Source organism: Caproiciproducens sp. LBM24188 (assembly GCF_054130445.1).
Map to the genome: position 1 here is coordinate 403,700 of NZ_CP196862.1, position 57,671 is coordinate 461,370.

Sequence of the window (57,671 nt, forward strand, 5' to 3'; positions counted from 1 at the left end):
CGCCGCCTCCATTTCCCAGCGAACTGCTGATTCAGTCGTAAGAATCAACGGCTGCCTAGGGCTAAGTTTGTAAAATGATGAGAATGGTGCGCATTGCTCAAACCAAAAAGAAGAATCGAATAAACTCCATTGTGGTTGAGAAAAAGCGTTTTCTTCTTAGAAAAACAAATAAACCTAACGGTTATTATAGCATACAAATTTTGGACAAATAAAGGGAATTTTATAAATTCAGGCAGAACGGTTGCTTTTTTTTCGAATCCTGTTTATAGTAATACCATTCAATCATGATTACATGAAATTTATGTGACCAAAAACGGAAGAATTTGCGAGGAACGCTTTTCCTGGGAGGGGTTTGTATGGAGCATTTTTTTGCGATGCTTTCGCGTATGAAGTGGATTAACCGCTGGGGCCTGATGCGCAATACGAAAAGCGAAAATCTTTGTGAACACAGCTTTGAAACCGCGGTGATTGCCCATGCGCTCGCGGTGCTGCGCAACCGCCGGTTCGGCGGGCGGGTTAACCCGGAACGTGCGGCTTTGCTCGCGCTTTACCACGACGCAACTGAAATCATTACCGGCGACCTGCCCACCCCGGTAAAATACCACAATTCGAAAATCCGCTCCGCTTACCGGGAGGTAGAGAGCGAAGCACAGGGCCGGCTGCTCGGGATGCTGCCGCCTGACCTGAAGCCGGATTACGAAGCATTGTTTTGCGCGCGGGAACCGGGCGACGAAGAACTGCTGCCGCTGGTCAAGGCGGCAGATAAGCTTTCTGCCATTGCGAAGTGCGTGGAAGAACGGGAAATGGGAAACAACGAATTTACCCGCGCAGAGGCGACGCTGCGCAGCACGATTGCCGCGATGCATCTGCCCGAGGCGGATTGCTTTCTGGAGGAATTCATGCCTTCGTACAGCCTGACGCTGGACGAGCAGGACGGCCCTGCATGAACCGGTGTAAATTGGGAAACCTGAAACTATGTAGGCTTACGCCGGGGGAAGCCGGAAGCAGCGGGACGCCCCCGAAATTCAGACACGGAGGGGACTGGGGTTGTGAAAAAAAGACAGCATCTGGAACAGTCGGAAAGCCCGAACTATAATCCACAGGACAGCACCCGCGACAGGGCGAAAAAGGTTTTGTCGCTGGTATTCGGCATTCTTTTTCTTGTTTTTGGGGTGGGGTGCCTTTATGTGGACAACATGCTCAGCAAAATCAATTTTGTTCCGAACGAATCGGAAAGCTTCGGCTTGTCCTCTACTGCCGTATCTGCGCCGGTGTCCGTTCCGGAATCTGCGGCCAGCTCGGAACCAATCTCTGAACCGGGTATTGTCGGAGGGTTGTACCATGATGATGCCATTACCAATGTGCTGCTTCTCGGGGTGGACGATTATCAGGCGAATGACCCGGGCCGCAGCGACACCATGATGCTGGTTTCCGTGGATACCCGCCACCAAAAGCTGAAGCTTACTTCCTTTATGCGCGATTTGTACGTGGCGATTCCGGGGCACAGCAGCAACAAACTGAACACGGCGTATCACTTTGCCGGGGGCGGCGCGTCGGGCGCGGCGCAGACTGTGCTGACCATTGAAGCGAATTTCGGTGTGGACATTGACCGGTTTGTCATTATTTCGAACTCTGCGTTTGATAAAATTGTGGATCAGCTGGGCGGGGTCAGCGTAACCATTACAGCGAAAGAAGCAAAACTGATCAACCGTTATTCCGGGGATTCGCGGCGCAACCTGACCGCAGGCACATTTAACCTGAGCGGCAAGCAAGCGCACTATTATGCCAGAATCCGTGCCATCGGCGACGATTTTGAACGCACGGAGCGGCAGCGGAAAGTGTTTGTCAGCCTGGCAAACAAATTTAAAACGCAGAATATCGGCACCATTTACAATGCCCTTTCCAATACGCTCGGGCTGGTGACGACCAATATGACCAAAAATGAAATTCTGGGCATGGCCGCCAATTCCCTTACGTATCTGAACTACCCCATTAGCCAGTGCAGAATCCCTGCAGACGGCGAGTATTATTCGGATAATCTTACGGTCGGGAACGTACTGGTGCCCGATATGCCGGCCTGCCAGAAGCGCGTGGCGGAGTTCATTTTTGAAGACGATCTTCCGGGGAAAAAGGCGGAATAAAACCGGAAAAATAAAACTTAAATTTTAAATCCGAATCGTTGGGTTGAATTCATACACTATTCATATTATAATGTTATTATTGGAATTATGTTGAAAAACCAGCAGGGTATAATGAAAAAATCAGCTGCGGCTGATTTTTCCGCCCGAAAATTGTCGTTTTGGCACGCTGTGCGGCGCAGTTTTTGGCTGGGTGCCTGTTTTATGAAATTATAAAACGGTGGAATTTGGCCTTTAAGGATTGATGTTGTGAACAATATAAGAAAAAGCCCTGCCAGGGCAAGTTTTCAAGAGCATTTGGCAAGAAGAATTGTCTGTGTGGTTCTTGGCGTTCTTTTCCTGTTTTCCGGTGTGGTGTGCCTTTACGCGGACCGGATGTTGAGCCAGATTAACTACGCGGCGCAGGATACCCCCTCCCATGTGCAGACCGGCGAACTGTTCGGCGGGGTGAACGGAAAATCGAACGGAACCTCCAGTGCTAAGTCCGGGCTGGTGGGCGGCCTTTATCATGACGATGCGATTAATAATATTCTTTTGCTGGGTGTGGACGATTACCAGAAGAACGACATCGGCCGCAGCGACAGCATGATGATGGTTTCGGTGGACTCCCGCCACAGCAAACTAAAGCTGACCTCATTTATGCGCGACATGTACGTCGCCATACCGGGCTTTAAAAGCAACCGCATCAACACGGCTTATTCCGACGGCGGCGGCGGACCGGACGGCGCAAAACTGCTGGTTAGTACGCTGGAAGCGAACTTTGGAACGGACATCGACCGGTACGTGATTATCAGCAACTCCGCGTTTGATCAAATCATTGACAAGCTGGGCGGCGTAACCATTACGCTGACTGCGGGGGAAGCAAAGCTGATCAACCAGAATTCCGGCGATTCACGGCGGAACCTGACTGCCGGCACGTTTAACCTGAGCGGCAAGCAGGCGCATTATTATTCCCGCATCCGTGCCATCGGTGACGACTTTGCGCGTACCGAACGGCAGAGAAAGGTTTTTTCCAGCATTGTCAGCAAATTGAAGTCTTCCAATATTGCAACCATATACAGTACACTTTACGAAGTTCTGCCGTTGGTTACCACCAATATGACGAAGAACGAAATCCTTGGCATGGCGGCCAACGCCCTTACATACCTGAACTACCCCATCAGCCAGAACCGGGTGCCTGGGGATTCGGATTACCATTCCGAACGGGTCAGCATTGGGGGGAGTCCCGCAGATGTATTGGTACCGGATTTGCAGAAGTGCAGCCAGAACTTGGCAAGCTTTATCTATGAAAGTGATATTCCGGATAAACAGTACGAAGACTGACCAAAATACGATAGAAGCAGAATATTTTCAGCCGCGGCTTCTGCCGCGGTTTTTTTAAAAGGAGAATTCAACATGCCCGCACCGCTTTACCACGCACTGCAGAAACACAAACAGATGGAACGCGCTTCGTTCCATACCCCCGGCCATAAGGGAAACCCAAATGCGCTGCCTGCCGACCTGTTTCAACTGGATTTTACGGAACTGCCGGATACCGACAGCCTGTTTGAAGCAAGCGGGCCGATTCTGGAGGCGGAACGGCTGGCGGCTTCGCTGTTCGGTGCGAAGCGGACCTGTATTTCTGCGGGAGGGTGCACGCTTTGCATTCAGGCCATGTTCCGCCTTGCTGCACCGGAAGGCGGAGCCGTCATTTGTTCGCGTACGGTGCACCGTTCTGCAGTGAACACGATGGCACTGCTCGGCATTGAGCCAATTTGGGCGCTGCCCGGCGATTTGGAAGACGTGATTCGCAGCCACCCGGAAGCGAAGGCGGTTTATGTGACCAGCCCAAACTACTATGGGCAGCTGCTCAATATTCCGGCGCTTTCCGCCGCCTGCAAGGAGATGGGGATTCCACTGCTGGTGGACAATGCCCACGGAACCCATCTGATGTTTACCGATCCGGTTCTGCATCCGCTTGCACTGGGGGCAAGCATGACCGCCTGTTCTGCGCACAAAACGCTGAACGTGCTGACCGGCGGGGCGTGGCTGAACATTGCGGACGAACGCTACGCTGACGGTGCCAAGGACGCGATGGCGCTGTTCGGCTCCACCAGCCCGAATTATATGGTGATGGTTTCCCTTGACCTTGCGCGGGACTGGCTGGAAAGGCACCGCGGTGATTACCCGAAGCTGCAGGCGCGTGTGGCACAGATTCGGGAACAGGCAGCACAGAAAGGAATGCTGCCCCTGGGGGGGCTGATTGACCCCACACGGATTACGCTGAACACGGCTGCCATCGGAGTGAGCGGAACCAGCGCAGCGGAATTGTTCCGGGGTGCGGGTGTGGAGCCCGAATACGCGGACGGCGCGCATGTGGTGCTGATTGCCACACCGTTTAACACCGAAGCGGATTTCACGCGTCTTTCCGACGCGATTGACCTTCTGCCTGTGCGTGACCCGCTGCCTCCGGTTTCGTCGTTGCCGCCGCTGCCACCGGTGAAGGTGCCGTTGAGGGAAGCGGTTTTTGCCCGTGCCTGCGAAATTCCGCTGGAACAGGCAAAAGGCCGAATCGCCGCGCAGGCCGCGTGCCCATGCCCGCCCGGCGTGCCCGTGGTAATGCCCGGCGAGGAAATTACCGCGGAGGCCATTGAGTTTTTACGCGGGTATGGCTTTTTTTCCATAAAAGTGCTAGAATAAACAGAGAGAAATCGAATTATATTTATACAGAGTTTCTATGAGTGTAACCAGATTTAAAAAAGATTTTTCTTTGGACTTTTTTCAGCACCCCCCAGATTCCATCGGTTGAAAAGCTGTTTGCCTGGTTGTTCCGCGGCTGAAACGCGGGTGGAATCGGAGAATGTGCAGGTTGGCTGCAGTGGAAAGTGTAGCCCCCAGGCGGATTTACGATGAGTTTTAGCCCGGTAAGGTTTCCCGGACTTTTGGGGATGGCTTCAGCCCTAACCTTAAAGAGTCCATTGATATATGACCTGTAATGGAGGGATCATTATGAAACTGGTACTTGCAATTGTGAGCAACGACGACAGCGGAATGGTTTCTGCAGCACTCACAAAGGAAGGCTTTTCCGTCACGAAGCTCGCGACCACCGGAGGATTTTTAATGGCCGGCAATACGACGTTTATTGTCGGCACCGAGGACGACAAAGTGGATCAGGTGATCGATGTCATCTCCCGGCAGAGCCGCCGCCGTACTCAGCTGGTGCCCAGCACTACGACGATGGATGTCGGAATGTATTCCTCGTTCCCCGTGGAGGTCACGGTTGGCGGTTCCACCATTTTTGTTCTGAACGTGGACCGTTTTGAAAAGGTATGAGCGTCCTGAACCTGCATGAAATTCCGGATGCGGGCGCGGCGGGAAAGCAGCTTTCCCTTTTGTTTCAGGAGGGAAGGCTGCCCCATGCCTTGATTCTGGAAGGCGCGCCGGTGCGCAATGAAGTGGCGCGCCTTCTTGCCCGCGCGCTGGTTTGCGGGGGCGAGGGGGAACGGCCCTGCGGCCGCTGCCCCGCCTGTGTGAAGGTGCAGGCGGGTTCCCACCCCGATTTGACGGTGCTGGACGGCGACGCCGACCCGCGCGCATTTCCCATTGACGCAATCCGCGCCATTCGTTCGGATGCTTACGTTAAACCGAATGAAGCGCCGGGCAAGGTGTTTTTGCTGCTTGGCGTTCAGTCTATGACGGAGGTTTCCCAGAATGCGCTTTTGAAGGTGTTTGAGGAACCACCGGAAAATGTGACTTTTATTCTGACAACGGTCAGTGTTACCTCGCTTCTGCCGACCATCCGGTCGCGGGCCCAGGTGTTTTCATTCGAGGGTGAGGTCGCACCGGAGGAGGAAATCCAAAAAGATGCGGCGCAGCTCGCCCATGCGGTGCTGGCGAAAAACGAATCGGAGCTGCTGTTTCGGTTGGCCGGGCTGATTCGGGACAAGACCCGGCTTGCCTCCGTTCTGGAGCAGCTGGGGTTGATTTTCCGCGACGCAGCGGTGCTGCGTGCAGGGGGAAATGTGTGCCTTTCCGGTTCTGAGGAACCGGCGCGTGCGCTGGCCTCTGCGCTGACGCGTGACCGGCTGATGCTGCTATATGAAGAAGCGAAAAAAGCGGGGCGCGCTATGGAGCGCAATGCAAACGCCGCGCTTTTGGTCACTGCGCTGTGCTCCGGCCTGCGCGAGGCAGCAGATAGGTAACACACTGTTTTCCAAAGGCTCGACGGTGGATTATAAAAGTAATATTTAAATTTTTTACGATATATAATTATGATTTGGAGGGCTTTATGGCCGAAGTAATTGGCGTTCGTTTTAAAAATGTCGGAAAGGTATATTACTTTGACCCGGACGGAAATCAACTTTCCAAGGGAGATATGGTGATTGTAGAAACCGCACGCGGCGTGGAATGCGGTGAAATTGCCATGGAGAACCGCGAAATCAGCGACGAAGGGATTGTTCAGCCGCTGAAAAAGCTGATTCGCGTTGCGACCAAGGAGGACCTGAAGAAGGTTGCCGAAAACCGGGCAAAGGAAAAGACCGCGTTTGACATCTGCCTGAAAAAGATTGCCGCCCATAAGCTGGAAATGAAACTGGTGGACGTGGAGTACACGTTTGACAATTCCAAGATTCTGTTTTATTTTACGGCGGATGGTCGTGTGGACTTCCGCGAATTGGTCAAGGACCTTGCATCGGTGTTCCGCACCCGCATAGAGCTGCGCCAAATCGGCGTGCGCGACGAAGCGAAAATGCTGGGCGGGCTGGGTATTTGCGGCAGGCCGTTTTGCTGCTCCACATTTTTGGGTGGTTTTCAGCCGGTTTCCATTAAAATGGCAAAGGAGCAGGGGCTTTCTTTGAACCCTGTAAAGATTTCCGGCACCTGCGGCAGGCTGATGTGCTGCTTGAAATATGAGCAGGAGGCTTATCTGGATTTGCTCCGCACTACGCCGGTTGTCAATTCTATTGTCATGACGCCAAACGGAAAAGGAACGGTCGTGGATTCCAATGTTCTGACCGGCATTTTGCAGGTCCACCTGGATTCTTCCGCGCCGGACGCTGCCCCACAGTCGTTCAAGGTGGCGCAGGTAAAGCTGCTGAAAGGCGGCCGTATCAGCCTTGACCGGAAGGAACTGGAAGAACTAAAGGATTTGGAAAAGGACTGACCGACGAAACATCACGATAAGCGTTGATATCGGTCATAAAAAGGAATTATTTGTATGATTGGGCCCGCTTTGTCGCTTTTTCTCGAATTTCCTGTTGCAATTTCCACTTTATATGTTAAAATGGGGATGTAATACTTATTGGAGGTGTTTCCTATGGCATATGCAATCAGTGACGAGTGCATTTCCTGCGGCGCATGTGCAGCAGAGTGCCCTGTTAATGCGATTTCCGAAGGCGACGGCAAATATGAAATTAACGCGGATCTTTGCACCGAGTGCGGTTCCTGCGCAAGTGTTTGCCCGGTCGGCGCACCGGCACAGGCTTAATCAGCCACGACGAAAGGCGGAGCGTTTTAACGCCCCGCCTTTTTTCTTGTTCTAAGTTCTTCCATGCCGGTTGATTATGGGCGCATGGGGGTTGCTATACTATCCATCGGGGTAATTACGGATTAGTTGCCGGCTCCCGGTTTGCCTCTGTTGGACCGGCGTGGGCTTATAAAGATTCAAAAAATTAAGGAAACATCGGTGAGGTTTTATGCTGCTGCCTGGGGAACATTTCGAACCACTTTCCCGCGAATGCTCTGTGATTGTGTCGGAGCACCATCGCTTTAATACAGATACCATTCTGCTGGCGCAGTTTTCCATGCCGCGTAAGGGGGAAATCTGCGCCGATTTCGGTACGGGCTGTGGTACCATTCCCCTGATTTGGTGCGCCCGTTCCAGTCCAAAGCGGGTGTATGCGGTGGAACTGCAGGAGGACGCCTGTGGTATGGCGCGCCGTTCCGTAGAACAAAACGGGTGGGAAGAACGCATTACCGTCGTGTGCGGTGACATCACGTCTTTGCCCAAAACAAAATCAGTGCCGCACGGCCTGGACCAAATTGCCTGCAATCCTCCTTACAAGCCGATGGGCACCGGTGTGCGCAATCCGCACGAGGGGAAAAGCATTGCCCGGCACGAGGTGGCCTGCAGCTTTGCGGAGATTGCGGCGTCTGCCGCCGCGTTGCTGCGGTGGGGCGGGCGGTTCTGCTTCTGCCTTCGCCCGGAACGATTGTGTGACGCCATGGTAACGCTTCGCAGCGCCGGGCTGGAGCCGAAGCGGCTGCGCTTTGTGCAGCAGCGGGCGGGCAAAGCCCCGTTCCTATTTTTAATGCAGGCTAACCGCGGCGGCAAGCCGGGCCTGCAAACGGAGCCGGTGCTGCTGGTGGAAAACAGCAACGGAGGATTTTCAAGCGAAATGATGGAAATTTACGGAGATTACGGGGAGGGACATAAATGACGGGGAAGCTGTATGTGGTCGGCACGCCGATCGGGAACCTGTCGGACTTGTCGCCGCGCGCGGTTCAGACCCTGCGGGAAGTGGATTTTATCGCCGCAGAGGACACGCGCGTCACGCTGAAGCTATTGAACCACTTCGAGATAAAAAAACCGATGGTCAGCTATTTTGAACATAATAAATATGAGCGGGGCGACATCATCTGTGACCGCATAGAGGCGGGGGAAACCTGCGCACTGGTGACGGACGCAGGGATGCCCGCCATTTCGGACCCGGGAGAGCTGTTGGTCAAACAGTGTGCCCAGCGGGGGATTCCCGTTTTGGCGGTGCCGGGGCCAAGTGCGGTAATTACGGCGCTTGCAGTATCCGGGCTGCCCACAGGCCGGTTTACGTTCGAAGGCTTTTTGAGCGTAAACAAAAAAAGCCGGCGCGAGCATCTGGAAGCGGTGCGGGAGGAGCGCCGCACGATGGTTTTTTACGAAGCGCCGCATAAGCTGGCCGACACACTGGCGGACATGCTTGCCGCCTGGGGTGACCGGAAAATTGCGTTGGTGCGCGAACTCACCAAGGTGCATGAAGAGGTGATTCGCACTACGCTGGCCGAAGCAGCAGCACGCTATGCGGACGGGGGAGCCAAAGGCGAATTCGTTTTGGTAATTGAGGGCGCATCCGCGCCGGAAAAAACGGAGTATTCCCTGGAAGAAGCGGTGGAGTTGGCGCGCGGGTTCGCGCGGGATGGCCTTTCGGCGTCGGAGGCAGCGAAACGGGCCGCGGCGGAAACTCGATTGAAAAAAGGGGAAATCTACCGCGCGCTCCAAAGCGAAGCCCTAGCATCCGATGAGAATTAAAACAGCCCGCGCACCCGTTTTCGGGTGCGCGGGCTGTTGCTGTTTTCTCCGCAGGCTTTAGCCCTGCTTGTTTTAAAAGAGGGGCGGCAGCAAACGCCGTGGGAGTGGCCGCATTGCCAAACAACCCCCTTCACTTTAGAAGAATGCGGGTTTCCCCGGGGTTTAGACTGACCAGTTTTGCAGAAATGCGCGGGTGTTTTAGGCTGAACCGAACCATATCCCGCAGGGTCTGACCGTTATGGTAACCGTGAATGACACGGATTTCCGTAATTTCCTTTCCTGCGCGGGACAACAGGCGTTCCAACGCCCGCTTTGCCTCTGCGGAGGTCATTCCATGAATATCCACCTCAATGACCGTACCGATTTTTGTTTCCAGCACAGCGCTCATCGTCCTTTCCTGACCGGAAGCTGTGTTTCGTTCTGCGGCAGTGCTACGTTCTTTGGTTTTATTATACATCAAATTGCGATCAAACTGTGAACAATCCGTAAAACGGGATGAAAAGTAGGTTCCGTTATGTTATAATAAGGAAGTTGGCATAGGCCGTTGTTCCGTTCGAAAATTGCTGTAACGTTTCGGACCGCACAGGTCATTCGGTGCATCGGCGGCTGATGTTCTATTCAAAAGTATAATTTGGCGCACAATGTCTTGCCCGCCCCGGCGGCGTGGTTTTACGGCATGGCGCTTCTTTTATCGGATTATAAAAGCCCCAGGGAGGGATTTTGATGAAGGTTGTGGATTTACGGAATATTTTTGCAAACTGCAATGATACGCTGATTGAGGTCAACGATCATTTTATTTATTATGCAGAAGAAAAGCAGGAGGAAGGGCACAACAATCTTTTTTTGCTGGAATACAATCGGGACACCCAGCGGGAGCGCATTTTATCCACCTATTTTTTAAATAACCCAACCTTTGTCCAACATTATTTCAGCTTTCCGGATGACATTATCATTTTGCTGGAATCCGGTGGAAGCGAGGCGTGGATTCTGCGGGTGGACAAGCACACTGGGGAAGAAAAAAATCTGGTGCGCCTGGGCCTGGTGGGGGAGTGCTCCGACTGCGCGGCACTGGACGAAAGCCACCTGATTCTTTATACAAGGGAAAACGAAAAGCATACACGCTTGTTCCGGGAATACAAGAAACGCACGGGCTGTTCCAAAATGGCCTACCTTTATGACCTGAACGACGAAACCTACTTTTTTATTCATGACCCCCGCGTCTGCATGGCAGACAGCAGCGGGCTGATTGGATATGAATCGGAGGGGGAAAAGCAACTTTTGATGCTTCAGCCCCACGGAACCGAGGCAGAAAAAGAGAAATACTACCATGACCGGCGCTGGGTGGGGGACAGCATCTGCGACCGCGTGTGGCTTTGCCCGCTGTTTGACTTTATTGTTTCGGTCAAATCGGGCGAGGAACGCGCACCGTTTGAACTTTTACTAAGCGCCGACACCGAAGGGCTGGTGCGGTATGCCGGCATGGATGAGGAAAACCTTTATTTCCGCGCCCGGTACTTTCCGGCAAACGACCAGCGGCTCTGCGCTGTACATAAGCAGTCCGGCAAAAAATGCGTGGTGGCTGAACTGAATTTGGGCCAGGGGGAGCGTCCGGCTTCGTTTTGCATTGACATGGAAACGGGCCACGCCTACCGCATCCGTGAAGCAGAGGATACCTGGGAGGTGGATGGCGTGCTGAATTCCGTTGTGCACGCCTCGTACAGCAAAGAGCTGGGTGAGTTTACCGCCTGTGTGGACGACCGCTTCATCATTGCCCGCTATGTGCTTGCCGACGACACGGATTCGTTTGAGTTCAACTCTATTTACGATGTGCAGACGGGCGAACAGAAAAGCTTTGAATGCCGCTGCATGGTAAAAGGGAGCACAGTCGTGCTCTATTGAATCCCACAGTAAAATCAGCTGCATATACTGTGGACTGAAAAATACAGAAAAAACACCTTCCGCCAATGGCGGGAGGTGTTTTGCTGTTTGGAATCATTTATTTGCTTGATGAGGTCGAAGAAGCAGCCACGGCGGAGGAAGAAGATGCACTGGAGGATGCTGCCGCAGAAGAGGCCGCTGGAGCCGCAGTGGAAGAGGTCGGGGTGACGAACATCGAAGGTTTATAGGAATCAATTGCAGACTGGTTAACCTTTGCCTTGTTGTACTCCTTTGCTTCCTTTTCGATGGCGTCCGTGAATTCCTTTATTTTCATGGAAGACAGTATGGAATTGCGGTTGTCGCCGGAAAGATACTCGGAAGTCTTCTTGGTAATATCGCCTTTTGAAACCAGAATGTATACGCCGGAGGAGGTCAATTCCGCCGCCTTGGTTTCTCCGTTTTTCAGGGAAGTAAGGACTGTTTTGAAATCTGCCGGGAAACTGCTGCTGTCATTGAGTATCATGGTGGCGGTGTGCAGCTGCTCATCTGTCTGTTTCGAACTGGTCTTGTAGGCGTCGGCCGCCTGCTGCATGGTCATTTTGCCGGAATTGATGTCGGAGGCGTAGCCTTCAAACTCCTTCTTCAGGGCGGCCTTTTCTGCGTCGGTCAACTCGGCATAGCCGCTGTTGGAATTCGCTTTGTACAGCGGAGCTACTACGTAGGAAAAGTCGGTGTAATTCGATTCAAAATAGGATTTCAGGTCGGCGTCCGAAACCTCTTTTTTGCCGCCCTTCCCATAAAGTGCGTAAAACACCTTTTCGAATTTGGCGTAAAATTCGGGGCCGGCGATGCGGTAGGAGTTTTTGGAAATTCCGTATTGTTCCAGCGTAGAGCTGTACTGGCTCCACTGGGATTCAGCAGAGTCGGAGACGTTTTTGGTTTCCGCATCCGTCAAGGTAAGGTTAAGTTCCTTCATCTTGTCGTTGATGACAAACAACTCTTTGATGTAGGTCAGTGCTTTGTCTTTAATCCAGGCTTCGGCGCTCTGGTTGTCGATGGTTTGCTCCAACACCGGCTTGGAGGTGTCCTTAACCGAGTAACTCGCGGTTTGATACGCGGTGTTCAGGTAGTAAATATAGGTGCCGATGGGGGCGGTAAACGAATCGGTTTTCATCGCCCAGCTTTTGTCGCCGGAGCAGCCCGCAGCACCGGCCAGCATAGCAACGGCAAGCAGAGATGCGACCGCTTTTTTCATAAATTTCATTGTTAAGGTCATCCTTTCACAGAGCGTTCAAACCCTGTTTTTTCAAACTTTGTACTCCAAAATATTTTGTTATGTGGAAATTATACTCTTTAAATATAATTTTGTCCATCGTTCCGGAATTTTCGTTTGGAATTTTTTAACCTTCGTCAATCTTTTTTGTTCGTGGTTTCTAGTCCAGCAGATCCCCCGGCTGTGCTGTGAATGATGTTCAGAACCTCGGTCAAGGTATCCAGCGGGGTTGCACCGGGATGAATTTTTACGCTGATGTACGGTTTGGCACCGGCGTTGACCATGACGCGCGAGCGCATGGCGCCAATCAACTCGCTGACCTGTTTCATGTCGATCTCGTTCTTATAAAGGAACAGGGTGTCGCCGTTCTGCTTGATTTCATAAATGCCAAGCGAGGAGGCAAGGTTGCGCAGCAGGGCGATTTCGATTAGGCCGTTTACGCTTTCGGGCGGCTCCCCGAAGCGGTCAATCAGTTCGTCCGTTACGTCGAGCGCGTCCTCGCGGGTGCGGATGTCCGCAATGCGGCGGTAAATTTCAAGCCGCTGATTGAGGTTGGAAATGTAGTTTTCCGGAATATGCGCCTGTACCTGCATGTCGACCAGGCATTCCGAATCGTATTGGGGTGGATTTTCGCCCTTTTCCCGGCTGATGGCCTCGCTGAGCAAGTGAAGGTACATATCGTAGCCGACGGCTTCCATGTGCCCGTGCTGCTCCCCGCCCAGAATATTGCCGGCGCCGCGGATTTCCAAGTCGCGCATTGCAATTTTAAAACCGGAGCCGAATTCTGTGAATTCGCGGATAGCGGAAAGGCGTTTCTGGGCCACTTCGGAAAGAACCTTGTCACGCGTAAAGGTTAGGTAGGCGTACGCACGCCGGTTGGAACGACCTACACGCCCACGAATCTGGTGCAGCTGGGAAAGACCCATGTGGTCCGCATTTTCAATAATGAGCGTGTTGGCGTTCGGCACGTCCACGCCGGTTTCAATAATGGTAGTGCAGACCAGAACGTCGATTTCATGCTCGATGAGGCGGCGCCACACTTCGGAAAGTTCCTGTTCGCTCATTTTGCCATGGCCGAAGCCTACGCGCGCTTCTGGAATGTCTGCCTGAATTCTGGAAGCGACGCGCTCAATGCTGGCCACATCGTTGTGCAGGTAATACACCTGCCCGCCTCGGCGCAGTTCGCGTCGGATGGCTTCGTTAATCAGCCCCTGGTCGTGTTCCAGCACATAGGTCTGCACTGGGTGGCGGTCATGCGGTGCTTCGTCGATGACGCTCATGTCGCGGATACCGGAAAGCGCCATATTCAGGGTGCGGGGAATCGGGGTAGCGGAAAGCGTAAGGATGTCCACATTTTTGCAAAGATCTTTCAGACGTTCCTTCTGGGCAACGCCGAAGCGCTGTTCCTCGTCGATGATGACAAGACCGAGGTCGCGGAATTTCACGTCCTTGGAAATCAGGCGGTGGGTACCGATAATCATGTCGATTTCCCCACGCTTTAAGCGGCGCAGAATTTCCTCCTGCTGCTTGGGCGTGCGGAAACGGGAAAGCAGTTCAATCCGCAGGGGAAAGCCCTCCATGCGTTTGGTGACAGTTTGGTAATGCTGCCAGGCCAGAATCGTGGTGGGCACCAGCATGGCACACTGCTTGCCGTCCGTCATGCATTTGAACGCGGCGCGCAGGGCGACCTCGGTCTTGCCGAAGCCAACGTCCCCACACAGCAGACGGTCCATGGGGGCCTGGCGTTCCATATCGCTCTTAATTTCCTCAATGCAGCGGAGCTGGTCTTCAGTTTCTTCAAATTCAAAATGGGATTCAAAATCACGCTGCCATTCGTTGTCAGGCGGGAAGGCATGGCCCACCGCCTGCATCCGTTCGGCGTACAGCTTGATGAGCTCCTTTGCCATGTCTTTGACGGCAGCGCGCACACGTGCTTTGGCCTTCTGCCATTCTGTTCCGCCAAGCCGGTTCAGCTTGACCGTGGAATCTTCGCGCGGGCCGATGTATTTGGACACCATGTCCAGCTGTGTAACGGGGACGTACAGGGTATCCTTTTTGGCGTAGCGCAGCTTGATGTAATCTTTGACGATGCCCTGCATTTCCAGCTTGTGAATTCCTTCGAACACGCCGATGCCGTGGGTGGCGTGTACCACGTAATCGCCAGGGGCAAGGTCCGCAAGGCTGTAAATTTCCTGGCTGTTCTTGCTGCGCTTGGCTTTTTTGGGCTTCATGCCGGCCAGCCGGCCATGGGTAATCAGGCCGAAAAACGCACCGGGATATTCCAGCCCAGCGGAAAGGGCGCCGGGCGCGACCACAACGGAACCGCGCTCTACGGTTTCCGGGTGTTCCACATAGGTTGCGGGAATGCCCTGTGCCCGCAGATCTGCGGCAACGGTCTGGGCGCTCCGCTCGGTGCCGGCCAGTACAACACAGCCCCATTTGTTGAACAGCATGGCCTGCAAATCTTCTGTAAGAAGCTGCATGCTTCCGCCCCACACGGAAAGCTGGCGCACGGTAAAGTTAATCAGCGTCTGCACCGGGGTGTCATAGCTGCCGCGCACAAACGTGTCCATAAAAATGGTGCGGGAATGCGCCATCCGGTCGACGGCAGCCGTCCAGTCCTCGCTGTATTGGTCCAACCCGCGGCAGAGCGTTCCGTCTGCCAAATAGTCTTTCAGGTCTTCGCTCCACTGCCAGAGCGTGCCGCGCATCCGTTCCTTGGATTTCGCTGGCTCGCTGACGAACAGGAGCGTGTCGGGATCCATATAGTCGAACAGCGTGGCGGTGCTGCTGTACAGCATGGTGATGTATTTGTCCGCACAGTCCAGATGCAGGCCGTTTTCCAGCTTTTCTGCCTGTGCCGCCAGCACAGCTTTCGCGGCGGGAGCGGTTTTACCGCGCAGGGTGGAGGCGTGTTTGGTGATTTTCTGCGCGAGCAGCGCGGGATTGTCAATCAGCACCTCAACCGAGGGGGTCAGGGTGATGTGGTCGATGGATTCGGTGCGGCGCTGAGTTTCCAAATCGAACAGGGAAATCGTGTCGATTTCATCGCCCCAGAATTCAATGCGGGCAGGGGAGGCGGCGTCCGGCGTGAAAATATCCAGAATGCCTCCGCGCTGGGAGTACTGGCCGGTGCCGTCAATCTGAACGGCGCGTTCGTAGCCGCAGGCGGTCAGCTCGTCCAGAACCTGCTGCATGGTGATGCTATCCCCGGTTTTCAGGGTAAACGTGCGGCGTTTCAGCTCGTCCGGCGGAATCGTATATTGCAGCGCGGCGTCCATACAGCACACAACGGCGTCGCACAGGCCGCTCTGAATGCGCTCCAGGACCTGAAGGCGCTGATGCTCGTATTCGTGGCTGCTAGAGGCCGTATCGCGGAAATTAAAATCACGTACGGGGTAAATCAGGGGATGCATCCCCATGGCAGAAAGGTCTTCGCACAGGCGGGAGGCTTCGCTTTCTTCCCCGGCAACGACAAAAGCCCTGCAGCCTCGTTTGGCGCAGAGCGAATAAATCAGATTGGCTTTGTGAATTCCGGACAGCCCGGTAACTCCGGCCGGAAGTGAGCCGCTTTCAACCGCCGCCTCCAGACTTTTAAATTCCGGAAGTCTGCTGACGGCGCTGGTGAGAAATTTCATGATGTACTCCATATCCAGTCAGTGGACAATGAACCGTGAAACCTAGGCGGGAAACCGCCGGAGCGGCGCTTCGCGCGCTAATTCAAACAGCCATCGACGTTCCCGAATGTGGTTCATTGCTTTATTATATGCGGAAAAATCAGGAATTATATTGGTTCATGGCTTCGGCGGCACGGCCCTGCACCATCAGCTCAACGGAAGCGCACGCATGCTCAATAGCTTCGTTCAGCAGCTTGAGTTCCTGCGGGGTGAACTTTGAAAGCACCCAGTCCGCCAGGTCCCATTCCGGGCTTGGCTTGGCGCCGGTGCCGAGCTTAATGCGGGGGAACTTATCCGAACCGCTCAGGTAGATGATGTTTTTCATACCATTTTGCCCGCCGTCGCTGCCTTTCAGGCGAATTCTCATACGGCCGGGCGGCAGAGAGATATCGTCGTACAGAATGATGGTTTTTTCAGGGGGGAGTTTGTAAAAGCTCATGGCTTCCGTAATGCTCTGCCCACTCAAGTTCATATAGGTAGAAGGTTTGAGCAGCAGCACCTTTTTTCCGCCGATGGAGGCGAACCCGCACAGCCCCTTGAACTTGATGCGATCAACGGACGCGCCCGCCTGTTCTGCAATGTAATCCAGCGCCATAAATCCGGCGTTGTGGCGGGTGCCTTCGTATTTGCTGCCGGGATTGCCCAAACCGGCAACGATATATTCCACCGGGCCGGACGGTTCGGTGGAAAAAGACTTTGCGGAAGATTTTGAAAATAGATTCTTTAACATAAAAGGACTCCAAACTCAGCGTTCTGTTAACAAGTCCGTAGTATCCTGCTGACAGGACCGGAAAAATTCGGCCTTCTGCGAAAAACACGGAAAGCCGGGTAAAGGAATAAGGCGGGACAGCAGCCTGCCCCACCCATTCCGATTAAATTAAACTGTGAATCAGACAAACATGGGGGAAACCGGTTTGTCTTCGTAAATGCGCTCAATCGCTTCTGCAAACACCGGAGCGACCGGCAGCACAGTGATGTTCGGAAGAGCCTTTTCTTCCGGCAGCGGAACGGTGTCGAGCAGCACCACTTCCTTGAGGGGGCTTGCTTTAATACGGTCGATGGCCGGGCCGGAAAGAACCGCGTGCGTTACGCAGGCGTTGACTTCCTGAGCGCCCTTTTCCATAATGGCCGCCGCGGCGTTGCACAGGGTGCCGGCGGTGTCGATCATATCGTCGACCAGAATAACTTTCTTATTCTTTACGTCGCCGATGATGTTCATCACTTCACACACGTTGGCTTTCTGGCGACGCTTGTCCACAATGGCAAGCGGGCAGCCGATGCGTGCGGCAAAGTTGCGTGCACGGGTAACAGAGCCGAGGTCGGGGGACACAACCACGTAATCGTCCGTTTGGCCGCCGACTTTTTCTTTCAGATAGGAGGAAAGAAGCGGTGCACCGAGCAAATGATCCACGGGAATGTTGAAGAAACCCTGAATCTGCGGAGCATGAAGGTCCATCGTTAGCACACGGTCCGCTCCGGCGGTGGTGATCAGGTCGGCAACCAGCTTTGCACTGATCGGGTCACGGGCCTTGGCCTTGCGGTCCTGCCGAGCGTAGCCGAAGTACGGCATAACAGCGGTGATGCGAGCCGCGGAAGCGCGCTTCATGGCATCGATCATAATCAGAAGTTCCATCAAATTGTTGTTGACCGGCGCGCAGGTGGACTGAACAATAAAGCAGTCTGAGCCGCGAACGGATTCGAAGAGTGAAACTGAGATTTCACCATCACTGAAGGTGCCAACCTCGCTTTTGCCCATAGGCAACCCCAAACACTCCGCAATCTGTTTTGCTACGCGCTGATTGGAATTGGCAGCAAAAATCTTAATGTCTTTGCCGTGGAAATTCATTTGCATATCCCCCTGTATTCTGTTTTCGGAATAATATAATCGAAATTGCGCGTACCGTTCCTCACTTTAAAACGGTAAACGGCGCAATGGATTGGCCTGGCTCGATAGTGCTGCCGTCACAGTGAACCGAGTTCAACGTGACGCAGTCGCCGATTTGGCTGTCGCGGACATAAGTGTTCGGGCCAAGGATACAGCCGCCGCCAACGGTGGTTTTGCCCTGCAGAATGGTGCCGGGCAAAATGCAGGTGCCGCTGCCGATGGTGACATCCGGGCCGATGATAATGCCGTCGCGGCATGGAATTTCGACTCCTTCCGCCATATGGGCGCAAAGAATCTGCTCGCGCGCAATGGAATTGAGCGCGTTTAATTGCAGGCAGTCGTTCGCACCCAGAACGGTACGGGCGTCTCCTGTAATATGTGCGTTTGCTTTTTTACCGGCTTCAATCAGCAACCGGACGGCATCGGTGAGGTAATACTCACCCTGCGCGTTATGATTATTGATACGGGACAAAATTTCGAGCAGATCGTCGGTTTTAAACCAGAACGCGCCCGAATTAATTTCCCGGATAGAAAGCGTTTCGGGGTCGGCGTCTTTCTGTTCCACAATGGCGCGGATAAAATGGGTTTCTGGGTCGCGCACAATGCGGCCATACCCGGTGGGGTCATCCAGCGCAGCAGAAATCACGGTGACGGAATTTCCGCTTTGCACGTGGTCATCCAGCGCTTCGCGAATTACGGCCGGCGTAACGAACGGAGCGTCGCCGTTTAAAATGAGGACATTCCCGCCGCGGTGGGAAGAGAGAAAGTCTGCAGCCATCATGACGGCATGACCGGTTCCCTTGCGCTCTTTCTGGAGCACGTGAAGCACGTTCGGACGGTCCGGGCAGGACGCATTAAGCCCTGCAAGGTACTCTTCCACCTTTTCGTGCATGTAACCGGCAACCACGCAAATGGACTCCACTCCGGCGCTCTGCGCCGAATCGATCACCCACTGGAGCATCGGTTTGAACAGAACCGGTGACAGCACCTTTGGTCGGTTGGACTTCATCCGCTTTCCTTCGCCGGCGGCAAGAATTACTGCACAGTTTTGATCTGGCATTGTATTTCCTCCGTGAAAGAATTTCTATATTGTTCGATTCAAAGTACGGAAAACTGTCATATAAGATAACAGTTTGAAAAGCTTTTCTAAAATTTTTAACCTGCATTTTTATAGCCAAAATAAAAACGCGGGAAATTGGTTACTATATCTATTATCTCATAAGAATTCGATTTTTCAAGCTAAAATTGTATTTTTAAAAGTGTTTTGTTCAAGATACTCTGTTTTATTCGGATTTCTTTGAAAATGTCAGTCGCTTTTATTCAAAAAAATATAGCATTTGCCATTTTTATTTGCTATAATATTCTCTGAGCGATTTGATGCATTATAAGAAATACGATGCTCGCGTAAAAAACTAAATATTTTTAGGAGGTATTTCCGAATGGGCCACAAATATGTTTACCTTTTCTCTGAAGGTAACAAGGACATGAGAGAGCTGCTCGGCGGCAAAGGCGCAAACCTTGCTGAAATGACGAGAGCGGGCATGCCGGTACCACAGGGCTTCACCATCACCACAGAAGCCTGCACACAGTATTACAAGGACGGCCGCCAGATTAACGATGAAATTCAGGCGCAAATCTACGAATATCTTGCCAAGATGGAAGAAATCTGCGGTAAGAAATTTGCCGATGTTAACAATCCTCTGCTTGTTTCCGTACGTTCCGGCGCACGTGCTTCCATGCCGGGCATGATGGACACAATTTTGAACCTTGGTTTGAACGACACGGTTGTCGAGGGCCTTGCGAAAAAGACCAACAACCCGCGTTTTGCATATGACTCTTACCGCCGCTTTATCCAGATGTTCTCTGACGTTGTTATGGAACTCTCCAAGAAGAGATTCGAAGAGATCATCGACGCCAAGAAAGCGGAAAAAGGCGTAAAGCTGGACACCGAGCTCGACACCGAAGACATGAAGGATTTGGTAAAGAGATTTAAGGCTTTCTATAAAGAAGAAAAAGGCGAAGACTTCCCGTCTGACCCGAAGGTTCAGCTGATGGAAGCCGTTAAGGCTGTTTTCCGTTCCTGGGATAACCCCCGTGCAAACGTTTACCGCCGCATGAACGAAATTCCTTACGACTGGGGCACTGCTGTTAACGTACAGTGCATGGTGTTCGGTAACTCCGGCAGCAAATCCGGTACAGGCGTTGCGTTTACCCGTAACCCGGCGACCGGCGAGAAGGCGCTATTCGGCGAATACCTCATCAATGCTCAGGGTGAAGACGTGGTTGCCGGTGTTCGTACACCGTCCCCGATTAGCCAGCTGAAGCAGGACATGCCTGAAGTTTATGAGCAGTTCGCACAGATTGCGAACCGCCTCGAAAATCATTATAAAGACATGCAGGACATGGAGTTCACCATTGAAGACGGCAAGCTCTACATGCTGCAGACCAGAAACGGCAAGAGAACCGCAGCCGCTGCTTTAAAAATTGCGGTTGACCTGGTTGCCGAGGGTATGATCGACAAGGAAGAAGCGGTTCTCCGCGTGGAACCGAAGCAGTTGGATGCTCTGCTGCACCCGCAGTTTGACGCAGCTGCTCTGAAGAAAGCACAAGAAATCGGCAAGGGCCTTGCCGCTTCCCCGGGCGCTGCCTGCGGCCGTGTGGTATTCTCTGCGGAAGACGCAAAAGAATGGCACGCAAGAGGCGAGAAGGTTGTCCTCGTCCGTTTGGAAACCTCTCCGGAAGACATTGAAGGTATGGCAGTCGCAGAAGGTATCCTCACCGTTCGCGGCGGCATGACCTCCCACGCAGCAGTTGTTGCGCGCGGCATGGGCACCTGCTGTGTATCCGGCTGCGGTGAAATCACCGTAAACTACGAGAAGAAGCAGTTCACCCTTGGTGGCAAGACCATTAAAGAGGGCGACTATATTTCCATCGACGGCATCACCGGCAAGATTTATGCGGAAGCGATTCCGACCGTTGACGCAAGCATTTCCGGCGACTTCGGCACCTTCATGGCTTGGGCCGACTCTGTCCGCAGACTGGAAGTTTACACCAACGCAGATACCCCGCGCGACGCAAAGCAGGGCCGTGAGTTCGGTGCACAGGGCATTGGTCTGTGCCGTACCGAGCACATGTTCTTCGAAGCAAACCGTATTAAGGCAATGCGCGAGATGATCGTTGCAAAGACCACCGAAGAGCGCGAAAAGGCACTGGCAAAGATTATGCCTTACCAGCAGGGTGACTTCGAAGGTCTGTACGAAGTAATGGAAGGCCGTCCGGTTATTATCCGCTACCTCGATCCGCCGCTCCATGAGTTCCTCCCGACCAAGGAAGAGGACATCAAGGAAATTGCAGGCGAGCTCAACATTACCGTGGAAGAGCTGAAAGATGTTATCTCCAGCCTGCACGAATTCAACCCGATGATGGGTCACCGCGGCTGCCGTCTGGCTGTTTCCTATCCGGAAATTGCAAAGATGCAGACCACTGCCGTCATCAACGCGGCTATCGCCGTCAACAAGAAGCATCCTGAGTTCAAGACCGAACCGCGCATCATGATTCCGCTGGTTGGCGAAGAAAAAGAACTCAAGTTTGTTAAGGATATTGTTACTTCCACTGCGGATGCCATCATCAAGGAAACCGGCGTGGATCTGAAGTATCAGGTAGGCACCATGATCGAAATCCCGCGTGCTGCCCTGACCGCTGATGAAATTGCAAAGCATGCGGAATTCTTTAGCTTCGGCACCAACGACCTGACCCAGATGACCTTTGGCTTCAGCCGTGACGATGCTGGCAAGTTCCTCGGCTACTACTATGACAACAAGATTTACGAGTCCGATCCGTTTGCTCACCTTGACCAGAACGGCGTTGGCAAGCTCGTAAAGATGGCGGTTGAGCTTGGCCGCAAGACCAGACCCGACATCCACCTCGGCATCTGTGGCGAACACGGCGGCGACCCGACTTCCGTTGAGTTCTGCCATTTCGCTGGCCTTGATTATGTATCCTGCTCGCCGTTCCGCGTGCCGATCGCACGTTTGGCTGCTGCACAGGCTGCTGTAAAGGAAAAAAGAGCAAAATAATTTTCCTTTCCGTTTAAACAGAAAGTGAATCTGGAGCCCGGAAGTTTGTATGGTTTTCCATGCAAATTCCGGGCTCTTGTTTTATTACCGGACTTTTCCGGCAACCGGCTTGAAAAGTTTACGCAGAAAGTAGTACAATAGAGTCATTCCAGATGGACGGTATTCGTTCCGGATGGAACGAGGAAAAGAAAACGGTACGGACATAAAATAAATTCCGGGACATTCCGTTTCGGTTGGGTATATTCTATCATGCGGTGTGACACAATGCTTCTTCAAAGAAAACCGGGTTGGGGTGAACCAATTTGAGCAAAAAACAGATTAAATGGGTCATTGTTGGCGTGGAGGTACTGCTGATTGCAGCACTGTTCTTACCGGCGGGAAGAACGCTGAATGGTTCCGGGCGCGAAGATAACAGCCTGAGCGTGTTCGGGATGATTGCCCGTTACGGCGGGCTGGGGTTTGGCACGGACGCGCTGTTTTACATGATTTTGGCCTGTGCGCTTCCCGTGGCCGTAGTTGGAACCGTTTTTCTGCTGCACGAGCGCTATAACTTCGGAGCTGCCACGCTTTTGAGCGCGCTGCAGACCGCGTCTTCCGCCTGCTTTTTCAGTGCGGTGTCGCGCAAACTGGTGGATTATACAGCGCTGACCATGCTGCCGTATTTGATTGTTTTGGTGCAGTTGGCATCTGTGCTGCTACTGATTTATGCATTCCTTCTTTCCGAGCCAGGCCAGCGGCGTGGGTCTAACGAGACGAATGAGGGGAAACGGGATTCCTAAGAGGAAAGTTTCGACCCGTGAGCTTTCTTGATTGACAAAGCCCGGGCAGTATTTTATAATAGGGGAGTTGCCTGACCCAAATGGAATACGTCTCCGTAGCTCAGTAGGATAGAGCGACTGCCTCCTAAGAATATGTTAATCACGGGCCAAATGATTTTTTGAAATCTGAAGTCCGGTTCGAATGGAGTCGCGATTTCGGCGTTTTTCTAACGCCGGGGAAGAGGAACATTTTTAAGCAAATTGCTTTCAAGGGGCAAAAATCCATTAGCAAAATGACCGTTTTTCTAATGGATTTTCTCTCTGAAATATAGATCGTCACCTTGGACGAAACGTGAAAAACCACGTAAAATCAAGGAAATTTCATAGATGTCTCTGTAGCTCAGTAGGATAGAGCGTCCGCCTCCTAAGCGGAAGGCCGCTGGTTCGAATCCAGTCAGGGACGCCAGCGCACTATCGCGGAAGATTTTTCATGAAATCTTCCGCGTTTCTTCTAATAAAAAAGAGGCTTCATTGATGAAATGCTAAAAAAACAGGGCTTTTATCTAATGAGGAAAAACACCCTGAAACGGTGATTCCGCTAAAAATGGCGCATGTTTCTGTGTTCACCGGTGTATCTGGGTGTAAATCTGTGATAAATCACCCCTATCGCTGCAGAAATCTGAAATACGATACCCGGAACTGTTATGACGGAAGAAGTGACTGGAGGGCAGATTTCTAAAGGCGTTAGAAAATCAAGTGGCGAAATATTAGATTTCTAAAATCAACCGCCCAAATTAGAGAAAGCATTAATTCAAAATTTATGGGGGTAACAATGAAAAACATATTAGTTGTACTTGGTGGTGGAAGAGCAAACGGGAATACAAAACAATTGGTCGATGCTTTTGCAAAAGGAGCTGAGGAAGCCGGTCACATTGTTGAAATCATTTCTTTGAACAAACTCACTGTTAATGGGTGTATTGGGTGTAATGCCTGCAGATACGGAAAACCTTGTATTCAAAAGGATGATTTTAACGACCTCGTTCCTAAAATTAAAGCAGCAGACTTAATCGTATTTGCTTCACCGCTACTTTTTTGGACAATATCGTCTAAACTGAAGGCATTTATAGAACGGTTTTATTGCATTGCGGAAGTGGACGAGAATCCGCCAATGGGACGTTATGAAAAATATCCGATAAAAGATGCTGCATTATTGATGACTTCAGCGGATAACTTTTTTTGGACATATGAACAGGTAGTATCATATTATAAGTTCGCAATCATAAATTATATAGGCTTTAATGACAAGGGAATGGTCTTAGCCGGAGGATGCGGAGATACAAATGGTAAGCCGCAAATAGCAAAGACAAATCATTTGGCAGAAGCTTATGAATTTGGAAAAGCCGTCTACAAAGAATAGTATAAATTCCGATTTTCCGTTCTCACGAACAACAAAATATCGATATCTTACATAGCCCCGTGGTGATGAAAATCACTGCGGGGCTTTTGTCGTCTCCGGACTTCCCCGGCGGCGGATCAAAACTATGGAGGATATCGTGATGAGAAAAAAAGCGAGACGCAAAACCATTCTGATCGACGGGATCAGATACTACGATGACAAGCCGGATACCTGCCGTAAGTGCTTCTTCTGGAAAAACCGCAAGGTCGGTTGTGTGCTTGGGGCGCAGAACTGCTACTACCTGGCTGAGGCGGTAAAAACCGAGCAGGAAAAGAAATGTGAGGGCTGCTGTTACGCCAAAGGCCATCCCTGTGTCAGCGCTGTCTGCTACAAGGAACTGGACGCATGGCTCAGAGCAAACCGGGCTAACCGTGCAAAGAAAGAAGGTGCGGCAAATGAGTAAGAAGGACGAGGTCTTCCGCAGATATGAAAAGCTGGCGAGGGCTGCGAAGAGAGAAAAGCCCGGGAGCGCATCGGAGCATAAACCCGGAAGCTGCGCTCACTGCCTCTACTATCGCCCGGATTTCAAGTATCGCCGGTGCCAGTTCACCAGATGTCCCTACGGTAAGGATAAGGATGTGTTTCGCAAGAAGCCTCTGAAGCGCGATAAATTCTCCTGAAAGCAGGTGGTGACTATGAGTGTTTGATTATTTCTACGGTGCCCAGGCAGAACAGTTTGCCTTCTACCGGGTTCCCAAGGTGCTTTTTACGAATGACCGATTCAAATATTTGTCGGCAGAGGCCAAGACTCTGTATGGCATCTTACTGGACCGCGTTCCCCTTTCCGCGAAAAACGGATGGATCGATGAACAGGGCCGCGTATATATCATCTGCACGATTGAAGAAATCATGGCGGACATGAACTGCGGAAACAAAAAAGCGATCCAGCTGTTATCGGATCTGGAGGAAAAGGTCGGTCTCATTGAGAGGAAGCGTCAGGGGCTGGGAAAACCAAACCTGATCTATGTAAAGAACTTCATCTCGGTGGATAACCCTGTGGAAAGACATTTCTTGAAATGTCAAAATGACACTTCTGGAAGTGTCGAAATCACATCTCTTGAAGTGTCAAAAGGACACGGAAATAAGACTGATATTATTAATACTGAGTATAGTGATACCGATTCCTTCTATTCCGACAGAAATGTCGGGAAAGGAAACGAAGCGATGCGGATCCGAGCTCAGTATGAGGATTATTTCAGAGAATCTCTCGAGCTGGATTATCTTTTCCGGGATAGGACACTTGATCAGGATGCGCTTCATGCCATGGTCGATCTCATGATTGATGTATGCTGCTCCACAAGAAAAAGCATTCGTATCAACCGGGAAGATATGCCGATCGAAGTCGTAAAAAGTCGATTTATGAAGCTGGATGCAGAGCATATCAAATATGCGCTGATGGCACTGGCAAACAACACAACTCGCGTTAAGGACATGAAGCAGTACATGCTGGCAGTCCTCTACAACGCACCAACTACCATCAGTTCTTACTATCAGAACTGGGTACAGCACGACATGGCCAATGGCTTGATCTAGGAGGTGATCATTATGTCGAGAGCCACAATCATGGCTGTTGTGAATCAGAAAGGCGGAACCGGAAAAACTACCACCTGCGAAAATCTGGGCATTGGCCTTGCCAATGAGGGAAAAAGAGTGCTGCTCGTGGACACGGATCCGCAGGCGTCCCTTACCATTGCCCTTGGACATCCCAGGCCGGATGATCTTCCGGTCACGCTGACCGACCTGATGGCGAAGGTCCTGCAGGATCAGCCCATCGCACCTAAGGAGGGTATCCTGTCACATGAAGAAGGCGTGGATCTTGTTCCTGCAAATATCACGTTGTCGGGTATGGAGGTGTCGCTGGTCAATGCCATGAGCCGCGAAACTGTTTTAAGGCAGGTTTTAGATGCTTTGAAATTTCAGTACGACTACATTCTACTGGACTGTATGCCCTCTCTGGGCATGCTGACCGTCAATGCGCTTGCCGCATCGGATCAGGTTCTCATTCCAGTCCAGGCAAACTATCTGTCAGCAAAGGGTCTGGAGCAGCTGCTTCAGACGGTGAACAAGGTCAAACGTCAGATCAATCCCAAGCTTCGAATCGAAGGAATTCTGCTGACCATGGTGGACCTTCGTACCAACTTTGCAAAGGAGGTCAGTACGCTGATCCGTGATACCTACGGCAGCAAGCTGAAGGTCTACGACGCAGACATCCCTCGCTCCGTCCGTGCAGCGGAAATCAGTGCGGAAGGCGTGAGTATTTTCAAACACGATCCGGGCGGCAAGGTCGCTGAGGCCTATCGGAGTCTGACAAAGGAGGTGCTTCAGAATGCCGAAAAGAGGCGGAAACATCAGCTTGACCAGCTACGATGATATCTTTGAAACGGACGAGAGCCGTGCAGAGAGTCAGCTGGAACGAGTGCAGAATATCAGCATCAGCGAGCTGGTGCCCTTTAAGGATCATCCCTTTAAGGTGGTCGATGATGAAGCCATGCTTCGAACAACGGAGAGCATCGCACAGTACGGTGTGCTGACACCTCTGATTGCCAGGCCGTTGGAGGACGGTGGGTATGAAATCATCTCCGGACATCGCCGTGCCCATGCTGCTGAGATGGCAGGGCTGACGGAGGTTCCGGTTCTGGTAAGGCAGATGGATGATGATGCCGCCACGGTGCTCATGGTGGATTCCAATCTTCAGAGAGAAAACATTCTGCCCAGTGAGAGGGCTTATGCGTACAAGATGAAGTTGGAGGCGATGAAACGAACAGCTGGCAGACCATCAAAAGAAAATGTGTCCCAACTTGGGACACAAAAAAGATCAGACCAAATTATGGCTGAGGAACTCGGCGAAAGCCGCAATCAGATACAACGCTACATCCGTCTCACCAACCTCATTCCCGAACTTCTGGAAATGGTCGATCAGAAGCAGATTTCCTTCAATCCGGCGGTTGAGCTTTCCTACCTTGCTCCGGAGGAACAGGAGATTTTCATGCAGGCTATGGATGAAGTGCAGGCCTCCCCTTCTCTTTCTCAGGCTCAGCGTTTGAAGAAGCTGGCACAGGAAGGCGATTTTACCATGGATGCTGCCAGAGAGATCATGAATGAAGTGAAAAAGGGCGATCTTGAGCGGGTCACCTTCCGAAATGAACAGCTGAGGAAGTATTTCCCCAGGTCCTACACCACACAGCAGATGCAGGACACCATTATCAAGCTTCTGGATCAGTGGCAGAAAAAGAAAACCCGCGACCAGGAACGCTAAATGAATACCCATACCCTGAGCACTGTCAGAAGGACAACTTTTGATAGTGCTTTCTTTTTACCCAAAACACGAAAAGGAGTATCAATCAATGACTGAAAAAGAAATGATGAATCAGATGCAGAACCTGCTTGGTATCGGGAAAAAGCCTTCCGAAAAAGAGGCTGCAGCGATTGCGCTTGCAGATTCGGTAGACGAGCTGGCAGAAATGTTCTGTGACAGTGCCATTGTCCTTTCCCGAATTGCCAGCCTGCTTCAGGGAAAGAAGAATCCCTGGGAAACGAAGAATTTCGAAGACATGGATGACTGGGATGAGGATGGCATGGCCTGTATGGACGCGACCGTCCTTTTTGCGGTTCCCGGCAAGCCGGTACAGCTGATGACAGAAGAAGATGCCCTGTCGAAGTTTCCGGGCTTTGATGATGAGCAGACGTTTTATTGTGTTGAGATCGGTGACCATCTGTTTCTTCACTATATGGAGCACACCTGGGAAGGCGAAGAGGATATCACCATTACGGCTCCGGTTTATATTGCCAGAGTCAATGACGATGAAACCGAATGTGAGGAGCTTACCGCTATGGACTTTCTTGCTGCAATGATCTTTTTGAATGACCATTTCGTGACTATTACCGGTGAAGACGGAAAGACCATCTGTGGTTATTGGCTACCGAAAGAGAAAAAGGAGGACTAACACATGGATTTTGATCAGTTTAAGATTCAGGTTGTCGATGAGATGCGTGAGCGCTTTCCTGATCTGGATATCGGCATTCAGGCCGTTTCGAAGCTGCAGGGCGAATCCTATACCGGTCTGGCGGTCAGCCCTGCAGGCAGTAACGTTGCTGCCACGATGAACCTGGACTATGTTTACAAACGTGTTGAGGATGGTATGCCTATGGAAACGGCCCTTCATAACATTGCAAAGCAGATTGCTGAGATTGCCGGAAGCATGCCTCAGTTCGATACCCGGGCGCTGATGGATTACGATCAGATGAAGGAAAAGCTGACCCTTCAGATGATTCCCATTGCCGGAAACGAGGAAAGGCTTTCCGAAATTCCTCACAGAGCTGTGGAGGACATGGCTCTTGTTTACCGCTTCGAGATGGAGAGTAATGAGCAGGGCTCTGCCAGCATTCTCGTAACCAACAACATGCTTCAAACCTATGACATTACTGCAGATCAGCTTCATTCGGATGCCCTGGAAGCTGCCGTGGAGAACCATCCGGCAACCCTTCGCAACATGAACGAGGTCTTGCGTGACATGATGGGCGATGCTGCCGGTATGTTTCTTCCGGAGGAGCCTTCCCCCATCTGGGTCGCTACGGTAGAGGGCGGTCAGAACGGTGCCTGCATCCTTCAGTATCCGGATTTTCTGGATCAGGTGGCTGAAACGCTGGGCGGCGATTTCTACGTTCTCCCTTCTTCGATCCATGAGGTTCTGTGCATTGCCGATGACGGAAGCATGGAGCTCAGTCATCTGGAGGAAATGGTGCGAACCATCAATGAGGCGGAGGTCGCGCCTGCGGACCGTCTCTCTGACAACGTATTCCACTATGACAGTGAGGAACACATCTTTGAAAATGCCCGTACCTTTGAGGCCCGCGAGGCTGCCAGAGTAGAAGCCATGCTTGCGGATGAGCCTGCCGGATTTATGGAGGCAGATACGATTACCATGCTTCTGGTTGAACCCAACGAGCACCCGAAGGTCATTGAAGCCAAGACCGGCCTTGAGGATCTTCAGCAGCTGGTAGGCGGTTTTATTGAGGTGGTGTATCCCTTCGAGGATCCTGTGGGCCTGATCGTCAATGAGGAAGGCAAAATCAACGGGCTTCCTCTCAACCGTGCTCTTCGTGATGAGGACAATGAGGTCTATGATGTGATTGCCGGTTCCTTTCTGGTAACCGGTCTTACGGAGGACAGCTTTGGTTCCCTCACTCCGGAGCAGATCGGCAAGTTTGAGGAGTTATTCCACCAGCCGGAGGCCTTCGTGAAAATGGGACGCAGCATCATGGCAATCCCTATTCCCGACGAGGCCCTCCAGTCACGCGAAGCGGTAAAAGCCGCCGAAGAGATCGGCGGTAAGCCGAAGCAAAAAAGGCCTGAGCATGACGGCCACTGATGATGTTGAAAGAAGGAGGTACACATGGTTAGACCACTGGCGTATATCACTGCAAACTGGAGTGATAACGAATTTGAAGCAAAAAGCACAGCCCTGCGTTATTGCCGAAAGGTGTATGATGCAGGGTTTTCTCCTATCTGTCCGAGACTCATGTATGAGGAGCTCTTACGGGATGAGATCCCCCAGGAGCACAAGGACAGGATCGAAATGGCATCGGAGCTTCTCCGAAGATCCCGCATTCTCGTGGTCTGCGGCGATTCGATGGATGGCCAGGTCAAAGACGATATCGGTCTGGCAAAGAGGCTCCGCATTGCCGCTACGACTCTTGACGGCATTATGAAGGTGGAGGGCTCCGCCGGGAAAAAGGCATGATGCCGGAAAAATGAACCAAAGGAGGTGGTGAGCATTGCAGGAGGAAGTAGAAAACAGGACCGTGAATTTGGCCATCAGTACGACCAAGCTTACGGCCCGCAGTATTGTCCGACTTGGCCTGAAGGGTATCGCATATATCAAGCGAAAATCTCAGGAAGCAGCAATGAAAAATGAGAAGCCCACCGGCAAGCAGACCATTCAGGAGCTGATCGGTCAGAATCAGGGCGTCACCAATATCGACATTTCCAAAACAGACCTGAAGGGCTTTGAAAAGTATGCCCGGAAATACGGTGTCGATTATGCAATCACCAAGGATAAATCCGTACTTCCACCGAAGTACCTGGTGTTCTTTAAGGCAAGGGATGCAGATGCCATGACAGCAGCATTCAACGCCTACTCTGCAGAGGTGCTGGCAAAGAACAAGCGCCCGAGCGTTCTGAAGACGCTGCATAAGCTGATCGATGCCGTGAGAGACATCCCCGCGAAGGTGGTAAGCAGGGATAAGCAAAGGGAGCAATCGCGATGAGCCCGGATACCGTTAAGCTGAAAAAACTTCTGATCCGGGCCCTCCCCTATATCCTGATCGGTCTGGTCTGTACCAATCTGGGAGAAGCCTGGCGAATGGCGGAGGGCGCGAATGCTTCTGAAAAGCTGCTGTCATTCTTCACGACGATGGGCATTGCTTTCGGAAATCCTCTTCCGAGCTTTCATCCCATTGACTTGATGGTGGGCCTGATCTGCGGTGCAGGTCTGAGAGCTGCCGTCTACATCCGGGGAAAGAACGCCAAAAATTTTAAGCATAACCTTGAGTATGGTTCTGCCCGGTGGGGTGGGCCGAAGGACATCGAGCCCTTCATCGATCCGGTCTTTGAGAATAATGTGATCCTCACAAAGACAGAGCGGCTGATGATGAGCAACCGTCCGAAGAATCCTGCCAATGCCAGAAACAAGAATGTACTGATCGTCGGCGGCTCCGGTTCCGGTAAAACCCGGTTCTGGATTAAGCCAAACCTGTTGCAGCTGCATTCTTCCTATGTTCTGACAGACCCGAAGGGCACGACCCTGCTCGAGGTTGGAAATGCATTTGTCCATGCGAATTACCGGATCAAAATCTTCAACACAATCAATTTTCACAAGTCCATGCACTATAATCCTTTCGCCTATATCCACAGCGAAAAGGACATCCTGAAGCTGACGACCACGCTCATGGCGAATACCAAGGGTGACGGAAAGGGCGGCGATCCGTTCTGGGACAAGGCCGAGACCCTTCTCTACTGTGCTCTCATCGGCTACATCCATTATGAGGCACCGAAGGAGGAGCAGAACTTTGCCACGCTCATCGAATTCATCAACGCCATGGAGGTACGTGAGGATGATGAGGATTTCCAGAATCCGGTGGATCTGATGTTTGAAGACCTGAAAAAGAAGAAGCCGGATCATTTTGCAGTCCGGCAATATGCCAAGTTCAAGCTGGCTGCGGGCAAGACCCTGAAAAGTATTCTGGTGTCTGCCGGTGCCCGTCTCGCTCCCTTTGACATTCAGGAGGTTCGTGAGATTACCATGTATGACGAGCTGGAGCTGGATACTCTGGGAGATGAAAAAACTGCCCTGTTCCTGATGATGTCAGATACAGACGGCAGCTTCAATTTCCTGATCAGTATGATCTACACGCAGCTGTTCAACCTGCTGTGTGAAAAAGCGGATGATGTTTACGGCGGCAGGCTTCCGGTCCATGTGCGATGCCTGATCGATGAGGCGGCAAACATTGGCCAGATCCCAAACCTGGAAAAGCTGGTCGCCACAATCCGTTCCCGTGAAATCAGCGCCTGTCTGGTGCTGCAGGCCAGGTCTCAGCTGAAGGCCATCTACAAGGACAATGCCGATACCATCATCGGCAACATGGACTGCCAGGTCTTCCTGGGCGGCTCTGAACCTACCACTCTGAAGGAACTCTCCGAAGTGCTCGGCAAGGAAACAATCGATACCTTCAATACATCGGATACACGAGGCAATAGTCCAAGCTACGGAACCAATTATCAGAAGCTGGGTAAGGAACTCATGAGCCGTGATGAACTGGCTGTTATGGACGGCAGCAAATGCATCCTGCAGCTGAGAGGCGTTCGTCCTTTTCTGTCGGATAAATATGATCTGACACAGCACCCGAACTACAAATACACCGCCGATTATGATAAGAAACTCACCTTTGATATCGAGAAGTACCTGAGTACCAGGGCAAAGCTTCACCCGAAGGATGAGTTTTTTGTTATGGAAGCAGAAAATTAAGGAGGTAAGCCGCAATGGCAGATGAAAGAAATCCGTTGCCGATGGATGTTCCTGACTTCGTAAGAGAAGCGGAAGAAGCTATAGCGCGTGGCGAAACCTTTGGCCAGCCGCTGGCTGAGGTAACGATCAAATTTGGTAAGGGGCTCGTGGGTGAGCCCTTTACTTCGAAAAGCGGTAAAGAGCTGGTGGAAGTCAGTATCCCGAATCCGGATAAGACCGATACCCGTCCTTGGGAATCCTTCGTGATCTCCCCGAAGATGATTCACGATAATCAGTTCGGGAAAGGCGTATGGATGAAGCTTCCCGAGGATGGTACGACCCGACTTTCCCGTTCGGTGAAGACCGGCATGGATGAAACCGGAAGATCCACCTGGGGTCGTGAGACCAGAGAAGTGAGCAACACGGAACTGAAGGCCCTGATGGAGTCCTATAAAGATAGATCCAGAGGCTCTGTCCTCTCGGACTTGTCTGACCGGAAGGAAGAAACAGCGGCAGCCAGCCCTTCCGGTAAGGCTGCCAGGAAGCAGGAAGCTGCCAGATAAGGAGGCAAAATGGCGACATTCGTTTTCACCGGCGAGGAGTATATCAATGCAGATCATATCATCAGCATTGATGCCAGCCCGGGTACAGCAACCATCTGGATCCGGTTGGATACCGGCGACAAATATGCCCGAAGCGCAAAGCATCTGAAAGAGATTCTGGAAACACTCGGCTGCAGGAAAGCGGAACAAAACGAGTAAATACTCGGGCAGCAAGCGGCAGCTTGCTGCCTGTTTACATATCCGGGACTGATTGATCATCGGCCCCGGATATTTTTATGCCCTTCTTTTCCTGCAGGTGCACATGCCGGGAGTCGCAAGGGCAATTTTCATTTCATTATCCCGACCACATAGGCGGGCAAATCAAGGAGGAAAACTTTATGGCATTTTTCAACAGCGCAGTCGGTGTTCTGCAGACTCTGGTAGTAGCACTCGGTGCAGGTCTTGGTATCTGGGGTGCAATCAACCTTCTGGAAGGCTACGGCAACGATAACCCCGGTGCAAAGTCTCAGGGTATGAAGCAGCTGATGGCCGGTGGCGGTGTGGCCCTCATCGGTATCACACTGGTACCCCTGCTTTCCGGACTCTTCGGTTAATCCGAAGTCAGACTGCTTGCCGGAGCAGTAAATCCGGCCAGGCGGCGCAAGCTGCCTGTTTACATACCTATAGGTTATTTCAAAAAAGGGTATGTAACGAATAAGGCACCGGAAATATGGGAATACTATCCCTTACTCGTAGTTCTTTTCCCTTATTTACAGGATATTATAAAGGGTAAATCCGCACGAGGCGTTGACTATTCCCTTATAAATGAATATAATATAAGGGAAAGAGATGGAGGCTAAGGGAATGAGAACTTTTAATTACTCAGCTATCAAGAATCAGAAATGGGATTCTGAAATCCTTGGGCTTATTGCTGCAATCTATAAAGAGGCTGGTAAGCAGGAGCTTTACCTGAAGCAACGCCTGGACGAATTGGAGAAACTGGTTGAAATAGCAAAGATCCAGAGTACAGAGGCATCCAATGCGATTGAAGGTATTGTTACCACCAATACACGAATCAGACAGTTGGTAGAGGAGAAAACAACTCCAAGGAACAGAGACGAGCAGGAAATTGCAGGATATCGAGATGTGCTTTCCATTATCCACGAAAGCTACGATGCCATTCCTCTGTCAAGGAACTATATCCTGCAGCTTCATAAGATTATGTACAGCCATATGAATAACCCAATGGCCGGACAGACGAAAAATGTACAGAATTATATCAGCGCGACTTTCCCTGACGGTCATACCGAAATTCTTTTCACACCCCTGGCCCCGTTCGAGACGCCGGAAGCCCTGGATCGGATCTGTGAGGAGTACAACAAGGTGATCGGCAACATGGAATTGGAGCCCTTAATTGCGATTCCGATCTTCATCCACGATTTTCTGTGCATTCATCCGTTTAACGACGGCAATGGCAGAATGAGTCGTTTGCTGACTACGCTGCTCTTATATCGCAGCGGATTCTATGTTGGAAAATATATCTCCCTGGAGGCGAAGATCGCTAAAAATAAGGATTTGTATTATGACGCATTGAACCGTGCACAGCATGGTTGGCATGAAGGAACCGAGGATGCAGTTCCGTTCATAAAATATCTGCTAGGTACCATTCTGGCTGCGTATAAAGACTTCGGGGACAGATTTGCCATCGTGGAAGAGAAGCTTCCTGCCATTGATATGGTTCGCAAGGCTGCTCAGAATAAAATCGGTCGTTTCACGAAGCAGGATATCCGGGAGCAGTGTCCTTCGCTGAGCCTTAGTTCTGTAGAGAGTGCGCTGCGAAAAATGGTGGCATCCGGCGAACTGAAACGTGAAGGAGCCGGAAAATCGACCTGCTATATTCGCTTGAAATAGCGTATAAGAGTAATGAAAATCGGAAGTTGTGGAGGTAATTATCAATGAGAAATATTTACGATAATAGTGAATTTTTTGCCGCATATGCGGAAATGGGAAGAAGCAAAGATGGTCTGAAAGCTGCTGGAGAGTGGCATCAGTTGCAACCGTTATTCCCTAAATTACAGGGAAAAAAAGTTTTGGATTTAGGATGTGGTTACGGTTGGCATTGCAAATATGCCGCACAAATGGGAGCTACTGAAATTCTTGGTATTGATAGTAGTCAAAAAATGATTGCAAAAGCAGTAGCTGATAACTCTGATGACAAAATCAAGTATAAAGTTTGCGGTGTTGAAGAATACATTTATCCTGAAAATACTTATGACCTAGTTGTTTCTAACCTGGTACTGCACTATATCGAAAATTTAGCTAATGTTTATCAAAAGGTGTATTGCACATTAAAAGTAGGTGGGTATTTCCTATTCAATATTGAACATCCGACTTTCACCGCAGGTGTTAATGAGGATTGGATTTATGATGAAAATGGGAAACCTAAATATTGGCCAATCGACAATTACTATTACACAGGCGAAAGAGAAACCAATTTTCTTGGTCAACGAGTAATTAAACAGCACCACACATTAACGCAGATATTGAATCCACTTATAAAATGTGGTTTTCAAATTGAGGCTATTGAGGAAGCAATGCCTCCGGCAGATATGATGGGTTTGCCGGGAATGTGTAATGAAATGCGTAGACCTATGATGTTGTTGGTTAAGGTTAAAAAGGTTTAATAAACAACTTCCAATTTTTGAAACTGAGAAATCGGAATTTGTGGAGGTAAAATATAGATGAATCAAGGTAGAATTATTGTAATCACAGGTGCGCCGGGGACAGGAAAAACTACAACGGCATCTGTTGTTGCAAAAGAATCAGATTTGGAAAAGTCTGTGCATATGCACACAGATGACTTTTATCATTATTTGAGTAAAGGGGCAATACCACCGCATTTGCCAGAATCAAATGAGCAAAATTTGATTGTCATTGAAGCGTTTTTAGAAGCTGCGAAGCGATATGCTCGTGGTGGATATGATGTAATTGTAGATGGCATTGTAGGACCGTGGTTTTTAGAGCCGTGGCTCAACATTGTTCAAGAGCATTATGAAGTACACTATATCGTTTTAAGGGCAAGTAAAGAAGAAACTATGAAGCGAGCTATCGAACGCTCAAAGTTAGACAGAGAAACAAATATTGAATTAGTTGAAACAATGTGGAATCAATTTTCCAATTTAGGAATCTATGAATTAAATGTTATAGATACAACTACGCATTCAATCAAAGATACTGTTTCAGCAGTAAAAGAAAAAATAGTAAGCGGTACGGCCTTACTATTTTAGACAATTCCAGTTTGTTGAACCGAATACATTTACATAGCCAGGACTGACTGATCATCAGTTCTGGCTATTTTTCTGCCCTTCTCCGGCTGCAGGTGCACATGCAGCTTTGAGGAGGGCTTTGTTATATCCACATTTTTCATTACAGATGGCCCGGTTATCCACCAACTATACTTCGGATCCGGGCAAAGGAGGACAAACTTATGGCATTTTTCAACAGTGCAGTTGGCGTACTGCAGACTCTCGTAGTGGCACTCGGTGCAGGTCTTGGCATCTGGGGTGCAATCAACCTTCTGGAAGGCTACGGCAACGATAACCCCGGTGCAAAGTCTCAGGGTATGAAGCAGCTGATGGCCGGTGGCGGTGTAGCCCTCATTGGTATCACTCTGGTTCCCCTGCTTTCCGGGCTCTTCGGCTAAGAAAGGAGTGTTAATCGTTGGACAGCGTACTCGATCAGATTGGTGATTGGCTGAAGGAACTGCTTGTTTCCGGTATCATGAACCAGCTGACGGGACTGTTTGATTCGGTAAACACTCAGGTTGGCGATATTGCGACGCAGGTGGGGACGACTCCGGCGAACTTCTCGCCGGGCGTCTTCGCCATGATCCGGAATGTTTCCGAATCAGTGATTATCCCGGTCGCAGGCTTGATATTGACCTTCATTGCCTGCTACGAGCTGATTCAGATGATCATTGACCACAATAACCTTGCCAATTTTGAAACCTGGATCTTCTTCAAATGGGTTTTTAAGACCTTTGTAGCCGTGACACTCATCACCAACACCTTCAATATTGTGATGGCAGTCTTTGATGTGACGCAGCATGTGATCAATAACGCAGGCGGACTCATTGCCGGGAATACGGCGGTGGATGCTGCAGCTTTAGAGGCCATGCAGGATACGCTGGAGGCCATGGAAATCGGACCGCTGTTTGCGCTGTTCCTTCAGTGCATGGTCGTTCAGTTTACCATCAAGGCGCTGAGCGTTGTGATTTTCGTCATTGTCTATGGACGAATGATCGAAATCTACCTGATGACCAGTATGGCACCGATCCCGTTCTCGACCTTCGGAAACCGGGAACAGAGCATGGTGGGACAGAATTATCTCCGATCCCTGTTCGCGCTTGGCTTCCAGGGCTTTCTGATTATGATCTGTGTCGGCATCTATGCCGTGCTGATCCAGAGCGTCTCCGTCTCGGATGACATTATCGGATCCATCTGGGGCATCCTCGGATACACGGTGCTGCTGTGCTTCACATTATTCAAGACCGGTGCTCTTGCAAAAAGCGTCTTCTCGGCACACTAAGGAAGGAGGTCCAGTAAATAGTGGCAGCTTATATCCCTGTCCCTCGCGATCTTACGAGGGTCAAATCAAAAATCCTATTTAACCTGACAAAACGTCAGCTTCTCTGCTTTGGGGCGGGTGCACTTATCGGTGTCCCGTCTTTCTTTTTGCTCAAGGCGGGCGGCAATACCAGCATGGCGTCCATCTGCATGATCATCATCATGCTGCCGTTCTTCTTTCTCGGAATGTATGAACGGGACGGTCAGCCGCTGGAAAAGCTCGCAAAGCAGTTCATTCAGGCCAAGTTTGTAAGGCCGAAGGTTCGCCCCTATCAGACGAACAACTATTATGCCGTCCTGATCCGTCAGGCACAGGCAGAAATGGAGGTAAATCACATTGTTTACGGTGAAAAATCTGTTCCGAAAAACAGAAAAAAGAAACCTGAACATGCCGAAGAATCTGACTAAGGCTCAGGCAAGGCAGGTTCAGGAGATCATCGACCGCGCAAGGCGTGATGACGGCATTCCCCGCACCGCACAGCAGTCGATCCCGTTCCAGCGTATGTTCCCGGATGGCATCTGCCGTGTCAGCGACAAGTATTACACCAAGACCATCCAGTATCAGGACATCAACTATCAGCTGGCCCAGCAGGAGGACAAGACCGCGATCTTCGAAGAGTGGTGCTCCTTCCTGAACTTTTTCGACAGTTCCATTCATTTCGAGCTGTCTTTCATGAATATGGCGACGGATGCCGAAGTCTTTGAGAAGAACATCCGCATTCCGTACCGCAACGACAACTTCAACAATGTCCGCAGCGAGTACAGTCAGATGCTGAAAATGCAGCTCGCTCAGGGCAATAACGGTCTGACAAAGACCAAATATATCACTTTCGGTATTGAGGCTGAGTCTATGCGCGAGGCAAAGCCCCGCCTGGAGCATGTGCAGACCAACCTGATGAATAACTTCAAGCGCCTTGGCGTATCGGCAAGGGTCCTCAATGGGAAGGAACGTCTGCAACTGATGCATGCCATGTTCCACATGGGTGACAACGACCGTTTTTATTTCGACTGGAGCTGGCTGGCAGGCTCCGGACTTTCCGTGAAGGACTTCATTGCGCCCACATCCTTCTCCTTCCCGGGCGGAAAAACCTTTACCATGGGCAGCCTGTACGGAGCCATGAGTTATCTGCAGATCACAGCATCGGATCTTTCCGACCAGCTTCTGAAGGATTTTCTGGATATGGAGTCCAGCGAGATCGTCACCATGCACATCCAGTCGGTAGACCAGACCACTGCCATCAAGCAGATCAAGCACACCATTACCGAGCTTGACCGCAGCAAGATTGAGGAGCAGAAAAAGGCGGTCCGTTCCGGTTATGACATGGACATTATCCCTTCCGACCTGGCTACCTATGGTAAGGATGCGAAGGCCCTTCTGAAGGAACTGCAGTCCCAGAATGAGCGTATGTTCCTGATTACCTTCCTGATCATGAATACCGGCAAGACCCAGCAGGAACTGGAGAACAACGTATTCCAGGCATCCTCCATTGCCCAGAAGCACAACTGCAACCTGAGAAGACTGGATTTCCAGCAGGAGCAGGGGCTCATGAGCAGTCTCCCTCTTGCCAACAACCTGATCGAGATCCAGCGTGCCCTGACCACCAGCTCCACGGCGATCTTCATTCCTTTTACCACACAGGAGCTGTTCCAGAATGGCGATGAGGCCTTGTATTACGGTCTGAATGCCCTTTCCAACAACCTGATCATGGTGGATCGGAAGAAGCTGAAGAATCCGAACGGTCTGATCCTCGGTACGCCCGGTTCCGGTAAATCCTTCTCCGCAAAGCGAGAAATCACCAATGCCTTCCTGGTTACCAACGATGATATCATCATCTGCGATCCGGAGGCCGAGTACACGGCCTTGGTCAACTGCCTGGAGGGTCAGGTTATCAAAATCAGTCCGACCAGCACCCACTATATCAACCCCATGGATATCAACGAGTCCTACTCTGAGGATGATAATCCGCTGGCTCTGAAGGCAGACTTCATTCTTTCCCTCTGCGAGCTGATCGTTGGCGGTAAGGAAGGCCTGCAGCCCATTGAAAAGACAGTGATTGACCGTTGTGTGCACCAGATCTATCAGCACTACTTCGAGGATCCGAAGCCGGAGAACATGCCGCTTCTGGAGGATCTCTACAATGCACTCTTACAGCAGGAGGAAAAGGAAGCCCATCGTGTGGCAACGGCGCTCGAAATCTATGTCAAGGGCTCGCTGAACCTTTTCAACCACAGAACCAACGTCGATATCCGGAACCGTTTCGTCTGCTATGACATTAAGGAGCTGGGGAAACAGCTGAAAAAGCTCGGCATGCTGATCGTTCAGGATCAGGTCTGGGGCCGCGTCACGGCTAACCGTTCTGCCGGTAAGACGACCCGCTACTATATGGATGAGTTCCACCTTCTTCTGAAGGAGGAGCAGACCGCTTCCTATTCCGTTGAGATCTGGAAGCGCTTTCGTAAATGGGGCGGTATTCCCACCGGTATCACGCAGAACGTAAAGGATCTGCTTTCCAGCCGCGAGGTGGAGAACATCTTCGAAAACTCAGACTTCGTGTATATGCTGAACCAGGCTGCCGGTGACCGCCAGATTCTGGCACAGCAGCTGAACATTTCCCCCCATCAGCTTTCCTATGTGACCCATTCCGGAGAAGGGGAAGGCCTCCTGTTCTACGGCAATGTCATCCTGCCCTTCGTGGATCATTTCCCGACGGATCTGGAGCTCTACCGTATCATGACCACAAAGCTGTCCGAGGTGGCAGAAGCAAAGGCGGTGTGATATGGCAAAGAAAGCGACCAGGCTCCATTTCACAGAGGACGAGCTTACAAATCCCAAGGTCAAAAAGGCTGTGTCCAAAGCTGAACGGGCAGCGGACAAAGCGGACCGGGCGGCAGCGAAAACGCCGAAGAAGAGAAAGCTGAAGCTGGATGAAGATAAGGCAGCCGGGCGAAAGGCGCATCTCACCTTTGAAAAGCAGGAGATCCCTGTCGGTGAACTGACCGGCAGGGGCAACCGCTTCACCAGATCGGCGGTTCATTCCACGACTGCAGCCGTGTCCGGAACAATTCACGGACAGATTTCTGCCAATAACCAGGACGATAATACGGCAGTCCAGGCTGTCGATACCTCTGCAGAAGCAGCTGAGGTCAGTGCACATGCCATTGATCATGCGGTCTACAGTAAGAAGCTGAAGTCCTATGAAAAGGCGGAATATCTGCAGACCAAATCCGATGCCGCCAATGTGGAAGCCATCTATCAGCAGCGTATGGCGGAGCATCCGGAGGAATTCTCCAACCCGGTATCCCGCTGGCAGCAGAAAAAGGCGATTCGAAAGGAATATGCGGCAGCCAGACGAGCCGAAGAAGCAGCGGCAAATGCAAGTGCGGCAGCCAAGGAAGGCGCTGCTGGGGTAAAAACCCTTGGGCAGAGGCTTGTTGACTTCAAGGACAAGGCCTTTGAGTATGTGACCGAGCATCCGCAGGTGTTTCTGGCTATTGGAGCATTAGCGGTTCTGATTATGATCGTTTCGTCATCGCTGTCCTCCTGCTCCGCTTTCCTTCCGGGAGGCTCCAGCGCCATTGTGGCAACCACGTTTACAGCAGAGGATGAAGATATCATCGGTGCAAACAACGACTACAAGGCGCTGGAAGCAGAGCTGCAGCGGAAGGTCAATAACATCGAATCCACCTATCCCGGTTATGACGAATACAACTACTATCTGGATGAGATCGGCCATGACCCCTATCAGCTGGCAGCCTATCTGACGGTTCAATTCGAAGATTATACGAGAAGCGAGGTTCAGTCCACTTTGCGTTCCCTCTTTGATCGTCAGTATGAGCTGAAGCTTGAGGAAGAGATCGAGATCCGATACCGAACAGAAACCAGAACAGGCACCACCACTTCCACGGACCCGGAGACCGGCGAAGTAACGGAAGAGGAATATGAATATGAGGTTGAGGTCCCTTATGAGTACTACATCCTCAATGTCACACTGACCAATAAGAACCTGGGCCATGTGATTACAGAGTCCGGCGGCATGAATGAGGATCAGGCGGAGCGCTATGCTATCCTGCTTCGGACCAAGGGCAATAAGGAATATCTTTTCGCGGATGATCCTTACGTCACGACCAGCAGTGAGTATCTGAAATACGACATTCCGGGTGAAGCGCTGACGGATGAGCGATTTGCCAACATGATCCGTGAAGCGGAGAAATACCTGGGATATCCCTATGTCTGGGGAGGTTCTTCCCCTTCCACCAGCTTTGACTGCTCCGGCTTTGTTTCATGGGTAATCAATCACTGTGGAAATGGTTGGAACGTGGGCCGACTGACGGCAAGCGGTTTGATGAATCACTGTTCCATTATCCGGCCAAGTGAGGCAAAGCCCGGTGACCTGATTTTCTTCCAGGGAACCTACAACACATCGGGGGCCAGCCATGTCGGTATCTATGTCGGCAACGGCATGATGATTCACTGCGGAAACCCGATTTCCTATGCATCTATCAACACGTCCTACTGGCAGCAGCACTTCTATTGCTATGGACGAATTCCTGATTAAAGGAGGTAACGCAATTGACAAAGCTTGAAAAGATCGGCGCTGATCTGAAGCGTGCCCGCGTAAAGCAGGCCGAATGGAATCAGCGCGTGAAGGATCTGGAGAATCGCTATCGCGAGGAGGAAAACAGTGTGATTCATTCCATGGTTCACGCTGCCAATCTGACTCCGGAGCAGCTTGCCCAGATCATTGAACTGGCAGCCAAAGGAACTGTCGGTGTTTATCCGGAACAGGCCGATGTGCCTGAAATCAATAACGAGGAGGACAGAGAAAATGACGATTAAGAGAATGATGGCAGGACTCATGGCAGGCATCCTGATGATGGGAACCCTTTCCACGACCTGCTTTGCAGCTGCAGCGGATAGCGACAATACGGAAAAGATGTCTGAGGTGCTCGAAGAAAATGCGACGACCACCTCTGATGTGGCAGACACTGCGGAAACGGAGGAGGAAAAGTTCCCTTACGATGTGAGCGTTGATGAGGACGGCAATTACACCTTCTCCTTCGGTGACTGGGAATGGTCTACTGAAGACATGGAAACGGATGGAACCGACGCAGCGGTCAATAACAAGGTCAGAAGTTATCTGAACCTTCGCTCCGGTTCCGGCATGGAATATGAGATCATCGGCCATTTGCTTCCCGGCGAAAAGGTCCAGGTGATCAGCGAGGATGGCGACTGGTATCAGGTTGTGATTCCCGAGAGAACCGGCTATGTGTACAAGGACTATGTGGACATGCTGAAAAAGGAAGAGGAAAGCGGAACCATTGATGAAGAGTTCCTGGCGATGCTGCTCTATCTCATGATGAGCAGCATGAATCAGACGGACACTTCTCTTCCTCTTACCCCTGATGGCAACCTGACTCTGGTTGATGATATCGGGCCCTCCACCGGGGCCGGTCAGCAGTTTATTACCATGGTGACCAAATCCGGCAACTACTTCTATCTGATCATCGACCGCAATGACAAGGGTGAAGAGAACGTACATCTCCTGAACATGGTGGACGAAGCGGATCTTTTTGCACTTATGGACGAGGAGCAGGTAAAGGCGTTCCAGACGGCACAGGATGCCGCCAATGCCGAGGAAGAAGAACCTGCGGTTAATCCGCCTGCACCTGATGAAGATGCAGAGTCTGATAATCAGGAGCCTCAGGTGACGGAAAAGAAGCCTGTGAACATGCTTCCTATCGTTGGTGTGATCGCCGTCCTGATTGCCTGCGGAGGCGGCTACTTTATGATGCAGACGAAAAAGAAAAAGGCCTCTGAACAGAGACCCGATCCGGATGCGGATTATACCGAGGATGACGACGATGAGTACGAGATTCCGGAAGATGACAATGACGAAGATGAAATTGAGTATCTGGACAAGGACGATTCTGAAGAGGTTGAGGACTCTCAGGAATAATGAATAAGGGCGTGGCTCGGGGTGGCGAAAGCTGCCCTGTTACATAAGTTTTGCATTCATATCACAAAAACGCAAAAAAGTCAAGAAAAAGGTAGAAGAACAGATGGGTATGAGGTATAATAACATAGATATCATTTATGCAGCAAGGAGGTGGGGATATGAAGATGAAGAAATGCAAGCTCTTTTGGAAACTTGGAGATTCAGATAAGCATATCATCAGTCAACCATTTGATGATGATGAAGAGTATTATTCATTTTTAAAGAGACAATTCGATGATGGATATCGTCAGATTATCGTTTCCTCCGAGACAATGATAGAATTGATTAAAGATAGTGTAATAAATCAAGGTCTAAAGGTTTATAAAATCGAGTTTGCTGAAGAGGATTCTTCTTTATCCGAAGATGTTGCAAGTCTATTAGATGCCATAACAGTACGTCCAGTATTGTTTAATACACTAATAGAGAAATTGCTTTTTTTGGCAGAGACATCATCGATTGACATTAATCGTATTTATATTTCCGGCCGATTAGACAGTGGAGTTGCTGTAGATTTTTATATTCAATCCAATGGTATTGTAGCTATTAGCGATAGCGCAGATGGTAATCTGTTGGATAGAATAAGCACCTTAATTGAGAGGTGTTTATTCGGATGAAGAAAAAGGTAATAAGTGCACTCTCAATCTTATGGAAAATCGCAATTCCTTTGCTTAGTGCAGTGATTGGGTTAAAAATAGTTGAAAAGTTCAATGTGTTTCAAATTCTTCACATAATTGACGATGCTGATAAAGCGTTTGACGTTTGTACGACTGTTTATTTTGCAATAGTTGATGTTGCTTTGCTTTCTTTTGCAGAATGGATTAAAAACACCTTTTTTACTCCTCAAATAATTCAGGTAACACTGAGTAAACCTGGAGATATGGTGCAGAAAAGTTCTGTCCCAGATTTACTTCTTTATGAGAATAGACCTTGTGAAGCAAGATTAACGGTAAAAATCAGTGCAAAGAAAAAGACCTGCAAAGATTTGAAACTCACGATAGAAGGCATTAACTTTGCAACTATGCAATTGCCTGCAGCAAGTGCTGAAGCAAGTGTTGATGCGAATGGAAATTTTGTTATTGATTTGGAAAAGATGTTTGGTAATCAGGAATTGGCTAATACAATCCAAACATTCAGAATTCTTTTTTCAAAGGAACCAGTCAATGGTATTTGTCAGAGTGAGTTGTACCCAAAATTGAGTAAGGAACCATTGTTCCTTACTTTTGATACCAATAAGCTAATCATAAGAACGGAGGGATAAAGTGGCTACTACGAGATGGAAAGATAGTTCAACAGCGGAAATTAGTAAGGCCATAGCCCTATTAGTTGATTCCGTAGAGAATGATGACAGATCATCTGGGATTAGTCGCGAAAATTGGGTAATTAAGAAAATATTTGATGACGATAAGACTATTACGTTATTTGGAAATGACCTTACATACAATGTTATTCGATTTTCATATGACAAAATTACACTATATGGTAGTGAAGTGAATGTAATTCCTCAAAATGGAATTATTATTGTGTACTCTAATAATCAGACCATAAATTATATAATTGATAAAAATTCGGATGCAAAGCTGGTTCTTAGGAAGCTTCTTTCGTATACAGGGAGAAATGAAATTGATGACAACGGATTCCGTTTTGATAGTGACTTTTTTCTATGGCTTATAAATAGAGTTTACTACACGAATAATGCTATTGAAATTGCCGAAGAAAACGGTTTTGAGTTGGAATTGCAATCGATAAAGGGATTCAGTGGTGATACTGAAGATTCTCAGACAAAGGTATCGGCATCTGGTGAATCAGTTATGAATATCATCAGTACGCTGTCGTTCTTTCTTGAAAGTCGCAAATTAAAGCAGATAAAGCTAGACTTGAAGTATAAAACACATGAAAGAATAGAACTGATACTTAAAAATGGTACTCTGGAAGTTGATCTTAAATCGTATTTAGGAAGTTATGATGAGGATCAAACTGATGAACGAATTGCTAAGCTTTACTTGATGGCATATATTGAAATAGTACCGATACTTATTCAAGAATACAGAACAGATATTGAAAATGACCTTTGGAATAAAGAATGCTATGTAAAGTTTATGAACAATGTAGCGGATACTTTGAAAGAAAAAATTGAAGAAAAAACAAAAGCTATAAATGCGGGGCTTCCAGATATTGATTAATACTTAACTTACATACCCCTCCCTTCCATACCGGATCGGAGGGGCAATTCTATGTAAGGAGGTACCCCACAATGAAACTCGTACTTGCCGAGAAACCCTCGGTTGCCCAGTCCCTGGCTAAGGTTCTGGGTGCAAACAAACGATGCGACGGTTATCTGGAAGGCAATGGCTATATCGTCAGCTGGTGCGTTGGGCATCTGGTAGAGCTCTCTCCGCCGGAGGCCTACGATGAGACCTATGCCAAATGGCGGCTCTCAGACCTTCCTATTCTGCCAGCTGTCTGGAAGTATCAGGTCTCAGCTTCCACCAGAAAGCAGTTCGGTATCCTGAAAAAGCTGATGAAGCGCGATGATGTTGAAAGCCTTGTCTGCGCAACGGATGCCGGGCGCGAAGGTGAACTTATTTTCCGTCTGGTCTATCACCAGGCTGGATGTAAGAAACCCTTCGAAAGGCTCTGGATCTCCAGTATGGAGGATCAGGCCATCAAGGATGGATTTGCCCACCTGGAACCGTCAAGCAAATATGATGCTTTGTATGAAGCAGCCCTTTGCCGGGAGCGTGCCGACTGGATCGTCGGAATGAACGCCACCCGGCTTTTTTCATGCCTGTATCACCAGACACTGAACATTGGCCGCGTAATGACACCGACTCTGGCAATGGTCGTTATGCGTGATGCTGAGATCGCCGCCTTCAAACCAAAGCCCTTCTACACCGTGCAGCTTGGAATGAACGGTATCACCGCAGCCAGCAGGCGTTTTGATGAAAAAGGCGATGCACAGCAGCTGCTTGCCAAATGTAAGGAGACCATGAAAGCCGTGATCAAGTCCATGGACCGAAAGGAGAAAACGGAGCGAGCCCCACTTCTCTATGATCTGACCAGCTTGCAGCGCGATGCCAACCGTATCCTCGGCTTTACCGCACAGCAGACGCTGGACTACACCCAGACGCTCTATGAAAAGAAGTTGGTGACCTATCCCCGTACCGACAGCAGGTATCTGACTGAAGACATGAAGCCAATGCTTCCTCCCCTCATTTCTCAGGTGGCGGAGAAAATTGGTGTTGATGCATCCGCATTGAAATCTGACGGCAAAACGGAAATCTCTGTAGATGTCATGTGTGATAGCCGGAAGGTAAGCGATCACCACGCTATTATTCCGACAAAAACCATGTGCGCTGCCAATCTTACCGAGCTTCCCTCCGGTGAGAAGGCTATCCTTCAGCTGATTGCGGTCAGGCTGCTTTGTGCCGCAGCTCCCGACTATCGCTATGCGGAGGATACCATTGTCCTGACCTGCGGCGGCGAAGAGTTTTCGAAAAAGATCAAGACGGTTCTCTTTGGGGGCTGGAAAGATATCTGGCAGCGGTTCTATCCGGTGAAGGATAAGGAAAAGGAAGCCTATACCGGTCCAACCCTTTCGCCGGATGCCATTGTTTCTTTATCCCAGGCAGAAATCAAGGAAGGAAAAACAACTGCGCCGAAGAGATTCACTGAGGACACCCTCCTCTCTGCCATGGAGACCGCCGGTGCCGAGGATATTCCGGAGAATGCCGAACGAAAAGGCCTTGGTACCCCTGCCACTCGAGCTGGCACGATTGAAAAGCTGGTTCAGAAATGCTTCATGGAGCGTAAAGGTGATAAGAAAACACGCTATCTTGTTTCCACCGATAAGGGCAATTCTCTGATTACGGTCATGCCGGAGCAGATTCAGTCTGCTTCTATGACGGCAGACTGGGAGCAAAAGCTTCTCCGGATGGAGCATGGCGATTATGAGGCCCGGGACTTCATGCGGGAGATCACCGACATGATTTCCGGGCTGGTTCAAAACTACGAAGCTGTGAAAGGAGCAGACAAGGTGAATTTGTTCGGAGAACAAAGAGAAGGCGGCCTGGGCCGAACACTTATGTCAGATCACAAACGAGTCGGAGCCTGCCCCTGCTGTCAGGCAGACGTGCTGGAAAAACAGAAGGGCTGGTTCTGCAGCAACAAGGAATGTCGCTTTGTTCTCTGGAAGGACAATGCCTTTTTCAAGAGCATTGGGAAGCATTTATCCTCCGGCATGATTGAGAAGCTGCTTTCGGATGGCCGCATTCGCCTGAAGGACTGCAAGAGTCAGAAATCCGGAAAGAACTACAATGCCACTTTGCTTCTCTCCACGGAAGAGAACGGAAGGGCCAGCTTCCATCTGGAATTTGAGAATAGCCGCAGCGGCACCAAGGGAGGTGGAGCGAAATGATTTCCGATAAAAAGGAAGCACTGTATCTGATAGACAACGAGTCCTATCTGCACTTGAAGGAAATGGAGATGGGATTTGCCTATGAATCCTTTGATAAGGTTACCGGCGCTGCCCGGTACACCGGCCTGATCACCTATGAGGATATGCTGGAGAATCCGATTCGAAATCCTCTTGCCTGTGCCAGAGTGATGGCCATTCAGGAGATCGGCTTCAAGGGTGAAGTGGTTTCCGGAGTTGCTCTTCGCACCTTGGATCAGATCAAGGACGCCAGACGAGCCTATCGAAAGGCGCATCGGGAGGATCCTCATGACCACAGCATCCGATTTATCACCAGCAGCTACGATGAATTGTTCCGCATCCCTGACGGTGGAAAGGTAAAGATCGATTATCCGGACCGAAGCTTCATCGTGCCCTGTGAGTATATCGACGATTACCACACCCGGATCGGCGGCGAGGTTTACCACATTTGTCAGTTTGCTGAGATTCTGGAGCGAGGCGATGGAAAAGTCAGTCCGGAACCGGAAATGCTGAATGATCAGGCCGCATGGCAGGTTGGCCACAAGGAGTATCTCACCATCCACGCCACTGATGGCGGGTGGGACTACTCCATCTACGACAAAAGCTTTGCTGAAGTAGATGGCGGTCGGATCGATCTGGCAAGCATCACGATTCAGGAATGCAGAGATATGATTTTGCAGGACCTCGGCTGGCAGAATCGAAACTTTGCTGAGATGGATTATGACATGGTTGAAGATCGAGCTTCTGATGTTGCGGAGGAAAAACTGAGCTCGGTACTGGAGCAGCTCCATGAAAAACGCATGGCGAATGGTGACAGGGCGTCGGATGCGGATGCCCGCCCCAAGCCCATTGCCGAAAAGAAGAAGTCGGAGGAATGCTTATGAGCGTAGAACAGAAACCCTACCCTTCGCAATTCGAGAAGGTTAAGGCAATCACGGATCAGCTGGAGGCCGGAATACAGGCACTTTTTGAAAGCGACAAATTCAAACAGTATCTGAAAACGCTTTCTAAGTTCCATGATTATTCCCTGAACAATACGATCCTGATTGCCATGCAGAAGCCGGATGCCACGCTGGTGGCCGGATATACCGCCTGGCAGAAGCAGTTCGGGCGTCAGGTGCAGAAAGGCGAAAACGGCATCCGTATTCTCGCCCCTACTCCCTACAAAAAGAAAATGGAGGTTGAGAAAACCGATCCTGTCACCGGTGAGATCCTCACAAATCCGGATGGGACCAGTGTAAAGGAAACAAAGGAAGTCCTGATGCCTGCGTTCAAGGTGGTCAATGTTTTCGATGTCAGTCAGACTGACGGAAAGCCTTTACCCACTCTCGGTGTAAATGAGCTGACCGGCGATGTGGCACAGTATGAAATGATCTTCGAAGCATTGAAAAAAGCCTGTCCCGTACCGATGGATTTTGAGCAGATCACGGGCGGCGCAAAGGGATATTTTCACACCGTCGAGAACCGCATCGCCATTCAGGAAGGCATGAGCCAGGTGCAGACTGTGAAAACAGCGATCCACGAAATGACCCACCAGAAGCTTCACTCCATTGACCCCACAATCAAGGTGGACCCTCTGGAGCCGAAGCTTACCAGAAATCACAAGGAGGTGGAGGCGGAATCTGTGGCCTTCACCGTATGTCAGCATTACGGAATTGATACCGGGGATTACAGCTTTGCCTATGTGGCAGGCTGGTCCCATGGGAAAGATACTCCGGAGCTGAAGGCCTCCCTGGATAAGATCCGTAAGACTGCTTCGGAGATGATCACGGAAATCGATGAACATTTGGCGGCGCTGCAGAAGGAATATGCCTGGGCTCACCTGACAGCGGATGATGTGAAGAACATCGAATGTATCGGTTCAGAGTATATGCCGCATTCCCGTATGGCAGAGCACACTTTTTCCTGTGAAATCGTTGGTGAACCGATGACGCTGAAGCTTACGGTATCCCAGCACGATGACGGCGAAGGCTTTACCATTCATACCGAGGGAAAAGATATCTGGGATGCTATGCCGGAGAGTGAACTCCGGAAGTTGGAACCGGTTCTGACATCGACGGTTGAACTTCACTACTGGACATCTCAAGTTGAAAAAGCAGAGACTGCGGAAGCTGTGAAAGAAGTTACTTTCGGATTTATGGAGACGGAAAACCGTGGTCTTTCACAAGAACAATGCCAGAAATTCTGGGAGGCTGTGGAGCAAAAAGAAGCAGCACTATCCCCTCCCTCTGCCCTTGCGGATCTGCAGGCAAAGAAAGAAAAATCTGAAAAGGAGAAGTCTTCAAAACCGAAAACAAAGACCTCTCGGAAGAAAACACAGAAACGGAAAAAGGAGGAATCGCGATGATGTTTACCGTAGAAGAAATAAATCTGATTCAGGCGATGAATCACACTTGTCGAAGGATGGCGATTTTCGACATAAAAACCAGTATCCCGAATATCGAGGACCATGAACTGAAGGAACTCTGTGAGAAGACCCTGAAGAAAATATCGGCCATGACCGATGCGGATTTTGCCGCTATTGACTTTACCGTGTATGAGGAGGATGAGGAAAATGAGTGATTGGCATGATGAATTTACTGAGCCCATACATGATACTCCGGCAGAAAAGGATCCGCTGATTGCAGCGATGGAAGCAGCCGGTTATACCTATGACGGCCTTGAAAGCACCAATGATAATCTCCGCTTCTTTGGCGAAGGCGGTCAGGTTATTACCATGGGCGGCTGGCATGAATGCGAGGAATGGCTGAATAGTGTTGTCTTCGATGATCCGCAGGTGATGAACCGCGTGGAGATCATTCTTCATCCGGAACGGTTTCCGGAAAAAGATCCCGGAAGAGCTGCCCTTCGCGCTGTGGAAGACGCGGTGGAGCAGAACGATAACAACTTTGACGGCATCATCAATAACCTTCCGGAACCGGATCCGACGCTTCAGGCATGCAAATGTGCCGATGAGGAGGCAAAGCAGTCTGTGCTTGCAAAGCTGAAGAAGCAGCAGCTGCATGAACCGCCTCACAGACCGGAGCGTCCTTTCATTTTATGTGGTTCGGAGGAAAGAGTTCGTGAGTGAAAATAAACATCAGGAGGTGTCTCATGCAGGCAAGAGATAAATGGGTCCACTTCGTAATGTCTCAGGAAGAACTGGAGCGCATGCAGCAAAAGATGGATGAACTGGGTATCCGCAACAAGAGCTCCTACCTTCGAAAAATGGCGCTGGACGGCTACTGCGTCAACCTGGAACTGGATGATGTGAAGGAAATGGTCTCTCTCCTTCGCTATTGCAGCAACAATCTGAATCAGTATGCCAAGCGGGCCAACGAGACCGGCTCTATCTATGCGGAAGACATCCAGGATTTGCAGAACAGGCAGAATGAAATCTGGGAAATTGCGAAAGAGATTCTGGCAAGACTGGCGACGATCCAGTAAAGAAACGGTGTGGCAGATTGCTGTCACACCGGATACATACGAAGCTCCGGTGCGCGACGTTGACATCCTTGACTTCGGAAAAATCACTTTATAGACTATACTCAAAAAGCCAAAGGAGGACTCATTTATGTGGCTGATCAAACTCCCATTTCGAATACTCGCGCTGCCGATCATGGCAGTTGTTGCCGTACTCTCTATCTTTTACTCCCTCGCCTTGAACCTTTCAGCTATGGTCACCGGACTTGTATATCTGGTATTGGGCGTCTGCATTGTGATGCTTCTTTTTCAGCATGCCTGGATCTATGCGGCGCTCCTATTTGGATTTGCCGTTCTGGTTTTCCTGGCAATCATGTTTGCTGAGGCAGTCTCTCTTGGGCTGGAAGCATTGACCGGGAAGCTGTCGAAATTTATCTTTTCATAACGAATCATAACTTAACGGGCCTGAGGAATTGATACGCCTCAGGTCTTTTCTTTTGCACAAATTTGAGAAAGGAGCGGATGCCCATGGCAGCAACCAGACTGATTCCCATGCATGTGAATAAGGGAAAAACCATTGCCCAGAGTCTGGGTGACAGAACGGATTATGCAAAGAATCCGGAGAAGACGGACAAGGGTGAACTGGTCACCGGTTATCAGTGCGATCCTATGACCGTGGATGAAGAATTCCTGTTGTCCAAGCGTCAGTATGAGCAGATCACCGGTCGCCGCCAGAGGCATGAAGTGATTGCTTATCAGATCCGTCAATCCTTCAAACCAGGCGAAATCACACCGGAGGAAGCGAACCGATTGGGACAGGAGCTGGCTCTCCGTTTTACAAAAGGCAAGTATGCATTCATTGTGGCAACTCATACCGATCGGGCTCATGTTCATAACCACATCGTATTCAATTCCACTTCCATTGACGGAACCAGAAAGTTTAAGAACTTCTGGCTATCCAGCATTGCCCTGCAGAGAGTCAGTGATCTGGTCTGCTTGGAAAACGGCCTATCCGTTATTACTCCGAAGCCATACAGGGAGCGAGCAAAACGAACGGACTACCCTCGCAGAGTGAAAAACAGAGATGTTCTCTGTGAGGATATCGATGCTGTTCTGCAGAAGAAGCCGAAGTCCTTTGAAGCATTTCTGCAGGAGCTGCGGGCACTGGATTATGAGATAAAATGCGGAAAGCATATTTCCGTCAAAGGGAAAAATCAGACCCGCTTCATCCGCCTGTCCTCTCTGGAGGAAGGCTATAGTGAGGCGGATCTGCGAGCTCATTTCCTCGGACAGCAGGAACGCAAGCCGAGAGAAAAACGTAACCGCCACACAGATGTCCGTCCCTTCAATCTTGTCATTGATATCCAGAGCAAGCTGCAGAACAAAGGGGCTGGATATCAGCGCTGGGCATCGGTTTATAACCTGAAGCAGATGTCGAAGACGCTGCTGTTTCTGCGGGATCATAAGATTGAAAACATGGAGCAGCTGGACCAGCTTGTGCAGAAGCAGACTGCCAAAAGAGATGCCCTGATCTCCTCTATTCAGCAATCGGAAAAGCGATTGGCGGAGATCGGCACTCTGAAAAAGCATATCATCAACTATTCCAAAACGCGGGCCACTTATGAGGAGTACCGCAAAGCCGGTTACAGCAAAAAGTTTCTGGAGGCGCATCGGGAAGAAATTACGATTCATAAAGCGGCAAAGGCGGCCTTTGATGAATTGGAGGTAAAGAAACTTCCGAGGATAAAGGATCTAAGTGTTGAATATGCGGAGGTGCTGGCAGCAAAAAAGCAGGCCTATGCCGAATACAGACTGGCGAAAAATGATGCTCAGGAGCTTCTGATTGCTCAGCAGAATATTGCTTCTCTCTACGATGCAGAGCGCAAGGAAGAAGATCAGAAACGTCGGAAGGATGAACAAAGTCATTAAGGCTGGCAAATCAAAAGGTCTGAGTAACAGTCATGGTACTGCTGCTCAGACCTTGCTTTTTTAGTATTTCGAAGAAACGCGCAGCCATCACGAAGTGATGATCGATAAGGGCTTGGGAATATCCCAACAAGCAAGTTGTCCCGTTTCGGGATAACGCAGTTTTCGCAGGACTTGGCCAAGGAAACATTGCTTGCAAATTAGTGAGGTGCGTAAAATTTTGAGCATAAGATGGTGCAAGATAGATTGATTTTATTCGTTTAACGGATTATAATAAACAATGGATTGATGTGATTTTTTGTTTGATGGACGAGGAGCAAATATGGGGTTTTTATCAACAACACAAGCATCTAAAAAATGGGGAATATCTCCAAGAAGAATTCAGGTATTATGTGCGGAAGGACGTATTCCGGGTGTGTTTAGAGTCGGAAACACATGGGCTATTCCAGAGGAAGCCCAAAAGCCAAAAGATGCACGTATTCGCAGCGGACGATATATTAAGGGCGCTTCCATTAGTTAAATGTGCGTAGACTGGGAGGAAGATAATGAATAGTAATAGAGTAGAGTTAGCACCAGACGCTCATCTGTTAATGGCATCACTGCGCTCAGTTGGATATAAAACAGAGACGGCTATTTCTGATATCTTAGATAATTGTATAGCTGCTCACGCTACAGAGGTTCATGTTGACTTTTCTTGGAATAAAGAGGACTCAACCATTGCTATATATGATAATGGCGATGGCATGGAGAAGTGTTCATTAATTGCTTCTATGAAAATTGGATCTGCAGACCCATCAGAAAAAAGAATGTCTGACGATTTGGGTCGTTTTGGGATGGGGATGAAAACGGCAGCTTTTTCAATGGGAAAACGTTTAAGAGTTATAACAAAAAAAGAAAACAAGATTTCAACAGCTTGTTGGGATTTGGATTATATTGAAAACCAGCAGGATGGAAAATGGAGCTTGTTAGTTGATGACATCCCCATCGAAACAGTGCTCGAAGAATACCCCGTATTTCAGCATTTTGATAACGGAACGTTAATAGTCATAGACTTGTTGGATCGATTTGTTGATAGCGCATCACTAAAGAAATCAAAGATGAATTTCTATAAAACAGTTGAACGTGTTAAGGCTCATGTAGGGATGATATTCCATCGCTTTATAGAAGAAGATGATTTAAAAATTTTCTTTAAAGATGATTTGGTACCAGCATGGAATCCCTTCATTCTTTCAAATAATGCAACTCAAGAACTGAGTGAAGAAGAATATTTTGATGGAGAAAAATACGTTTTGGTTCAACCATATGTGCTTCCGCATAAAACGAAATTTGCAACTTCAGAAGATTTTGAAGCTGCAGCTGGACCCAAAGGTTGGACTGCTCAGCAAGGGATATATGTATATCGCAATAGACGATTGTTGGTATTTGGTACGTGGTTTGACTTTATTAAGAAAGAACCCGCTTTTAATCTAGCACGTATCCGCTTAGATATGAATGCTGATCAGGACTATGATTGGAAAATTGATATCAAGAAGTCTGTAGCTACGCCCCCATTATATATGAGGGATATCATTGATCGAGCAATTACTGTTTGTACGGCGCAATCTGCAAAGGTTTATAACTCAAGAGGTGCTTATTCAAAAAAACCAGGATCTCAACAGTTGAGTTACGTATGGGAACAAAGAAAGAATAGACTTGGTTCATATATGTTCTACCTTAACAAAAAGCATCCGATGCTAAATAAGATACTTCAACAGCTAGATGAAGATGGCAGAGCTGATTTGAAAGCATATCTAGCGCTAATTGAGGGATATGCTCCTTCTGCGCAATCTGGCCTGACATCGTATATGTCGGAACAGGTGAAAGAGGCTGTGTCAAATGATGACCCGGGCAAAATGGCAGATATTGCTGAAGCCAAGGGCTATATAAAAAAATTTATACAGAATGGTTTTGCTAAGGAAGAAGTTGAAGGTATCATTTTAGGAATGCCAAATTACAAGTACATAGAAGAAGAAATTAAAAAAATATTTGAGGACGAGAATTATGATTAATTATCCGGAAGGTTTGAAGGAAAGTGAACTTCAGCTATATATTGCAGCGTTCAAAAGATGTCGTGAGCTGATAGAAGAAAAGGAGAATCATACCACTGTAGCTGAAACGGTTGATGCCATTGTTGCTCAGTGGGGGCCTGTTGTGAATGATGCAGAACAATTACGGGCTTTTTTACTTGCTGAGGTTAAGGTTCCTATTGATCCAGTAACAGTTATTGCTGATGTAACTGTTAAGGACAAGAAATGGTTTTCAAAAATAAAAAAAGAAAAAGGTTACTTATTAGAGTATTGGAGACGATATGCTGATTATTTGAACCACAAGCCTTCATGGTCACTCGATGCAGTTGCAGATATTGACGAGTCAACAGATGCTGTACTTAATTTCATGGCAGACCCTTCACTCGGCATAAAGCAAAATGTCTACGGCTTAGCTTTTGGTTATGTACAGTCGGGAAAAACAGCGCACTATTTAGGTGTTCTCAACAAAGCTGCAGATGCTGGCTATAAAATCATTATCGTTCTAGCGGGTATTCATAACAATTTGCGCAGCCAGACTCAAATCCGATTAGAAGAGGAATTTCTCGGATACGATGTGCGCGGAGCTGCTGACGATAGTCAAAATGCAATAGGTGTCGGAGTGGGACAAAGTGTAAGTTACCATCTCCAGGCACTTACTTCTCGTGAAGAAAAAGGTGATTTCAACAAAATCAAGGCAGGCACATCGATGAATCCTCCGTTTGTGGTGGTCACCAAGAAGAATGCATCGGTATTAGCTCAACTAATTAAATATCTGGGAAATCTTCCAGTTGCTACAACGGATGTATCCGGAAAGAAACATTTTTCAGCGGAATATCCTCTGTTGGTTATCGATGATGAAGCGGATCAAGCGTCGCTTAACACGAAAGATTGTTACAATGCTGATGGCTCACTAAAAGACGATTTTAATCCTACGACTATCAACAAACATATCAGAAGATTATTGGGACTTTTTGATTGCTATTCATATGTTGGCTATACTGCCACACCATTTGCCAACATTTTCATTCCACCTAAGAGTGAAAATCCAAAGTATGGGAAAGATCTCTTTCCAAAGGACTTTATCGTGAACATTCCAAGGCCAAAGAACTACATAGGTGCGTTGGAATACTTTGGTTTAACTGATGGTGATGAAACTGTCAAAGCGATGCCGTTGTTTAGGGAAATTCAAAAGGGAAAAGATTATCTGGGAAAAGGGACAAAAAAAGATGATCCTGTAGGAGCTATACCTGATGAGCTCAAACTGGCGTTAAAATCTTTTGTGATATCAGTTGCTGTTAGAAACCTGAGAGGACAATTTGCAAAGCCTAATTCAATGTTGATTCATATTGTCCGTTTCAAAGGGCAGCAAAATATCATCAAGAGAAAGGTTGAAAAGTATTTTTTAGAGGAAATATATAACTTCATTAAGAACGATGATTCAGAAATCGAAAATGAGCTCAAGGAGATTTGGGAAAAGGATTATGTTACTACCACAGCTCTCATGAGAAGTGACTTTTCTCAATACATGAATGGAGTTGCCGAGCACAGTTGGAATGTTGTTTATCAAGAAATTATTCGTTTCATAAAAGCTAAGGAATTCACTATTTACAGCATTAATGGTGATAGTTCAGACACGTTAATTTATGAGAACCATAAAGGTGAACCGTTTAATGTAATTGTAATCGGCGGAGATAAGTTGGCGCGTGGATTGACCTTAGAGGGATTGATTGTTAGTTACTTTACAAGAAGTTCTAATACATATGATACCCTGATGCAGATGGGACGTTGGTTTGGATATCGGCCAGGTTATCTGGATCTTTGCCGACTTTACACAACAAAAGTGCTGCATGGTTACTTCGTTGATATCTCAAGAGCTACAGAAGATCTGGTTCGGCAAATTGATTATATGGGAAATGTTGTGAAGCAAACTCCTATGGAGTTCGGTCTGGGCGTAGAATCTAATCCAGATCTTCTTATAACAAGCAGAAATAAGATGAGAACTGGAAAGGATATGAAGCGAGACTTTAGTGCTCACCTAAGTCAGACTCGTATTCTTGATGTTGACAGCGATCAGTTCAACGAGAATTTTGCCGCCGTTGAAAACTTGATTTATACAATGGGAAAACCTGCTTCTGATAATGAAATAATTGCTAGACTGAATCGAAAAGTTGGCTCACATTATTACTGGTTTGATGTATCAGGTTATGACGTGTCACAATTTCTTGAACAGTACAAAACATCTTCATCCGCTACAAGAGCAAATAGTAAGTACATGGC

The 57,671-nt window shown here is 49.5% G+C and carries 57 protein-coding genes and 1 tRNA gene (1 of these 58 cut by a window edge); 52 read left to right on the forward strand and 6 right to left on the reverse strand.

Annotation, left to right across the window (positions count from 1 at the left end; all coding sequences use genetic code 11):
* Positions 1-356 precede the first annotated feature (356 nt).
* The 10 genes from yfbR (at position 357) to rsmI (ending at position 9,399) form a co-directional block, all read left to right on the forward strand.
* Positions 357-947: a 5'-deoxynucleotidase gene (gene yfbR, locus ACSVDI_RS01845; RefSeq protein ID WP_457944312.1), complete on the forward strand. Its 591-nt coding sequence runs from the start codon at positions 357-359 to the stop codon at positions 945-947.
* 102 nt (positions 948-1,049) lie between these two features.
* Positions 1,050-2,141 carry an LCP family protein gene (locus ACSVDI_RS01850; RefSeq protein WP_457944313.1) on the forward strand — a complete coding sequence of 364 codons (1,092 nt, stop codon included), beginning with the start codon at positions 1,050-1,052 and terminating at the stop codon, positions 2,139-2,141.
* Between the two features lie 246 nt (positions 2,142-2,387).
* Positions 2,388-3,461, forward strand: a complete 1,074-nt coding sequence (locus ACSVDI_RS01855; RefSeq protein WP_457944315.1) for an LCP family protein — start codon at positions 2,388-2,390, stop codon at positions 3,459-3,461.
* 72 nt (positions 3,462-3,533) lie between these two features.
* Complete coding sequence (locus ACSVDI_RS01860; protein WP_457944317.1) at positions 3,534-4,817, forward strand: aminotransferase class I/II-fold pyridoxal phosphate-dependent enzyme; 1,284 nt, start codon at positions 3,534-3,536, stop codon at positions 4,815-4,817.
* A 309-nt stretch (positions 4,818-5,126) separates the two neighbouring features.
* Positions 5,127-5,450, forward strand: coding sequence for a cyclic-di-AMP receptor (locus ACSVDI_RS01865; protein ID WP_457944319.1), 324 nt, complete (start codon positions 5,127-5,129; stop codon positions 5,448-5,450).
* The gene (locus ACSVDI_RS01870) at positions 5,447-6,319 is read left to right on the forward strand and encodes a DNA polymerase III subunit (protein ID WP_457944321.1); all 873 of its coding nucleotides are present in this window, start codon (positions 5,447-5,449) and stop codon (positions 6,317-6,319) included. Before ACSVDI_RS01865 ends, ACSVDI_RS01870 begins: the two co-directional genes overlap by 4 nt.
* 86 nt (positions 6,320-6,405) lie before the next feature.
* On the forward strand, positions 6,406-7,278 hold the full coding sequence (locus ACSVDI_RS01875) for a PSP1 domain-containing protein (protein ID WP_457944323.1): 873 nt from the start codon (positions 6,406-6,408) through the stop codon (positions 7,276-7,278).
* A gap of 153 nt (positions 7,279-7,431) precedes the next feature.
* Complete coding sequence (locus ACSVDI_RS01880; protein ID WP_457944325.1) at positions 7,432-7,602, forward strand: 4Fe-4S binding protein; 171 nt, start codon at positions 7,432-7,434, stop codon at positions 7,600-7,602.
* 208 nt (positions 7,603-7,810) lie between these two features.
* Complete coding sequence (locus tag ACSVDI_RS01885; RefSeq protein WP_457944327.1) at positions 7,811-8,554, forward strand: tRNA1(Val) (adenine(37)-N6)-methyltransferase; 744 nt, start codon at positions 7,811-7,813, stop codon at positions 8,552-8,554.
* Positions 8,551-9,399, forward strand: a complete 849-nt coding sequence (gene rsmI, locus ACSVDI_RS01890) for a 16S rRNA (cytidine(1402)-2'-O)-methyltransferase (protein WP_457944329.1) — start codon at positions 8,551-8,553, stop codon at positions 9,397-9,399. The genes ACSVDI_RS01885 and rsmI overlap by 4 nt, the downstream gene beginning before the upstream one ends.
* Positions 9,400-9,529: 130 nt before the next feature.
* Here the strand turns inward: rsmI and ACSVDI_RS01895 are convergent, their stop codons facing one another.
* Complete coding sequence (locus ACSVDI_RS01895; protein WP_457944331.1) at positions 9,530-9,787, reverse strand: Smr/MutS family protein; 258 nt, start codon at positions 9,785-9,787, stop codon at positions 9,530-9,532.
* A gap of 335 nt (positions 9,788-10,122) precedes the next feature.
* Here ACSVDI_RS01895 and ACSVDI_RS01900 point away from each other — a divergent pair, with 335 nt between their 5' ends.
* Complete coding sequence (locus ACSVDI_RS01900) at positions 10,123-11,298, forward strand: hypothetical protein (protein ID WP_457944333.1); 1,176 nt, start codon at positions 10,123-10,125, stop codon at positions 11,296-11,298.
* A 97-nt stretch (positions 11,299-11,395) separates the two neighbouring features.
* Here ACSVDI_RS01900 and ACSVDI_RS01905 read toward each other — a convergent pair whose 3' ends face one another.
* The 5 genes from ACSVDI_RS01905 to ACSVDI_RS01925 form a co-directional block, all read right to left on the reverse strand.
* Positions 11,396-12,541: a hypothetical protein gene (locus ACSVDI_RS01905; protein WP_457944335.1), complete on the reverse strand. Its 1,146-nt coding sequence runs from the start codon at positions 12,539-12,541 to the stop codon at positions 11,396-11,398.
* Positions 12,542-12,687: 146 nt separating this feature from the next.
* Positions 12,688-16,188, reverse strand: coding sequence for a transcription-repair coupling factor (gene mfd, locus ACSVDI_RS01910; RefSeq protein ID WP_457944336.1), 3,501 nt, complete (start codon positions 16,186-16,188; stop codon positions 12,688-12,690).
* Positions 16,189-16,327: 139 nt separating this feature from the next.
* Positions 16,328-16,957, reverse strand: coding sequence for an aminoacyl-tRNA hydrolase (pth, locus tag ACSVDI_RS01915; protein WP_457944337.1), 630 nt, complete (start codon positions 16,955-16,957; stop codon positions 16,328-16,330).
* 159 nt (positions 16,958-17,116) lie between these two features.
* On the reverse strand, positions 17,117-18,073 hold the full coding sequence (locus ACSVDI_RS01920) for a ribose-phosphate diphosphokinase (protein WP_457944339.1): 957 nt from the start codon (positions 18,071-18,073) through the stop codon (positions 17,117-17,119).
* A gap of 61 nt (positions 18,074-18,134) precedes the next feature.
* Complete coding sequence (locus ACSVDI_RS01925; protein WP_457944341.1) at positions 18,135-19,172, reverse strand: sugar phosphate nucleotidyltransferase; 1,038 nt, start codon at positions 19,170-19,172, stop codon at positions 18,135-18,137.
* Between the two features lie 379 nt (positions 19,173-19,551).
* Here ACSVDI_RS01925 and ppdK point away from each other — a divergent pair, with 379 nt between their 5' ends.
* The 41 genes from ppdK to ACSVDI_RS02130 all read left to right on the forward strand — a co-directional run.
* Positions 19,552-22,188: a pyruvate, phosphate dikinase gene (gene ppdK / locus ACSVDI_RS01930; protein ID WP_457944342.1), complete on the forward strand. Its 2,637-nt coding sequence runs from the start codon at positions 19,552-19,554 to the stop codon at positions 22,186-22,188.
* 302 nt (positions 22,189-22,490) lie between these two features.
* Positions 22,491-22,967 (forward strand): hypothetical protein, encoded by a 477-nt coding sequence (locus ACSVDI_RS01935; RefSeq protein WP_457944344.1) that lies wholly within the window; start codon positions 22,491-22,493, stop codon positions 22,965-22,967.
* 368 nt (positions 22,968-23,335) lie between these two features.
* A tRNA-Arg gene (locus ACSVDI_RS01940) sits at positions 23,336-23,412 on the forward strand.
* 366 nt (positions 23,413-23,778) lie between these two features.
* Complete coding sequence (locus ACSVDI_RS01945; protein ID WP_306569440.1) at positions 23,779-24,363, forward strand: flavodoxin family protein; 585 nt, start codon at positions 23,779-23,781, stop codon at positions 24,361-24,363.
* Positions 24,364-24,502: 139 nt separating this feature from the next.
* On the forward strand, positions 24,503-24,805 hold the full coding sequence (locus ACSVDI_RS01950; RefSeq protein WP_306569439.1) for a hypothetical protein: 303 nt from the start codon (positions 24,503-24,505) through the stop codon (positions 24,803-24,805).
* Positions 24,798-25,022 (forward strand): hypothetical protein, encoded by a 225-nt coding sequence (locus ACSVDI_RS01955; protein ID WP_306569438.1) that lies wholly within the window; start codon positions 24,798-24,800, stop codon positions 25,020-25,022. The genes ACSVDI_RS01950 and ACSVDI_RS01955 overlap by 8 nt, the downstream gene beginning before the upstream one ends.
* 19 nt (positions 25,023-25,041) lie before the next feature.
* Positions 25,042-25,935, forward strand: a complete 894-nt coding sequence (locus ACSVDI_RS01960; RefSeq protein WP_306569437.1) for a DUF6017 domain-containing protein — start codon at positions 25,042-25,044, stop codon at positions 25,933-25,935.
* Positions 25,936-25,947: 12 nt separating this feature from the next.
* The gene (locus tag ACSVDI_RS01965) at positions 25,948-26,772 is read left to right on the forward strand and encodes a ParA family protein (protein ID WP_306569436.1); all 825 of its coding nucleotides are present in this window, start codon (positions 25,948-25,950) and stop codon (positions 26,770-26,772) included.
* Entirely contained in the window at positions 26,729-27,658 is a 930-nt protein-coding gene (locus tag ACSVDI_RS01970) for a ParB/RepB/Spo0J family partition protein (protein ID WP_306569435.1), read from the forward strand. Before ACSVDI_RS01965 ends, ACSVDI_RS01970 begins: the two co-directional genes overlap by 44 nt.
* An 88-nt stretch (positions 27,659-27,746) precedes the next feature.
* Entirely contained in the window at positions 27,747-28,346 is a 600-nt protein-coding gene (locus ACSVDI_RS01975; protein WP_306569434.1) for a hypothetical protein, read from the forward strand.
* Positions 28,347-28,349: 3 nt separating this feature from the next.
* The gene (locus tag ACSVDI_RS01980) at positions 28,350-29,771 is read left to right on the forward strand and encodes a DUF5688 family protein (RefSeq protein ID WP_306569433.1); all 1,422 of its coding nucleotides are present in this window, start codon (positions 28,350-28,352) and stop codon (positions 29,769-29,771) included.
* 24 nt (positions 29,772-29,795) lie between these two features.
* Positions 29,796-30,143, forward strand: coding sequence for a DUF7768 domain-containing protein (locus tag ACSVDI_RS01985; RefSeq protein WP_457944348.1), 348 nt, complete (start codon positions 29,796-29,798; stop codon positions 30,141-30,143).
* Positions 30,144-30,177: 34 nt separating this feature from the next.
* Complete coding sequence (locus ACSVDI_RS01990) at positions 30,178-30,669, forward strand: PcfB family protein (RefSeq protein ID WP_306569431.1); 492 nt, start codon at positions 30,178-30,180, stop codon at positions 30,667-30,669.
* Complete coding sequence (locus tag ACSVDI_RS01995) at positions 30,666-32,426, forward strand: VirD4-like conjugal transfer protein, CD1115 family (RefSeq protein WP_306569430.1); 1,761 nt, start codon at positions 30,666-30,668, stop codon at positions 32,424-32,426. Before ACSVDI_RS01990 ends, ACSVDI_RS01995 begins: the two co-directional genes overlap by 4 nt.
* Positions 32,427-32,440: 14 nt before the next feature.
* Entirely contained in the window at positions 32,441-32,968 is a 528-nt protein-coding gene (locus ACSVDI_RS02000; protein ID WP_306569429.1) for a hypothetical protein, read from the forward strand.
* Positions 32,969-32,977: 9 nt separating this feature from the next.
* Entirely contained in the window at positions 32,978-33,166 is a 189-nt protein-coding gene (locus tag ACSVDI_RS02005; RefSeq protein ID WP_306569428.1) for a hypothetical protein, read from the forward strand.
* 179 nt (positions 33,167-33,345) lie between these two features.
* A complete protein-coding gene (locus ACSVDI_RS02010) occupies positions 33,346-33,561 on the forward strand; it encodes a Maff2 family mobile element protein (protein WP_021633195.1) in 216 nt (71 codons plus the stop codon).
* 250 nt (positions 33,562-33,811) lie between these two features.
* Positions 33,812-34,858, forward strand: coding sequence for a Fic family protein (locus tag ACSVDI_RS02015; protein WP_306569427.1), 1,047 nt, complete (start codon positions 33,812-33,814; stop codon positions 34,856-34,858).
* Positions 34,859-34,902: 44 nt separating this feature from the next.
* A complete protein-coding gene (locus tag ACSVDI_RS02020) occupies positions 34,903-35,631 on the forward strand; it encodes a class I SAM-dependent methyltransferase (RefSeq protein WP_306569426.1) in 729 nt (242 codons plus the stop codon).
* A gap of 57 nt (positions 35,632-35,688) precedes the next feature.
* A complete protein-coding gene (locus ACSVDI_RS02025) occupies positions 35,689-36,234 on the forward strand; it encodes an AAA family ATPase (protein ID WP_164811723.1) in 546 nt (181 codons plus the stop codon).
* A gap of 200 nt (positions 36,235-36,434) precedes the next feature.
* The gene (locus tag ACSVDI_RS02030; protein WP_021633195.1) at positions 36,435-36,650 is read left to right on the forward strand and encodes a Maff2 family mobile element protein; all 216 of its coding nucleotides are present in this window, start codon (positions 36,435-36,437) and stop codon (positions 36,648-36,650) included.
* Positions 36,651-36,667: 17 nt separating this feature from the next.
* Positions 36,668-37,534, forward strand: a complete 867-nt coding sequence (locus tag ACSVDI_RS02035) for a VirB6/TrbL-like conjugal transfer protein, CD1112 family (RefSeq protein ID WP_306569425.1) — start codon at positions 36,668-36,670, stop codon at positions 37,532-37,534.
* 20 nt (positions 37,535-37,554) lie between these two features.
* Positions 37,555-37,980 carry a PrgI family protein gene (locus ACSVDI_RS02040; protein ID WP_306569424.1) on the forward strand — a complete coding sequence of 142 codons (426 nt, stop codon included), beginning with the start codon at positions 37,555-37,557 and terminating at the stop codon, positions 37,978-37,980.
* Positions 37,961-40,348, forward strand: coding sequence for a VirB4-like conjugal transfer ATPase, CD1110 family (locus tag ACSVDI_RS02045; protein WP_306569442.1), 2,388 nt, complete (start codon positions 37,961-37,963; stop codon positions 40,346-40,348). The genes ACSVDI_RS02040 and ACSVDI_RS02045 overlap by 20 nt, the downstream gene beginning before the upstream one ends.
* 1 nt (position 40,349) lies before the next feature.
* Positions 40,350-42,128, forward strand: a complete 1,779-nt coding sequence (locus ACSVDI_RS02050; protein ID WP_457944352.1) for a C40 family peptidase — start codon at positions 40,350-40,352, stop codon at positions 42,126-42,128.
* Positions 42,129-42,142: 14 nt separating this feature from the next.
* Complete coding sequence (locus ACSVDI_RS02055; protein ID WP_457944354.1) at positions 42,143-42,409, forward strand: DUF4315 family protein; 267 nt, start codon at positions 42,143-42,145, stop codon at positions 42,407-42,409.
* The gene (locus ACSVDI_RS02060; RefSeq protein WP_457944355.1) at positions 42,399-43,529 is read left to right on the forward strand and encodes a CD1107 family mobile element protein; all 1,131 of its coding nucleotides are present in this window, start codon (positions 42,399-42,401) and stop codon (positions 43,527-43,529) included. Before ACSVDI_RS02055 ends, ACSVDI_RS02060 begins: the two co-directional genes overlap by 11 nt.
* Before the next feature lie 158 nt (positions 43,530-43,687).
* Positions 43,688-44,182, forward strand: a complete 495-nt coding sequence (locus ACSVDI_RS02065) for a hypothetical protein (protein WP_306569420.1) — start codon at positions 43,688-43,690, stop codon at positions 44,180-44,182.
* Positions 44,179-44,826 (forward strand): hypothetical protein, encoded by a 648-nt coding sequence (locus ACSVDI_RS02070; protein WP_306569419.1) that lies wholly within the window; start codon positions 44,179-44,181, stop codon positions 44,824-44,826. Before ACSVDI_RS02065 ends, ACSVDI_RS02070 begins: the two co-directional genes overlap by 4 nt.
* Position 44,827: 1 nt before the next feature.
* On the forward strand, positions 44,828-45,748 hold the full coding sequence (locus tag ACSVDI_RS02075) for a hypothetical protein (protein ID WP_306569418.1): 921 nt from the start codon (positions 44,828-44,830) through the stop codon (positions 45,746-45,748).
* A 71-nt stretch (positions 45,749-45,819) separates the two neighbouring features.
* Entirely contained in the window at positions 45,820-47,982 is a 2,163-nt protein-coding gene (locus ACSVDI_RS02080) for a DNA topoisomerase 3 (RefSeq protein ID WP_306569417.1), read from the forward strand.
* Positions 47,979-48,884: an LPD16 domain-containing protein gene (locus ACSVDI_RS02085; RefSeq protein ID WP_457944357.1), complete on the forward strand. Its 906-nt coding sequence runs from the start codon at positions 47,979-47,981 to the stop codon at positions 48,882-48,884. Before ACSVDI_RS02080 ends, ACSVDI_RS02085 begins: the two co-directional genes overlap by 4 nt.
* Entirely contained in the window at positions 48,881-50,347 is a 1,467-nt protein-coding gene (locus ACSVDI_RS02090; protein WP_457944359.1) for an ArdC family protein, read from the forward strand. The genes ACSVDI_RS02085 and ACSVDI_RS02090 overlap by 4 nt, the downstream gene beginning before the upstream one ends.
* Positions 50,344-50,562 carry a transposon-transfer assisting family protein gene (locus tag ACSVDI_RS02095; RefSeq protein ID WP_306569415.1) on the forward strand — a complete coding sequence of 73 codons (219 nt, stop codon included), beginning with the start codon at positions 50,344-50,346 and terminating at the stop codon, positions 50,560-50,562. Before ACSVDI_RS02090 ends, ACSVDI_RS02095 begins: the two co-directional genes overlap by 4 nt.
* The gene (locus ACSVDI_RS02100; protein ID WP_306569414.1) at positions 50,555-51,070 is read left to right on the forward strand and encodes a DUF4316 domain-containing protein; all 516 of its coding nucleotides are present in this window, start codon (positions 50,555-50,557) and stop codon (positions 51,068-51,070) included. Before ACSVDI_RS02095 ends, ACSVDI_RS02100 begins: the two co-directional genes overlap by 8 nt.
* 23 nt (positions 51,071-51,093) lie before the next feature.
* On the forward strand, positions 51,094-51,426 hold the full coding sequence (locus tag ACSVDI_RS02105; RefSeq protein ID WP_055174994.1) for a plasmid mobilization protein: 333 nt from the start codon (positions 51,094-51,096) through the stop codon (positions 51,424-51,426).
* A 127-nt stretch (positions 51,427-51,553) separates the two neighbouring features.
* Entirely contained in the window at positions 51,554-51,847 is a 294-nt protein-coding gene (locus tag ACSVDI_RS02110) for a hypothetical protein (protein WP_306569413.1), read from the forward strand.
* A gap of 83 nt (positions 51,848-51,930) precedes the next feature.
* Positions 51,931-53,331, forward strand: a complete 1,401-nt coding sequence (locus ACSVDI_RS02115; RefSeq protein WP_306569412.1) for a relaxase/mobilization nuclease domain-containing protein — start codon at positions 51,931-51,933, stop codon at positions 53,329-53,331.
* A gap of 319 nt (positions 53,332-53,650) precedes the next feature.
* Entirely contained in the window at positions 53,651-53,848 is a 198-nt protein-coding gene (locus ACSVDI_RS02120; protein WP_306569411.1) for a helix-turn-helix domain-containing protein, read from the forward strand.
* A gap of 25 nt (positions 53,849-53,873) precedes the next feature.
* Positions 53,874-55,376 carry an ATP-binding protein gene (locus tag ACSVDI_RS02125; protein WP_306569410.1) on the forward strand — a complete coding sequence of 501 codons (1,503 nt, stop codon included), beginning with the start codon at positions 53,874-53,876 and terminating at the stop codon, positions 55,374-55,376.
* A protein-coding gene (locus tag ACSVDI_RS02130) for a Z1 domain-containing protein (protein ID WP_306569409.1) crosses the window boundary here: on the forward strand, positions 55,369-57,671 show its 5' portion. It continues 490 nt past the right edge of the window; 2,303 of the gene's 2,793 nt are visible here — the first part of the coding sequence; the start codon lies at positions 55,369-55,371; its stop codon lies beyond the right edge, outside the window. Before ACSVDI_RS02125 ends, ACSVDI_RS02130 begins: the two co-directional genes overlap by 8 nt.

Excerpts from the sequence above, each read along its gene's own strand:
- yfbR (WP_457944312.1), top strand. The coding sequence starts at position 357 with ATGGAGCATTTTTTTGCGATGCTTTCGCGTATGAAGTGGATTAACCGC.
- ACSVDI_RS01860 (WP_457944317.1), top strand. The coding sequence starts at position 3,534 with ATGCCCGCACCGCTTTACCACGCACTGCAGAAACACAAACAGATGGAA.
- ACSVDI_RS01865 (WP_457944319.1), top strand. The coding sequence starts at position 5,127 with ATGAAACTGGTACTTGCAATTGTGAGCAACGACGACAGCGGAATGGTT.
- ACSVDI_RS01870 (WP_457944321.1), top strand. The coding sequence starts at position 5,447 with ATGAGCGTCCTGAACCTGCATGAAATTCCGGATGCGGGCGCGGCGGGA.
- ACSVDI_RS01875 (WP_457944323.1), top strand. The coding sequence starts at position 6,406 with ATGGCCGAAGTAATTGGCGTTCGTTTTAAAAATGTCGGAAAGGTATAT.
- ACSVDI_RS01880 (WP_457944325.1), top strand. The coding sequence starts at position 7,432 with ATGGCATATGCAATCAGTGACGAGTGCATTTCCTGCGGCGCATGTGCA.
- ACSVDI_RS01885 (WP_457944327.1), top strand. The coding sequence starts at position 7,811 with ATGCTGCTGCCTGGGGAACATTTCGAACCACTTTCCCGCGAATGCTCT.
- rsmI (WP_457944329.1), top strand. The coding sequence starts at position 8,551 with ATGACGGGGAAGCTGTATGTGGTCGGCACGCCGATCGGGAACCTGTCG.
- ACSVDI_RS01895 (WP_457944331.1), bottom strand. The coding sequence starts at position 9,787 with ATGAGCGCTGTGCTGGAAACAAAAATCGGTACGGTCATTGAGGTGGAT.
- ACSVDI_RS01900 (WP_457944333.1), top strand. The coding sequence starts at position 10,123 with ATGAAGGTTGTGGATTTACGGAATATTTTTGCAAACTGCAATGATACG.
- ACSVDI_RS01905 (WP_457944335.1), bottom strand. The coding sequence starts at position 12,541 with ATGAAATTTATGAAAAAAGCGGTCGCATCTCTGCTTGCCGTTGCTATG.
- mfd (WP_457944336.1), bottom strand. The coding sequence starts at position 16,188 with ATGAAATTTCTCACCAGCGCCGTCAGCAGACTTCCGGAATTTAAAAGT.
- pth (WP_457944337.1), bottom strand. The coding sequence starts at position 16,957 with ATGTTAAAGAATCTATTTTCAAAATCTTCCGCAAAGTCTTTTTCCACC.
- ACSVDI_RS01920 (WP_457944339.1), bottom strand. The coding sequence starts at position 18,073 with ATGAATTTCCACGGCAAAGACATTAAGATTTTTGCTGCCAATTCCAAT.
- ACSVDI_RS01925 (WP_457944341.1), bottom strand. The coding sequence starts at position 19,172 with ATGCCAGATCAAAACTGTGCAGTAATTCTTGCCGCCGGCGAAGGAAAG.
- ppdK (WP_457944342.1), top strand. The coding sequence starts at position 19,552 with ATGGGCCACAAATATGTTTACCTTTTCTCTGAAGGTAACAAGGACATG.
- ACSVDI_RS01945 (WP_306569440.1), top strand. The coding sequence starts at position 23,779 with ATGAAAAACATATTAGTTGTACTTGGTGGTGGAAGAGCAAACGGGAAT.
- ACSVDI_RS01950 (WP_306569439.1), top strand. The coding sequence starts at position 24,503 with ATGAGAAAAAAAGCGAGACGCAAAACCATTCTGATCGACGGGATCAGA.
- ACSVDI_RS01955 (WP_306569438.1), top strand. The coding sequence starts at position 24,798 with ATGAGTAAGAAGGACGAGGTCTTCCGCAGATATGAAAAGCTGGCGAGG.
- ACSVDI_RS01965 (WP_306569436.1), top strand. The coding sequence starts at position 25,948 with ATGTCGAGAGCCACAATCATGGCTGTTGTGAATCAGAAAGGCGGAACC.
- ACSVDI_RS01970 (WP_306569435.1), top strand. The coding sequence starts at position 26,729 with ATGCCGAAAAGAGGCGGAAACATCAGCTTGACCAGCTACGATGATATC.
- ACSVDI_RS01975 (WP_306569434.1), top strand. The coding sequence starts at position 27,747 with ATGACTGAAAAAGAAATGATGAATCAGATGCAGAACCTGCTTGGTATC.
- ACSVDI_RS01980 (WP_306569433.1), top strand. The coding sequence starts at position 28,350 with ATGGATTTTGATCAGTTTAAGATTCAGGTTGTCGATGAGATGCGTGAG.
- ACSVDI_RS01985 (WP_457944348.1), top strand. The coding sequence starts at position 29,796 with ATGGTTAGACCACTGGCGTATATCACTGCAAACTGGAGTGATAACGAA.
- ACSVDI_RS01995 (WP_306569430.1), top strand. The coding sequence starts at position 30,666 with ATGAGCCCGGATACCGTTAAGCTGAAAAAACTTCTGATCCGGGCCCTC.
- ACSVDI_RS02000 (WP_306569429.1), top strand. The coding sequence starts at position 32,441 with ATGGCAGATGAAAGAAATCCGTTGCCGATGGATGTTCCTGACTTCGTA.
- ACSVDI_RS02005 (WP_306569428.1), top strand. The coding sequence starts at position 32,978 with ATGGCGACATTCGTTTTCACCGGCGAGGAGTATATCAATGCAGATCAT.
- ACSVDI_RS02010 (WP_021633195.1), top strand. The coding sequence starts at position 33,346 with ATGGCATTTTTCAACAGCGCAGTCGGTGTTCTGCAGACTCTGGTAGTA.
- ACSVDI_RS02015 (WP_306569427.1), top strand. The coding sequence starts at position 33,812 with ATGAGAACTTTTAATTACTCAGCTATCAAGAATCAGAAATGGGATTCT.
- ACSVDI_RS02020 (WP_306569426.1), top strand. The coding sequence starts at position 34,903 with ATGAGAAATATTTACGATAATAGTGAATTTTTTGCCGCATATGCGGAA.
- ACSVDI_RS02025 (WP_164811723.1), top strand. The coding sequence starts at position 35,689 with ATGAATCAAGGTAGAATTATTGTAATCACAGGTGCGCCGGGGACAGGA.
- ACSVDI_RS02030 (WP_021633195.1), top strand. The coding sequence starts at position 36,435 with ATGGCATTTTTCAACAGTGCAGTTGGCGTACTGCAGACTCTCGTAGTG.
- ACSVDI_RS02045 (WP_306569442.1), top strand. The coding sequence starts at position 37,961 with ATGCCGAAGAATCTGACTAAGGCTCAGGCAAGGCAGGTTCAGGAGATC.
- ACSVDI_RS02050 (WP_457944352.1), top strand. The coding sequence starts at position 40,350 with ATGGCAAAGAAAGCGACCAGGCTCCATTTCACAGAGGACGAGCTTACA.
- ACSVDI_RS02060 (WP_457944355.1), top strand. The coding sequence starts at position 42,399 with ATGACGATTAAGAGAATGATGGCAGGACTCATGGCAGGCATCCTGATG.
- ACSVDI_RS02065 (WP_306569420.1), top strand. The coding sequence starts at position 43,688 with ATGAAGATGAAGAAATGCAAGCTCTTTTGGAAACTTGGAGATTCAGAT.
- ACSVDI_RS02070 (WP_306569419.1), top strand. The coding sequence starts at position 44,179 with ATGAAGAAAAAGGTAATAAGTGCACTCTCAATCTTATGGAAAATCGCA.
- ACSVDI_RS02080 (WP_306569417.1), top strand. The coding sequence starts at position 45,820 with ATGAAACTCGTACTTGCCGAGAAACCCTCGGTTGCCCAGTCCCTGGCT.
- ACSVDI_RS02085 (WP_457944357.1), top strand. The coding sequence starts at position 47,979 with ATGATTTCCGATAAAAAGGAAGCACTGTATCTGATAGACAACGAGTCC.
- ACSVDI_RS02090 (WP_457944359.1), top strand. The coding sequence starts at position 48,881 with ATGAGCGTAGAACAGAAACCCTACCCTTCGCAATTCGAGAAGGTTAAG.
- ACSVDI_RS02095 (WP_306569415.1), top strand. The coding sequence starts at position 50,344 with ATGATGTTTACCGTAGAAGAAATAAATCTGATTCAGGCGATGAATCAC.
- ACSVDI_RS02100 (WP_306569414.1), top strand. The coding sequence starts at position 50,555 with ATGAGTGATTGGCATGATGAATTTACTGAGCCCATACATGATACTCCG.
- ACSVDI_RS02105 (WP_055174994.1), top strand. The coding sequence starts at position 51,094 with ATGCAGGCAAGAGATAAATGGGTCCACTTCGTAATGTCTCAGGAAGAA.
- ACSVDI_RS02110 (WP_306569413.1), top strand. The coding sequence starts at position 51,554 with ATGTGGCTGATCAAACTCCCATTTCGAATACTCGCGCTGCCGATCATG.
- ACSVDI_RS02115 (WP_306569412.1), top strand. The coding sequence starts at position 51,931 with ATGGCAGCAACCAGACTGATTCCCATGCATGTGAATAAGGGAAAAACC.
- ACSVDI_RS02120 (WP_306569411.1), top strand. The coding sequence starts at position 53,651 with ATGGGGTTTTTATCAACAACACAAGCATCTAAAAAATGGGGAATATCT.
- ACSVDI_RS02125 (WP_306569410.1), top strand. The coding sequence starts at position 53,874 with ATGAATAGTAATAGAGTAGAGTTAGCACCAGACGCTCATCTGTTAATG.